The organism is Aeromonas sp. S11(2024) (assembly GCF_041402345.1).
GTDB lineage: Bacteria > Pseudomonadota > Gammaproteobacteria > Enterobacterales > Aeromonadaceae > Aeromonas > Aeromonas veronii.
On sequence record NZ_JBGLRC010000007.1, the window covers coordinates 113,215 to 169,115 of the forward strand.

Below are 55,901 nucleotides of genomic sequence, written 5' to 3' on the forward strand. Positions count from 1 at the left end.
GCTGGCCGGTCTGCTCATCTCCATCGAGCCGCTGATCGACATGGGCCGTACCGCGCTCAACGTTTCAGGCTCCATCACCGCAGGGACGGTCACCAGCCGCCTGATGGGCGAGACCGACATGCATGTGTTCAACAGCGATCACGAAGTGAGTCTGGACGGCGAAGAGTCTACCGTCTGATTTGCGTCGGTTGATCTGCCTGTGGAAAGGGGCGACCCTTTCCCGTCATAGACCGCAGGGAGGGCATGCCCTCCCTGCGCCATTGAGAGGAAAAACAATGAGAATTCTGATCATCGGTGGCGAAGCCGCCGGTATGAGTGCGGCGGCCAAGGCCCGCCGTCTGGCCAAAGAGGCCGACATCGTGGTGTATGAGGCCTCCGAGGTGATCTCTTTCGGTGCCTGCGGCCTGCCCTACTTCGTCGGCGACGAGTTTCAGGAGCCTGGCTACATGGCCGAGTTCACCCCCGAGCAGTTCGCCGCCAAGGGGATCGAGGTCAAGATTGGCCATCGGGTATTGAGCGTTGACGCAGCTGCCCAGACTCTGGTGGTGGAGCACAACGGCGACACCTTCACCGATCGCTACGATCGGCTGATGATCGCCACCGGTGCCCGCGAAGTGATGCCCCCCATCCCCGGTCTGCAGCAGCAAGGGGTATTCGGTCTGCGCCGGATGGCCGACGGACTGGCGCTGAAGGCGGCGGTGCAAGACAAGAACAATCGCCGCGCAGTGGTGATTGGCTCCGGCTTTATCGGGCTGGAAGTGGTCGAGGCGCTGGTCCATCAGGGCAAAGAGGTGCGTCTCATCGAGCTGGCGGATCGAGTCATCCCCGATGCGTTTGATGGCGAGATCACCCAGCACATCGAAACCGAACTGCGCGAGCAGGGGGTCTCTCTCCATCTGGGTGAGCGAGTTGAAGCACTGCTGGGGGATGGTCGGGTGACCGGCGTGCGCACCAGCCAGGGCGAGTATGAGGCCGATATCGTGGTGGTCTGCACCGGGGTCAAGCCCAACACCGAGTTTCTGGCCGATACCGGCATCGAGCGGCTCGGCAACGGCGCCATCAAGGTGGACCGTCAGGGGCGCAGCTCGCTCGCCAACGTCTGGTCAGCCGGTGACTGTGCCAGCGTCTGGCACAGCGTGAAGCAGCAGCAGGTCTATGTACCGCTCGCCACCATCGCCAACAAGCTGGGCCGCATGGTAGGCGAGAACTTGGCGGGTGCCGAGCAGGAGTTCCCGGGTACCCTCGGTTCTGCGGCGCTCAAGGTGCTTGGGCTGGAGGCGGGCCGTACCGGCCTCTCCGAGCAGGAAGCCAAGGCGATGGGCATCGACTATCGCACCGTGGTGATCAAGGACAAGTGCCACACCAACTACTGCCCGGGTCAGTCCGACATCCACGTCAAGCTGGTTTATGAGGCGGGCAGCAAGCGGCTACTGGGTGGCCAGATCCTCGGTCGCAAGGGGGCGGTCCACCGCATCGACGCGCTGGCGGTGGCCATCACCATGGGGGTGACCACCGAACAGCTCGGCATGCTGGACTTTGCCTATGCGCCGCCCTTCTCCCGCACCTGGGATGCCCTGAACGTGGCGGGTAATGTCGCGAAGTAAGCGTTGCGATGACGGCGTTGGGAAGGCGCCGTCACGCTGACCCTGGTCTGCAGAGCTTCTGCGGGTAATATCAGTGGCTAAATTGCAGCGATAAAAAAACCGATGCCTTGGCATCGGTTTTTTGTTACCGGTTTATCCGTATCACTCAGCCACGGCCGAGGCGGTTCTCCGGGTAGTTCTTGGCCAGCACTTCGCGAGCATGCTTGGCCAGCTGTGGCATTTTCAGGGCGTCGTAAGACTCGACCATGATCTCCAGTGCCTTCTCGGTTTCGGCTGTGTCGGGGTAGGTTTCGACAATCAGCTTGGCCCGGTTGGCGGCCGCGACCAGTGCATCACGCTTCACATAATACTCGGCCACGCTCAGGTCATATCGGGCCAGACGATTCTTCAGGCCAATCATGCGGGCGCGAGCATCGGCGGCATAGACGCTGTTGGGGTAGTTCTGCAGCAGGGTCTTGAAGTCCTGGAATGCCTGACGGGCATAAGCAGGGTCTTTGTCATCCCGATCGATACCGAACAGGCTCTGGAAGAAGTTGTAATCCGCCGCCATGTTGGTCAGGCCGCGCATATAGAAGACGTAATCGATGTTTTTATGCGCCGGATTGAGGCGGATAAAACGGTCGATATTGGCGATCGCCTGAGCGGTATCATCCTGCTTGTAGTAGGCATAGATGAGGTCAAGCTGCACCTGATTGGAGTAGGCGCCGAACGGGTAGCGAGAGTCCAAAGCCTCCAGCAATTCAGTGGCTTGCACGTAATTGCCAACATCCAGTTTGAGGCGTGCTTTCTGGTACAGGGTCTCCGGCGGTTCGTCGGGTACCTTGGGTTTGGTGCTGGAACAGCCTGTGATCAAGGTAGCGACCAAGGCGAGCGACATCAGCAGGTGAGACTTCTTTCCCATCAACAACATCCGGTCCATTTCCACGAAATTGGCAAAGTATCCGTTATGCTTGGCTAAAAGAAAAGCTAGAATACCCGGATTATTTCGAATTGATACCCCCCGCTCAAGAGACCATACATGAGCCAGCATATTGAACTGACAGGCGAATTCCAGGATCACCAATTCGGGCAGCGACTCGACCAGGCCCTGGCCGAATTGTTTCCAGACTACTCCCGCACCCGCATCAAGGAGTGGATTTTACAGGACAGAGTGACCCTGGACGGTCAGGTTGCCAACACCCCGCGCGAGAAGATTCTGGCCGGGCAGCAGGTGCATGTGAATGTCGAGCTGGAAGATGATACCCGCTGGGATGCCCAGGATATCGAGCTCAACATCGTTTATGAAGATGAACACATTCTGGTGATCGACAAACCGGCCGGACTGGTGGTTCACCCGGGCGCAGGCACGCCGGATGGCACCATCCTCAATGCCCTGCTGCACCGCTACCCCGGCATTGCCGAGGTACCCCGCGCCGGTATAGTGCACCGTCTGGATAAAGACACCACAGGTTTGATGGTGGTTGCCAAAACCGTACCCGCCCAGACCCATCTGGTGGAAGCGTTGCAGGCGCGCCAGATCACCCGTGAGTACGAAGCGATCGCCATCGGTCACATGACCGCAGGTGGCACCGTCGATGCGCCCATCGGCCGTCACCCGACCCAGCGTACCCACATGGCCGTGGTGCCCAATGGCCGCCCCTCTGTGACCCACTACCGGGTTCACGAGAAGTTCCGTGGCCACACCCGTCTGCGTCTGCGTCTGGAGACCGGCCGTACCCACCAGATCCGTGTCCACATGGCCCACATCAAACACCCGCTGGTGGGTGATCCCGCTTACGGTGGCCGTCTGCGCCCGCTGCGCAACGCGACCCCCGAGCTGACCCAGGCACTGCGTAACTTCAACCGTCAGGCGCTGCATGCCACCATGCTGCAACTGGCTCACCCCATCACGGGGGAAGTGATGCAGTGGCACTCAGCTACACCGCAAGACATGGTGGAGCTGATGGAAGTGCTGCGCGCGGATACTCTCGCCAATCCGGATGATTTAGTCTGGAATTGATGCGATAGGGCCTGCTGCGTCGGTTTCTGGCGTCATCCGGCCCGAACAGATGCCAAACGGGGTTCCCTTGCAGGAGCCCCGTTTTTATATCGGTGAATTGAAGGAGTCACAGATGAAATGGATCGAACCCGACTGGCCAGCCCCGGCGTGTGTCAGGGCGTTGTCGACCACCCGGGATGGCGGCGTCAGTGAAGGGGTCTTTGCAGGTCTCAATCTGGGCACCCATGTGGGGGATGAACCGGCGCGAGTCGAGTCTAACCGCGCCCGCTTGCAGCAGGCGGCCGCCATCCCGGGGCCCCTTAACTGGCTTAATCAGGTGCACGGCACCGTGGTTCATACCGTCAGCCGCGACTATGGCTGTGCGCCGGATTCGGATGCCGCCTGCGCCCATGAGGCGGAGCTGGCCTGCATCGTGATGACCGCCGACTGTCTGCCGGTGTTGTTTTGCGATCGGGCCGGTACCGTGGTCGCAGCGGCCCACGCAGGCTGGCGTGGACTGAAAGAGGGCGTGCTGGAGGCGAGCATCGCCGCCATGGGCTGCGAGCCGGTCGAGGTCCTGGCCTGGCTGGGCCCGGCCATTGGCCCCACTGCATTTGAAGTGGGGGGAGAGGTGCGCGAGGCCTTTATGGCTGAGCAGGCTGAAGCAGAAGCGGCGTTCGTCCCTTCGTCCAACGACGGCAAATGGTTGGCGGATATCTACCAGCTGGCGCGGTTGCGCCTCGCCCGTGCCGGCGTTACCGCCGTCTATGGCGGCGAATACTGCACCTTCAGCGATAGCGAGCAGTTCTACTCCTATCGTCGCGACGGCCAGACCGGCCGGATGGCCTCCCTCATCTGGTTGGCCCGCTAAGCAATCACCCGCCAAGTAATACCCCGTCTCTCTCAAGAGCAGAGCCGTATGAGAGAGGCGGGGCTCCTGCCCTCTCCCCGCTTTGCAGAAAAAATAACCAGCCCATGCCCTTGAAATAGCCCGTACGGGCCTCATCTTTCATCTCAGAAAGTTATGTTGTTTGCCGCGCAAGCGGCGTCTGCCTGTTTGAAGGGGGAGTGCAATGCGCCTCGATCGCCTTACCAGCAAATTCCAGATTGCTATTTCCGATGCCCAGTCTCTTGCGCTGGGTCGTGACCACCAATTCATCGAACCCGTTCACCTGATGACCGCGTTGGTCAATCAGGATGGCGGCTCTATCCGTCCGTTGCTCACCCTGACCGGGATGGATATCAACGCCCTGCGCTCCCGCCTTGGCGAGGAGCTGGATCGCCTGCCGCGCGTCAGCGGCGTAGAAGGGGACGTGCAGCTCTCCAACGGCCTCGGCCGCCTGCTCAACGTCTGCGACAAACTGGCCCAGCAGCGCAAGGATCAGTTCATCTCCTCCGAGCTGTTCGTGCTGGCTGCCCTCGACGACAAGGGAACGCTGGGTGAGCTGCTGCGCGCTCAGGGGCTGACCAAAGAGAAACTGGAAGCGGCCATCGACAAGGTGCGTGGCGGCAAGAAGGTGGAGGATGCCAACGCCGAGGAGAACCGTCAGGCGCTGGAGAAGTACACCATCGATCTGACCGAACGGGCCGAACTCGGCAAGCTCGACCCGGTGATCGGCCGGGATGACGAGATCCGCCGCACCATTCAGGTGCTGCAACGCCGTACCAAGAACAACCCTGTGCTGATCGGTGCCCCCGGTGTCGGTAAAACCGCCATCGTCGAGGGACTGGCTCAGCGCATCATCAACGGCGAAGTGCCGGAAGGGCTCAAAAACAAGCGGGTGCTGTCGCTGGACATGGGGGCGCTGGTGGCCGGTGCCAAGTATCGCGGTGAGTTTGAAGAGCGGCTCAAGGCTGTACTGACCGATCTCGCCAAGGAGGAGGGCAACGTCATCCTCTTTATCGACGAGCTGCACACCATGGTCGGCGCCGGCAAGGGCGAAGGGGCCATGGACGCGGGCAACATGCTGAAACCTGCGCTGGCCCGCGGCGACCTGCACTGCGTCGGCGCCACCACCCTGGATGAGTACCGTCAGTACATCGAAAAAGATGCCGCGCTGGAGCGTCGCTTCCAGAAGGTGCTTGTGGAAGAGCCGAGCGTGGAGGACACCATCGCCATCCTGCGTGGCCTGAAAGAGCGTTACGAGCTGCACCACCATGTGCAGATCACCGACCCCGCCATCGTGGCGGCGGCCCAGCTGTCGCACCGCTACATTGCGGATCGCCAGTTGCCGGACAAGGCTATCGACCTTATCGACGAGGCGGCAGCCAGCATCCGGTTGCAGATCGACTCCAAGCCGGAGGCGCTCGATCGCCTCGAGCGGCGCATCATCCAGCTCAAGCTGGAGCAGCAGGCGCTGATGAAAGAGGACGACGATGCCAGCCGCAAACGACTGGAGCTGATCAATCAGGAGATTGGCGAAAAAGATCGGGAATACAACGAGCTGGACGAAGTGTGGAAGGCCGAGAAAGCCGCTCTCGCCGGCACCCAGCATATCAAGGCTGCGCTGGAGCAGGCCCGTCAGGATCTCGATGTGGCGCGCCGCGCAGGCGACTTGGGCCGGATGTCCGAGCTGCAGTACGGCCGCATTCCGGAGCTGGAGAAGCAGCTGGATCTCGCCACTCAGGCCGAGATGCAGGAGACCAGTCTGCTGCGCAATCGCGTCACCGACGTGGAGATCGCAGACGTCCTAGCCCGCTGGACCGGTATTCCGGTCGCCCGCATGTTGGAAGGGGAGCGCGACAAGCTGCTGCGGATGGAAGATCAGCTGCACAGCCGGGTGATTGGTCAGGAGGAGGCGGTCGATGCGGTCTCCAACGCCATTCGTCGCTCCCGCGCCGGGCTCTCCGATCCGAATCGCCCCATCGGCTCTTTCCTGTTCCTGGGGCCCACCGGGGTGGGCAAGACCGAGCTGTGCAAGGCGCTGGCCGAGTTCCTGTTCGATACCCAGGATGCCATGGTGCGGATCGACATGTCCGAATTCATGGAGAAACACAGCGTGGCCCGTCTGGTGGGGGCGCCTCCCGGATACGTGGGTTACGAAGAGGGCGGTTATCTGACCGAGGCGGTACGCCGTCGTCCCTACTCGGTGATCCTGCTGGACGAGGTGGAGAAAGCGCATCCGGATGTGTTCAACATCCTGTTGCAGGTGCTTGATGATGGCCGCCTGACCGATGGTCAGGGTCGCACCGTCGATTTTCGCAACTCGGTGGTGATCATGACCTCCAACCTCGGGTCGGATCTGATTCAGGAGCACCACTCCGAGAAAGACTACGACGAGATGAAGGCCATGCTGATGGATGTGCTGACCCGCAGTTTCCGGCCGGAGTTTATCAACCGGATCGACGAGACGGTGGTGTTCCATCCCCTCGGCGAGGATCACATCAAGTCCATCGCCCGCATCCAGCTCAAGAGCCTGATGGGCCGTCTCGAGGCTCAGGGTTACGAGGTGGAGGTGAGCGAAGCGCTGCTCGAGAAGCTGGTGCATGCCGGGTTCGACCCCGTCTACGGGGCGCGGCCTCTCAAACGGGCGATCCAGCAGAAGGTGGAGAACCCGCTGGCGCAGGCCCTGCTCTCCGGCCGCATCGTGCCGGGCAAAAAACTGGTGCTGGGGGCCGACAGCAACGGCCTTACCATGACCCAGTAACCAGTCTCGCATCGATGTTTGCAACGCCAGCCCTCGGGCTGGCGTTGTCATATCTGGTGGCGGGGATTCGGCAGAAAAAAAACGGCAATCCGAAGATTGCCGGGAGGAATGTAGTGACGCGACCTGACGTGGGTTGAGCGGGTCGCAGGGGCAAGCCCCGGTTTCGCCGTGGGCCATCAGGGATGACCACGCGACTTACAGCATGTCCGGACTGCGCTCGTTCAGTCCGCACCGCCACACAACTTCAGGGCTGACCCGCGTGCCACTGCGCGCAGGCCAGACCGATGAAATCAACGCGTTTACAGCATGCCTTGCACGGCAGCTTTCATCTCGGCTGGCCAGACACCAACCTGCACCTGACCGATATGCTCTTTTTGCAGCAACAGCATGGCCAGACGAGATTGGCCGATGCCGCCGCCGATGGTCTGCGGCATCCGTGCGGCCAGCAGATCCTGGTGCCAGTCGTACTGCAGGCGATCCTCGTCGCCTGTGATGGCCAGCTGGCGGCGCAGCGCCTCTGCGTCGACCCGGATCCCCATGGAGGAGATCTCGAAGCTGTCTTGCAGCACCGGGTTCCACACCAGAATGTCACCGTTCAGGCCTGCCAGACCCAGCTCGCTGTGGCTGCTCCAGTCGTCATAGTCCGGGGCACGCACATCGTGACGCTCACCGTGGGAGAGGGCACCGCCGATGCCGATCAGGAACACGGCCCCCAGCTCTTTGGCGATGGCACGCTCGCGCCCCTTGGCATCGAGGTCCGGGTAACGGGCCAGCAGCTCTTCGCTGTGCAGGAACTGGATCTCGGCCGGCAGGAAGGGGGTCAGCTCATGCTCGGCACAGACCGCGCGCTCGGTGGCCTTGATGGCAGCCCAGATGCCGCGCACGGTTTCTTGCAGATAGGCAAGATCGCGGCGCTCGCTCGGCATAACCTTCTCCCAGTCCCATTGATCCACATAGACGGAGTGGATGGGGGTGAGCTTGTCTTCATCCGGACGCAGCGCCTTCATGTGGGTGTAGATCCCTTCACCCGGGCCGAACCCGAAGCGACCCAGGGTCTGGCGCTTCCACTTGGCGAGTGAATGGACCACTTCGTAGCTGTGCTCAGGCAGGGTTTTCACTTTGACCTGCACTGCATTCTCATGGCCAGAGAGGTTGTCCTGAGTGCCATCACCGACCCGGCTCAGAATGGGGGCTTGCACCTCCATCAGACCCAGTTGCTGGGCGAGTTGGCGGGAGAACATCTCTTTGACGAAGCTGATCTGCTGTTGGCTGCGAATGTAGTGCTGTTTCATGCTGAATTCCTGTTTCAAACCCCGTTGGATGTGGTGATTCTTCAACGGAATGCCAACTAAATTCAATATTCGACAATAGAAATAGGCTTTGTGTATTTTTTTCTTCAAAATAAGCAGTTATTTAATGAGGTATCGTCAACGGGAGTGCAAAAAAATGCCGGAAAATTACCGGATCGATAATCTCGATCAGGCCATCCTCACCGCTCTGATGGAGAATGCGCGGATCCCTTACGCCGAACTTGCGAAACAACTGGCGGTCAGCCCGGGCACCATCCATGTGCGGGTGGAGAAGATGAAACAGGCGGGGATCATCGAGGGGACACGGGTGCAGGTTAACCCCAAGAAGCTGGGTTACGACGTCTGCTGCTTTATCGGGATCAATCTGAAGAGTGCCAAGGATTACCCCTCGGCACTGGCCAAGCTGCAGGCGCTGGACGAAGTGGTGGAGGCCTACTACACCACGGGCCACTACAGCATCTTCATGAAGGTGATGACCCGCTCCATCGACGAGCTGCAGATAGTGCTGATCAACAAGATCCAGACCATCGACGAGATCCAGTCCACTGAAACCCTGATTTCGCTGCAGAATCCGATCCTGCGGGACGTGAAGCCTTGAGGTGGGTTGTATAAGGGGTAGGGTGTAGAGATCCATCTCCCATGCGAAACCCTGACCCCTTGATCAGGGTTCGATATAGGGGATGGCGTACTTGTCGTAGAGGGCCTTGAGGCTGCCGTTTCGCTTCATGCGCAGCAGTTCGGCATCGTAGGCCGCCATCAGGGCCGGGGTCTGTGCATCCGCTCGTGCGCGGGCCCAGGTGTTGAAGTAGGGGCTGCTCTTGAGCGGTTTGGGCAGGTAATCGACCTTGCCTGTCAGCCCCTCCTCCTTGATCTGGGTGAAGGCGGTGACCAGCGGCATGGGTACGGTATCGATCCGTCCGGCCAGCAGTTTGCGCAGTTGCAGCTGGTTCATGGTGATTTCCTGGAACTGATAGGTCGGGTCGGTCATGGCCGCTGCCAGTTCAGGGGTGTAGGAGAAATCCTTGGTCACGCCGATGCGCCAGGGTTTGAGGTCGGCCAGCGTTTCGTAGCGGATCTTCATCAGGTCCGCCTTGCGCACGAAGAAGTGCCAGCTGTGGCGAAGATGGGCCTGTTGGGGATAGATGAGATAACTCTCCCGCTCTGCCTTGTAGGAGTGGGTCATCACCAGATCGCAGGCGCCGGTTTCGGCATTGCGGGTGAGGCGGGCACCGGAGTCGGCCAGCTCGATCCGAAAGGGCGTCTCCAGCTTGTCGAAGATGGCGGTGACGATGTCTATATCGAGTCCGCGGGGTTTCTGATCGGCATCGAGAAACTTGAGCGGGGGCTCCATGGTGCCGCAGATCACCAGCTCTTTGGCGGGCAATCCGAGTGGAAACAGCAACCAAAACAGGGGGATCACACGCAAACTACGTCTCCTGAGCCCGTTTGAAGATATTCCAAGACCTGATTCCAGTATATTGGATGGCACCTGATCCGTTAGAAGCGACTGTTTATGGCAAATCCTGAAATCGAGAGCCCGCTGGACGGGATCGACAAGTTGACTGTCTCGCTCTACCGCCTTGGCTTGAGTGCGGCAGCCTTGTTGCTGCTTTACCGCGGTGCGGCGCTGCTGAGCGGGATGGCACTGCTCCCGTCGGCACAATGGTTGATGTCGCTGGCAGTGGCAAGCGCAATCTGCGGCTTCTCGCTGCATATCTACGACAAGCGGATTCGCCTGATTCTGCAGGGATTTGGGTGGGGCGCACTGGCCCTGGCAACGGTGGGGGCACCGGATGCGCTAGTGCTGGGGGCGGCGTTGGCGACCCTCTCCGGGCTGGCGTTCAAGGAGCAGTTTTGCTTCGCCATTCCCGGCATCAAGCTGGTGCCCGTATTGCTGCCGGCGTTATGGCTGCTGGAGTGGTTGCGGGTGGAGTGGGCCGCCGCACTGGTGGCGCTGGTCTGCGGCGCCCTGTTGACCTTGCTGGCGCTGGCCAAGTGGCGAATGCCCCTGCACTTCGATATCGGTGACAAGGGGCGTTACCAGATCTAGGTCTGCTGGCACACCTTCATCTGCTGGTTGAGGGCCTGCATCACCTGACGGCGGCTGATGATGCCGATCACCTTGCCCTGTTGCAGCACCGGGTAGATCTTGGGCTTGGCATCGGCCATCTGGCGAGCCAGATCCAGAATGCTCTCATCCGGCCCGACCGAGAGGGGCGAGCGGTTCATCAGATCCTCCACCCGGGTGCGGGTATCGCAGTGGTAGCTGCCGGTGAGCAGGCTGGGGATGCAATCTTGTTCGGAAAGAAAGCCGATCAGCCGTTTCTGCTCATCCAGTACCGGCAGGCCGCCAAGACCCGATTGATGCAGGCGATCCAGCGCCTCGGCCAGGCCGAGTCCGGCAGTGAGGGAGTGGGTCAGGCGACCCATGTGGTGGTGTACTTTCAGCATGGTGGTGACTCCGCAAGAGGGGGATGCCGCCACTATGACGCGGGCGGGTGGCCCGCGACCAATGGCTTGTGCCGCAGGGATTGATAGGCACAAGCCATCGGTGGTGATCCGCTGGCAGGCGGGCTTCGTTCATGCAAGACCATGAAAGGGAAAGGAGATCGTATGCGTGCATTGGTTACGGGCTGCGGCCGTCGACTCGGATTTTATCTCTGTGAACAGCTGGTGGCGGCGGGTTGGCAGGTGACGGGCAGTTATCGCAGCGAGCGGCCGGAGCTGGCCACGTTGGCTGCATTGGGGGTCGAACTGGTGCAGGCGGATTTTGGCCGGGAAGAGGACGTTGGCAAGCTGATCGACGTGCTGGCTGCCCATCAGGATCTGGCGCTGGTGATCCACAACGCCTCGGCCTTCGAGCCGCAGGCAACTGATCCGGCTGCGCAACTGGCCCAGTTCGAGCAGTTCTACCGGGTGCACATGGCGGCCCCCTTCCAGCTCAACCGGGCGCTGGCCCCCCGGCTGGCCAGCAATTCCAACGCCAGCATCATTCACATTACCGATATCTATATCCATGCCCCGGCCCCCCGTTTTGCCAGCTATGTGGCGACCAAGGCGGGAGCCCATTCGCTGGCCATGAGCTTTGCCCGGGAGCTGGCGCCTGCGGTGCGAGTCAACACCATAGAGCCGGGCCCCATTCTGTTTCTCGACGAGCATGACGAGGCATGGCGCCGGCAGGTGTTGGCGAAAACACCGCTGGCGCGGGAGGGGGGACTTGAGCCCATCTGGCAGGCGGTGCAGTTACTGATGGGGAACAGTTATATGACGGGGGCCAGCATCAAGGTAGATGGCGGACGTGCGCTGGCCACCCTCTGATAGGTTGCCGAGCACCAGCGGCCCCAGCCCGACCTGCCGAGTCAGCAAGCCCTTGCCGGGTTTGAGCTTGCCCGACGGGGCGGGGAGCGTCACTTGCAGCGCCACCTTGGGGTCATGCACCTCGCCATGGCCATAGAGCTCGGCCAGCAGCTCCGCAAGATAGGAATCGACCTCTGCCGAGGCAAAGTCACCGCTCCTGTTGCTGGCCAGAATATCGATGTCGAGCGGCCGGTCGTGCACCTTGCAGAGCGGATCGCTGCGATCCCGGCCGTGAGCTACCTCGAGGGCGACAAAGTGCTGCTTGAGGCGGGCGGCATCGAGCGGGCTCTCCACCACCAGCAGGCAGTTGAGAAAGTCGTGGCTGGAGTGCATTCCCACCGGCTTGGTGCGGATCACCGAACTCAGTTGCAGGGGGCCGACGTTCGCAAGCAGCTCGGCCAGCGCATGGCTGACATGGGTATGCGGGTCAAGATTGGAACCAATGCTACACAGATAGAACATGCTCACCTTCCCGGGGTTGGGCTCATCTGAAATGTATACGCAGCTCACGGTTATCGGATTAACTATGGCTTAACATTGTCTTATCTATTGTGATCCGGCACTGATTGGCAGAAAGGAGGTTTGCATGAGTGTGGAGCTGAAATGGGCGCTGTTGACCGCCTCGGGCGCGCTGGCGATGATCATGATTATCTGTCTGGCCTCTGTCGCGTTGGCGTGAATCACCACAATCCAGATAATACAAACCGGCCTGTTGGCCGGTTTTGTTTTTTGGGGCGGTGCGGCTATGCTGGCGCACCGGTGAGAATGCAAGAGAAGAGATGATGACCAAGGTTCGCCCACGCTCCCTGCTGCAGGTGGTATTGATGGGATTTGTGCTGGTGTTGATGCCGCTGGGCGGCATGATCTGGCACAACAGCACCTCCCTTGCCCACCTCAGTCAGCTCACCAGCGACGAGATGGAGCGGGCGGTCAAGGATACCCGCCGCGCTACCCTGCTGACGGCGCAAGCCATCGATATCGAGCGCACCTTGCGCCGCTTCGCGGTGCTGGGGGATCGCCGCAGTCTCACCAGCTACCAGCAGCAACTCGACGGGTATCGGGTGTTGCTGGCGGAACACCGCAACTCCATCACCGACGGCCAGCTTTACAGCGGGCTCGATCAGGGGCTGGCCTGGCTCGACAGCCTGCAGGATGCTGCGCTGGCCCGGGCGGCGGCAGCGGGGGACAAGCTTGAGCAGTTCAACGATGCCAACAAGCAGCTCGAAATAGTCACCCGCAGCCGGGTTGACGAACACATGGATCGGGTGCAGCTCACCATCGCCGGACTGACCAGCGAGCTCTGGTGGGTGAGCGGAGCTGTGGCGGCGCTCAGCCTGCTGATGGTCTTTATCTTCACCTACCTCATCATCCACCCGGTACGACAGATTGAGTCGCGCATCTTGAGTCTGGGTGCCGGGGTCGAACCCGATCCCAAGCCGGTTGACGGCCCTGCCGAGCTGGTATTGCTGGGGGAGCGGATCGTCTGGCTGCACGACAAACTCAAGGAGCTGGAGCTGCAGAAATACCAGTTCCTGCGTCATGTTTCCCACGAGCTCAAGACCCCGCTGGCGGTGCTGCGGGAAGGGACGGATCTGCTCTGCGAGCAGCTGGTCGGGCCTTTGACGCCGGATCAGCTGGAGATCTGCCAGATGCTCGACGAGAACAGTCGGCGTTTGCAGACCCTGATCGAGCGTCTGCTCGACTTCAACCGGCTCAGTCAGCAGGAGGCCTTCGAACTAGAGCCCGTCCCCCTGCTGCCGATGTTGTCGGAACTTTCTGCCGAGTACCGGCTGGCATTGGAGTCCAAGCAGATCCGTGTACACTTGCCGACCGTGCCGGTTACCCTGTGGGCGGAGCCCTACCGGCTACGGCTGATCCTCGATAACCTCTTCTCCAACGCCGTCAGTTACGGCGCCAGCGGGGGCAATATCTGGATCAGGGCAGGGCAGAATGAACAGATAAGCTGGCTGGAAGTGGCCAACGAGGGGCCCAAGATCCCCGTGGCCGATCAGCAACGCATTTTTGAACCCTTCGAGCAGGGCAGCACTGTGCGGCAAGGTCTCTTGAAAGGCTCGGGCATGGGCCTCTCCATCGCCCGCGAGTCTGCCAACAGCCTGGGGGGGGAACTGGTTCTGGTAGAGGATGAACAGGCTGATGTCTGTTTCAGGTTGACGTTGAAATGAGGACTATGAAGATACAACGCGTATTTCCAGCTCTGATGGCAGGGCTGCTCGCGGGTTGCTCCTTGCTGCCGCAACAGGCAGAGCGGGAGTCCTCCGATATCGCTTTTGCCAAGCGGATGGAGTTTGCCAACAAGGAGATGCAGGTGCGTCTGCAATACTCCGACTGGCTGCTGGCCAGTCACCCCCAGCAACGGGTGCAGGAGCGTCAGCGTCTAAAAGGGGCTGACGATCTGGAGAGCCGGGTCAGTCTGGCCATGGTGGACTCCCACCCCGCCGAATCGGTAGCCAATCGCACCGCCGGTCTGGCGCGCCTGAAGCAGATGCTGCCCGAACTGGGTCTCGATGCGCAGGCCTTTTTACGTAGCTGGATCGCCCTCGGCGAGCAGCTGCTGGCTCGCGACAGCCGTCGCGATGACCAGAGTCAGGAGATCCAGCGGCTGCGCCGCCAGATCGAGCAGCTGACCGCTATCGACGACCAGCTCAACCAGCGCAAGCTGAACGAGAATCGTGAGGTAATACCATGAGCCGGATCCTGTTGGTGGATGACGACGTCAGCCTGCTCAAACTGATGAGCATGCGGCTGCGCAGTCAGGGTTATGAAGTGGATACCGCCGACAGTGCGGAAGGGGCCCTCGACCGGTTGCGTCAGCAACGGGCCGATCTGGTACTGAGCGATCTGCGGATGGCCGGCATGGACGGTCTGGCGCTGTTCGAGCGGATCCAGGCCCAGTGGCTGGGTTTGCCGGTGATCATCATGACCGCCCACGGCACCATCCCGGACGCCATTCAGGCGACCCGTTCCGGGGTCTTCAGCTTCCTGACCAAACCCATCAACAAGGATGAGCTGTTCGCCACCATCGAACATGCGTTGAGTCTGACGCGGCCGAAACAGCAGCAGGAGTGGCAGTCGCTGATCCTGACCCGCAATCCCCAGCTGGAACAGCTGCTGATCCAGGCTCATAGCATTGCGACCATGGAGGTGCCGGTGCTGATCATGGGGCCGTCAGGTTCCGGCAAGGGGGCGATGGCGCAGGCGCTGCACCAGGCCAGCCAGCGGCGCGACAAGCCGCTCCATACCATCAACTGCGCCGCCATTCCGTGGGCGTCACTCGACCTGCAGCTGTTTGGTGAAGATGGCCAGTCAGGGCTGTTCGAGCAGGCCAAGGGGGCGACCCTGTTTCTCGACGAGATTGGCAGCCTCTCCGAATCCCTGCAGGCCAAGCTGCTGCAGGTGATGGAGGAGTATGGTCAGGGCACGCCGGAGGTGCGGGTGCTCAGCTCCAGCCATCAGGATCTGGTCAAGGCGATGGAGGAGGGGCGCTTTCGGGAAGATCTCTTCTACCGTCTCAACGTCGCCAACATCACCTTGCCGTCTCTCAGTGCCCGCAGCGAGGATATCCCCCTGCTGGCCCGACAGGCGCTCGACGATTACCGTAGCCGCCACAGTGACTGCGCCGCCATGGGTTTTTCGCCCGAATCGCTGGCGATGCTGGCGGCCGCTGCCTGGCCCGGCAACGTGCGCCAGCTCTGCAACGTGGTGGAACAGCTCGCCAGCCTCTGTTGCAGTCCAGTGATCGGGGTCTCCATGGTGGAGTCAGCCCTGAGCGGTGGCGGCGGCGGCATCCCCTCGTTCAACGAGGCTCGTGCCGAATTCGAGAAGGAGTATCTGATCCGTTTGCTGCGCACTACCGAAGGCAACGTGACCCTGGCGGCCAACCTGGCGGGCAGAAACCGTACCGATTTTTACAAGTTATTGAATCGGCATGGTATCGAAGCTGCAAATTTCAAATCGAAGGGATAAATCAGGCGGGATCAACCACCGCCGGAGCGGCATCGGCTTTTTGAGTTTTATGGGAGAGCCAGAGGCCGCTTGCCTTCATCAGGTAACCGAACAAGGCGCCAATGATGAGGGAGGGCAGGATCAGCCGCCACTCGCCAGCCGCCCCGAAGGTGGCACAGCAACCGGCAAAGGTGCCGGGAATGTAGCCGAGCCACTGCTGCTTGGCCTGTACGCACATCAGGGTGGCGACCACCCCCGTCATCACATAACTCGCCACGCCCGCCCCCCACAGGCTGTCGCCATGGATCAGCAGCAGCGCCCACAGCATGCCGCTGGTGTTGCAGAAGATGGTTTGCAGCAGCGCCTTGTAGCCGCCGCTTGACGCGAAATAGCTGGTGCAGCCGAGAAAGCCGACCCAGGAGATAAGGCCGAACGCGACGGCAATCCAGCCCCAGACGGCGGAGAGAATTCCAGTGGTGATGGCGATGGCGATCAGTGGGCTCATGGGGCGACTCTTCAGTTGGCTTCGCAAAATGGGCAGCCTACCCCCGGCAATCGGGGCGGCAAGCGGGGGCCGAATTGTGTGTGATCTTCATCACCCTTTTCAACTCAGGAATACGCTTGCGCTCGCGAAAAAAATTCATTGGTGACCGGCCTGACAGTCGGCCATAGTTAGAGGCCCTGTCCTGCTCATGGAGTGAGTCTGATGGCGCCAAATGTGATCGTTCCCCTGCTGGTGTTCGTAGTCCTGTTTCTGGTCGGCACCATGGCCAAGGCACTGCCCCTGCACCACATGATGTAAATTTGTGTGAAATAAAAATCTGCCGGGGCGGGTCTTATCCATACTGCCTCACTCAGCCCCGGGAGTTTTTCATGTTGATCAAGCGTCGTACCGCCCACCCCCTCACCGAACAGGATGTCACCCCGGAAGCCGTTTATCAGGACCGCCGCCTTATTCTCAAGGGGCTGGGTCTGGGCGCGGCTACTCTGGCGTTTCCCACTCAGGCCGGTGTACTCGATCTGCTGCGCGGTAAAGAGGATGCTCCCCAATTAGCCACCAAACCGCTCAACAGCAAGCCTGCCGATCGCCCGGCCAATCTGGTACTGACACCGGAAGAGAAGGCCACCAGTTACAACAACTTCTATGAGCTGGGCACCGACAAGTCCGACCCGGCTCGCAACGGCCATTACCTCAAGCCCGAACCCTGGACCCTCAAGGTGGAGGGGGAGGTGGCCAAGCCCTTTACCCTCGATGTGTGGGGTCTCATCAACAAGATCGAGCTGGAGGAGCGGATCTACCGGCTGCGCTGCGTCGAAGCCTGGTCCATGGTGTTGCCCTGGAATGGTATCTCGCTGGCAGAGATCATCCGCCGTGCCGAGCCCACCAGTCGCGCCAAGTTTGTTGCCTTCGAGACCCTGTTTGATCCGAAACAGCTGCCGGGTCAGGCTTCCAGTCTGGGGGGCGGCATCGAGTATCCCTATGTGGAGGGGTTGCGTATCGACGAGGCGATGCACCCTCTCTCTTTCCTTGCGATGGGGCTCTATGGCAAGACCCTGCCCGCCCAGAATGGCGCGCCGATCCGGCTGGTAGTGCCGTGGAAGTACGGCTTCAAGAGCATCAAGAGCATCGTCTCGATCCGGCTGGTGGAGGAGATGCCGCCGACCACCTGGAACCTGCTGGCTCCCAACGAATATGGCTTCTACGCCAACGTCAATCCGCAGGTGGATCACCCGCGCTGGAGTCAGGCCAGCGAGCGCTTTATTGGCGAGGGTGGAGTGTTTGGCGCCAAGCGTCAGCCGACCCTGATGTTCAACGGCTATGGTGACGAAGTCGCCTCGCTCTATCAGGGGATGGATCTGCGCCAATGGTACTGAGATTGAAACCGGCCCATATCAGCGGCTTGCGGGCGCTGGTGCATCTGGGCTCCTTGGGCTTCCTGCTCTGGCTGGTTTTTGCCATTCCAGCGGGTCTGCTGGGGGGGGATCCGGTGCCAGAGCTTATCCACTACCTCGGTAAGGGGGCGCTCAACCTGCTGCTGCTCACCCTGCTGGTGTCGCCGCTGGCCAAGCGCTGGCGGCAGGGGCAGCTCATCAAGCTGCGCCGCCCCCTCGGGCTCTGGTGTTTTGCTTGGGCGCTGCTCCACTTCATGGCGTGGCTGGGGCTGGATCTGCAGTTTGACTGGGGGCTGATTGGCGGCGAGCTGGTCAAGCGCAGCTATATCGTGGTGGGGATGGTGGCCCTGTTGCTGCTGGCCGCCCTCAGCATCACTTCGCTGCCCGCATTGCAGCGCCGCATGGGCGCCGCATGGCAGAAACTGCACAACTGGGTCTATGCCATCGCCCTGCTGGTGCCGGTGCACTACTGGTGGTCGCTCAAGAGCGGTTGGGGGGAGCCTCTCATTTACCTGCTGCTGGCCTGCGCCCTGCTCTGGCCGAGGCGGGAGAAGCTGCTGCGCCCCATGCGGGGACGCTGGAATGCAAAAGAGGCCTAATCGGCCTCTTGTTGTTTGATCTCGCCAGTGTAGGCATCGACGATGAGATGCACCTTCTGATCCTGGCGATTGAGGGTTTTGACCTCGAATTTGTCCCCTTCCAGCTCCACTTCCCGAATGTCGTGATACCCTTGCGCCAGCAGGAGTTTGACCAGCCCGGCCATGTCGAGACGGCTCTGGGCCGCCCAGCTTGTGGCACTCAACAGGCAAAGGATCAGCAGGAAACTGCGCGGGATCATATTCATTCCGGATTCATGGCTGGCAGACTATAAACGCCATTATGTTAGGTTTTTGGAGATGAATCATCCATGAATAGAGCGCTCCCTCTGCTTGGGTTATTGCTGCCGTTGCTGGCACAGGCGGTCACGCCTGATGAAGCCATGCTGCAGCAAGCTGTCCATGAGGGACGGGTTCGGCCCTTCCATGAAATGATGGAGGTGGCGGCCAGATTGCCGGTGCGGGTGTTGCGGGTGGATCTGGGGGAAGAGGATGGTATCTGGCTCTATGAACTGCGAGTCATCGATCGGGAAAACAGCGTGATCAAGGTAGCCTATCGGGCCGACAACCTTGAGCTGGTGTGGGCCAAGGGCCACCATCTGGAGCGGCTGTTCGAACCGCCAAAGCCCCCGGTCGAGGATGATGAATAACCCCTGTGTGGAAGCCTGTTCATGCGAATTCTGATTGTTGAAGACGAAAAAATTCTGGCTGGTCAGCTGGCCGAACAGCTGCACCTCTCCGGCTTTGTCACCGACCTCTGCCACGACGGCAACGAGGCCGGTTTCCTCGGTGAGACCGAACCCTATGACGCCATCATTCTCGACCTCGGCCTGCCGGGGCGCGATGGCCTGAGTGTGCTGAAAGAGTGGCGCAGCAAGGGGATCGATACCCCTGTGCTGGTGCTGACCGCCCGTGGCCAGCTGCACGAGAAGATCGAGGGGCTCAACGCCGGTGCCGATGACTACCTGACCAAGCCGTTCCAGGTGGCCGAGCTGGTGGCGCGGGTCCATGCGCTGGTGCGCCGGGCGGCAGGCAACGCCAGCTCCATTCTGGAAATTGGTGGGGTGCGGCTCGACATGGCGGCTTCCCAGGTGTGGTACGAAGGGACTCCCATCAAACTGACCGCCCACGAGTTCCGGGTGCTGGGTTACCTGATGCAGCATCGGGGCAAGGTGGTATCACGCAGCGAGCTGATCGACCACATCTACGCTCAGGATTTTGACCGCGACTCCAATACCGTGGAGGTGTTCATCGGCCGGATCCGCAAGAAAACCAACCCCGATCTGATTGAGACAGTGCGCGGCCTCGGGTACCGGATCAACGAATGAGGCTGGTCAGAACCCTGCGGGGACGACTGGTCGCCATCGCGCTGGTGTGGTGCGGGCTGTTTCTGTTCGCCACCGGTTTCAGTCTGCAGACCATGATGCGCAACTACTGGCAGGAGGCGGAGGCCGACGGTCTGCGCCTGCAGCTTTATGATCTGCTCTCCCGGCTGGAAGTGGCCAAAACCGGCCTGCCGGTGGTCACCGGCTCCCTCTCCGATCCCCGCTTCAATCAGCCCTACTCCGGCTACTACTGGCAGCTGGAACTGGGCCGCGATGTGGTGGGGCGCTCCCGTTCCCTGTGGGATACCAACCTGAAGAGCGACGGCCTCAAGTCGGCGTTTGGCGATCCCGACCTCTTCGTCGGCAAGGGGCCCAACAAGGAGCCGCTGCTGATCATGACCCGCACCGTGCTGCTGCCCGGTTCGGATCGGGTGTTCACTCTGGTGATGGCCAAGGACAGCAGCGCCCTGACCCAGACCCTCAACAAGACCCGCATCAGCCTGTTCCTCGGTCTCGGCTTTGCTGCCGCCGGTCTGGTGCTCGGCTTCATGTTCCAGATCGTCTACGGCTTGCGGCCGCTGCACCTGCTGCGCCGCGAATTGGGGCGGGTTCACGAGGGTCATCAGGAGGGGTTCCGGCTGCGCTATCCGCTGGAGATCCAGCCGCTGGTGGAGGATATCAACCGGCTGCTGCACCACTACGGCGAGCTGCTGCAGCGGGCCCGTTCTCACACCGGCAATCTGGCTCACGCCCTCAAGACGCCGCTCAGCATCATGCGCAATCAGGTGGCTCAATTGCCGCCGGAGGATCAGGCCGCCATCGGCGAGCAGCTCGACCAGATCCAGCGCCATATCGACTACCACCTCGGCAAGGCGCGGGTGACCGGCGCCGCCAAGATCCTCGGGGTCTCGACCCCGGTGCGGGCGCGGGTAGAGTATATCTGCCGCGCCTTCTCCCGCCTCTATCCGGGCAAGACGGTGGATCTGCAAGTGCCCGCCAATCTGGCGGTCGGGGTGGAGGAGCAGGACTTCGACGAGATGGTGGGCAATTTGCTGGAGAACGCCTTCAAGTGGTCAGCCAGCGAACTGCGCATCTCCAGCGCCGAGCTGGGGGGCTGGATCACCCTGCGTATCGAGGATGACGGCCCCGGCATGAGCGAAGATCAGATCGCCAAGGCGGTGCTGCGCGGGGTGCGGCTCGACGAGAAGGTGCCGGGCTCGGGCCTGGGTCTCAACATCGTCTCCGATCTGGCGGAAGCCTATCGGGGCAGTTTCATCATGGGCCGCGCCGAACTGGGCGGTCTGGCCGCCTCCCTCTCGTTGCCCAAGGTGGCAAGAGTCGAGAGCTAGGCATAACATATGGCATTTGTTTTAGCCTGAGGAAGAGAAGCATGACCGACGATCCGTGGGCACTGTGTCACCTTGACGATTCGTTTGATGCCTCTGTGCTGGGGGTCAAGGGCGCCCAGATCCAGTGGTTTGAAGACAGGGATGGCCTGATCGCGTTCCTTCTGGAAGATTTTGTCGACCTGCTGGCCGATGTGGGCGAGCTGGATGAAGAGCAGACCGAGCAGGCGCGTGAGCGCTTCACCCTGCTGGTGGAGCAGAGCTTCGACGATCGCACCCTGATGGATGCCATCAACGATCTCGCCTCCGGCCTGCGTCGCATCGCCTGGTTGGGGCCGCTCTCGGAGCTGGCCGAGATCAGCGATGAGTTTGCCTCCGGCCTGCGCCGCTATTTCTGGAGCCAGTACGACGGGGACGAAGATGACCCGGACGCCTGGGTGCCGGAAGAGCTGTGGCCACAACTGGTTGAGTGCGCGCAGGAGTATATGGAGGAGGGGGAGTTCTAAACCCGTCCCGACCATGCCTGAGCTTTGGCAGACAGATAAAGAAACGGCGCCATCATGGCGCCGTTTTGTCCGGTAGCAACCGCCTTAGCCGTTGGCCGGTACCGCGTGGGCGGTGTTGGCCAGCACCGGGCCAGTGTACTTCTCGATCTGCAGCTGGGCCATGTGGCCGCAGTTGCCCTGCGCCAGACTGGACGAGCCTTCGTCGAAGGTGAGGCAGTTGACGTTGCCGTTCTTGCAGATGCTGCCCGCTTCGCCCGGCTTGGCCGGGTCGTACCAGGCCCCTTCGCAGATCCGCACCACCCCTTGGCGCACATCCTCGGAGAGCAGGGCGCCCACCAGGATCTGGCCGCGTTCGTTGAAGGCACGCACCAGATCCCCCTGGGCGATGCTACGAGCCTTGGCGTCCAGCGGATGTATCATGATCGCCTCGCGGTCGGCGATGGCGAACTTGTCCCGCAGCGGGGTGTTGTCGAGCTGGGAGTGCAGCCGCTGGGTCGGGTGGGAGGTGTTGAGCGACAGCGGATAGCGCGCTGCCACCTCGCTCTTCACCCACTCCTTGGGCTCATACCACTTGGGATGGCCGGCGCAGTCGGCGTAACCCATCCCCGCCACCGTGTTGGAGAAGATCTCGATCTTGCCGGACGGGGTACCGAGCGGGTTGAGCAGCGGATTCTCACGAAAATCGGCGTGACGGATCCACTGGCGGTTGGCCTCGGGGATCGGGAAGCGGATGTAGTTGTTGGACTCCCAGAACATGTTGAACGGCGGCAGCGCGACGCGGGCGCCGCGGGCCTGCGCCGCCATGCCGTCGTACATCTGCTTGAGCCACAGCATCTCGTCCTTCCCTTCTGTGTACTGCTCCTGCACACCCAGTTTGGCGGCGATGGCGCTGAAGATGTCGAAGTCGTTGCGGGCTTCAAACTGGGGCGGTACGCACTGGTGCATCGGGAACACATAGCGCTGGGAGTAGTCGCCGCCCATCTCCAGATCGTTGCGCTCGTAGCTGGTGGTGACCGGCAGCACGATATCGGCGTGCTTGGCGGTGGCGGTCCAGTAGGGCTCGTGGACGATCACGGTCTGCGGCTTGCGCCACGCTTGCAGCAGGTTGTTGGTGTCCTGATGGTGGTGGAAGGGGTTGCCGCCCGCCACGTAGACCAGCTTGATGTCCGGATAGGTCACCTTGCGGCCGTTGAAGTCGATGGTCTTGCCCGGGTTGGCGAGACAGTCGGCGATGCGGGCCACCGGGATCGGAGCTGGGCTGTTCTTCGGTGCGTTGCCGGCGGAGATACCCGCCAGAATGCCACCCTTGGCGGTGGGGCTGCCACCGGAGGAGTAGTGGTAGCTGAAGCCGTAGCCGCCGCCCGGCAGGCCGATCTGGCCCAGCATGGAGGCCAGAGTGACCAGCATCCAGTTCGGCTGTTCGCCGTGCTGCTGACGCTGCATCCCCCAACCGGCCATGATCATGGTGCGCTTGGTGGCCATGTCGAGAGCCAGCTGGCGGATCACCTTGGCATCGACGCCGCAGACGGTGCTCGCCCATTCGGCGCTCTTCGGTTGGCCGTCATCCTTGCCGAGCAGGTAGTTCAGGAACTTGTCGAAGCCGACGGTATAGCGATCGAGGAAAGCCTGATCGTGCTTCTTCTCGCTGTAGAGGGTGTGGGCCACACCCAGCATCATGGCCACGTCGGTGTAGGCGTTCGGGGCAATCCACTCGGCGCCGACCAGCTTGGCGGTCTCGTTGTAGATGGGGTCGATGCTGATGACGCGGGTGCCTTTCTCTTTCAGCGCCATGAAGCCAGCCTGGCCTTCGTGATCCGGCATGTTCCAGCTGTTCTTCAGGGTGACCTGGGCGTTGACCCCCCACAGCACCACCAGTTCGGCGTTCTCCACCACGTTGGGCCAGGCGGTCTGCTGCTCGTACACCTCGATGGAGCCCATCACGTGGGACATGATCACCTGGGCCGCGCCGGTGGAGTAGTCACCGGCATAACCGGTGAAGCCGCCGGAGAGGTTCATCAGGCGGTGCAGCAGGGTGCGGCTGTTGTGGAACATGCCGACACTCTTCCAGCCGTAGGAACCGGCGTGGATCGCCTGCGGGCCGAAGTCACTCTGCACGCGCTGGATTTCACCGGCCACCAGTTCGATCGCCTTGTCCCAGCTCACTCGCACCCACTCGTCGGCACCGCGCAGCTCCGGCTTGGCTCCCGGGCCATGCTCCAGCCAGCTCTTGCGCACCATGGGGTATTTGATGCGGTTCTTGGCGTGCACCTGGAACGGCGCCATATCGATGAGATCGTTCGGCGCCGGATCATCGGCCACCGGCTGGACGCGCACCATGCGGCCATCCTCGACGATCGCCTCGAAAGCACCCCAGTGGGCGCCGGTCAGAATGCCCTTCTGGGCGGGCACCAGGGTCGGGAACTGACTCAATGCGGTGCTGATGGCTTGCGCCAGCGCACTCTTGGGAAAAATGCCGCCGAGCAGGGGCAGGGCTGCGCAGGCGCCGAGCCCCTTGAGCAGGTTGCGGCGGGACAGATTGGTCTTCTTGTCATTGAAAAAAGTCATAACGGTTTTCCTCTGTGCCAGCCTTAGTGGGCCGCGCTCATGTCACTGGCGTGTTTCTGGACATACTGGGTCAACATGCGAGCCTGTTCCGGGGTCAGGGAGGTGCGAGATTCCATCCCCTTGATGACGCCGATCCACTGGTTGGCATTGAAGTGATCCAGTGCGGTGAGGCCGTGGCAGCCGGTACAGTTGTTGGACATCAGGGTGGAGGCGTATTGCCACAGCTTGCCCTGATCGCCGATGAGCTGGCTCTGGTCGACCCAGGCGGTCAGCTTGACCTGATGCCAGGTGAGGTTGGTGGCGCTGTCGGTTTCGCTCTGGCCGGTGACCAGCGCTTTCTTGGCGGCATCGCCGACCAGCACGCTGAGGATCCGCTTGCCCGGTGCGGCGTAGAACACTTCGCTCACGCCATCCTGTTGCCAGCCTTCGATCTGTACCTTGGCGCGGCCGTTTTCGTTGGCCAGCACTTCCACCTTGGTGGAGGGCATCAGGGTGCCTTCGTCGGTCTTGGCGGCGGCATCGAGGAACAGCGGGGTGGTGGCGATGGCGTAACGGGTTGTGACATTGGCCGGAGTCTGGGCCGCAGCCTGCGCCAGCTCGCTGGCACCGGCGGCTGCCAGGCCGCTCATGTCAGGCATGATGTGGGCGACACCGCGGTGGCAGTCGATACAGGTCTGGCCCTCCTTGATGGCGACCGGGTGCTCGGCGCGGGCATTGGGGCGCTGGGCCAGAATGTCCATCGCCTCGTAGCTGTGGCAGCTGCGGCAGGTGGCGGAGTCGTTGGCTTTCAGCTCGTCCCAGACGGATTGGGCCATCCGCAGCTTGTGGGCTTCATACTTTTCCGGGGTGTCGAGCGTGCCGATCGCCTCGTGATAGATATCCTTCACGGCGCGGATCTTGGTCCACAGATAGGAGGTGGGGTCGCCCGGGATGTGGCAGTCGGCGCACTCGGCGCGGATCCCCTTGGTGTTCTGGAAGTGGACACTACCCTGATACTCGGCGAGCGGAGTCTGCATGGAGTGGCAGGAGACGCAGAATTCGGTGGAGCTGGTCTTGTGCAGCACGGTCACGGTGACACCCAGTGCCGCGACACCCAGCAGGGCCCCGAGCAGCAGGAGCCAGAACCAGGTTTTTCTTATCAGTTTTCCAATCATGGCGGCGTTTTCCTACGGTCAATAATTACCTACATAGTACTAGTCCAATAGTAGTAGTAATGATAGGGATAAGGCGTTGACCTCCATCATGGTTTATATTTTTGATTGCTGTCACATTTTGTCTTTTATTTTGTTATTGATATATTTGTCGAATTAAATTCAGTTGTTTTCTGTTTTATCTATTTGTGCACTTTCCGCGACAGCTGTTAGCCCCCTCGCAAAACCCCACAAGATTCGCTGATATAGTGAGCAGTGAGCCTCAACGGAGTGTCGCTGATGAGCCCTTTCTCACTGCTGTGTGTCGCCGCCAACGTGCAACTGCTGGCCGAATTCGAACAGGAGTTGGCTCCGCTGCTCGGCCATTTCGCGCTGGTGGTGGTGGTCGGTCAGGGGTCGGCTGAGCTGGCCCTGGACGAGCTGGATCGTAAGGGGCAGCCACCCGCCGTAGTGGTGTGTGACAGCGAGCTGGGGGATGGGAGAGGGGCCGATTTTCTGATCCGCCTCGGCAGCCGTCACGAGGCGTGCCGCAAGATCCTGCTGGGCAGCCAGCCGGAGATGAAATCGATCATCGAGGCGGTCAATCTCGGTCGCCTCGACTACTACCTGCAACGCCCCTGGCGCGATGGCAGTCTGCGCCGGGCGGTGATCGAGCAGGCGAGCCACTTTGTATTGCAGCGTCCCGAGGCGGACCTGCTGAGCTATGCCGCCGTGCTCGACAACCAGAAGCTGCTGCGAGCCCACGTCGATCGCCAGTTGGCTGCCTATCGGCAGGGCTTTATGGATTACACCCACTGCAGCGATGAAGAACTCTCCCGGGTGGTGATCGACGGCCTCTACCAGTTTTTCGAGGGCAATGACGAGGAGCGGGTCTGCCGCCACTACAGCCCGGGCCATGTGCTGACCCGCGAGGGGGAGCCCAACAGCTTCCTCTGGTTTATCGCCAAGGGAGAGGTGGTGCTGCGCAAGCGGGACGAGCAGGGGATCGACCAGGAGGTGGTGCACTACCGTACCGGCTCGCTGGTGGGGGGCATGTCCTTCGTGACTGGAGAACCCGCCTTCACCACCGGCGTGACTCTGACCGGTGCCGAGGTTATCAAGCTCGACAAGCTGCAATTCTCCCGGGTGATGCAGGCGCGCAGCGAACTGCTCCCCTCCTTTACCAACCTGCTGCTGCGCCACTTCAACCGCCGCCTGCAAAACAGCATCCGCACCGAGATGCGGCTGCAACAGACCCTCAACTCCCTCGATGCCGCTCACGCCCAGCTGGTGGAGAGCGAAAAAATGGCGATGCTGGGTCAGCTGGTGGCCGGTGTCGCCCACGAGCTGAACAACCCGGTGGCGGCCATTATCCGCGGTAGCGAGACCCTGCGGGCCGCCATCCCCGATCTGGTCAATCTCGAACTACCTGCCCCCATCAAGGGTCTGGGCAACCAGACCCTCTGTCAGGCGCTCTCCTCCCAGCCGGTCTCGACCAGCGAGATCCGTGACAAGACCCGGCTGGCGGAGGGGCGCTTTGGCGATCGTCAGCAGGCGCGACTGGCGGTGCAGATGAATCTGGATGACGAGCTGAACTGGCAGCGCTGGTTTGCCAGCCGCACTGCCGACGAGCGGGAGGCGCTGCTCTCCCGGCTGGAGCTGTTCCAGCAGACCGGCAGCTTCCTGCGCAATATCGAAGTGTGTGCCCGTCGCATCGGCGATCTGGTCAAGAGCCTCAAGCAGTATGCCCGGCAGGATCGGGCCGAGCCCACGCTGGTAGACCTGCACGAGGGGCTGGAAGATACCTTGATGATTTTCGAAAACCGCCTCAAGCATCATGAGCTCTGCAAGGAGTACCAGCCGTTGCCGCTGGTGCGCTGTCACCCCATCGCCCTGCAACAGGTGTGGACCAACCTGATCGCCAACAGTCTGGATGCCATGAGCGGCTCGGGGCGACTCACCATTCGCACCGGGTTGCTGGATCCCGAGTGGGTCATGGTAGAGATCGAGGATAGCGGTTGCGGCATCGAGCCCGAGCTGTGGCAGCGGATCTTCGAGCTCAACTTCACCACCAAGCGGGAGGGCCATTTCGGCCTCGGTATCGGTCTGAGCGTTTCGCTGCAGATAGTTCAGCAGCACCACGGCCGGATTGAGGTGGCCTCCGAACCGGGCCGTTACACCCGGATGCGGGTCTGTCTGCCGCTGGATGGCATGGGGCAGGCCGGTTACGGGGGCGAACCTCATCACAACAAGGAGCATGCGGCCTGAGCCGTCGCCAGCATCAATCGCGCGGCGTGCCAAACCATGTCGCCAAGGAGGAGCAATGAACAAACACTATCTGATCCTGTGTGTGGACGATGAGCGTGAGGTGCTGGATGCGGTGATCCACGATCTCGCCCCGTTCCGTTCCCACTTCGAACTGGAAGCCGCCGAGAGCGTCGATGAGGCGCGAGCGGTGGTGGAGGAGTGGGAGAGCGACGGCAACAAGCTGGCGCTGATCCTCTGTGACCACATCATGCCGGGAACCCTGGGGGTCGATTTTCTGGTGGAGCTGAACCGGCGTGCCACTACCCGCGCCAGTCGCAAATTGCTGCTGACCGGACAAGCGGGGCTGGAGGCCACCGTCGAAGCGGTCAATCGCGGCGGGTTGCACTACTACCTTGCCAAGCCGTGGAAGCTGGAGACCCTGCAAGAGGCGGTGCGCGAACAGCTGACCGACTATCTGCTGGCGGAAGATGGCGAAAATGCCTTCCACTATGCGCCGCTGCTCAATCAGGCGCGGCTGTTTGCCGCCATCCACGATCACCCGTTCGACGAATAGGGGCAGTTGGGCTTTCGCGGTGGCAGTTGTATACTGTCTGCATATACAGTATTGCAGGTAGCCACCGATGCGACTCTTTATCGCCGAGAAGCCCACGCTGGGCCGCGCCATTGCCGATGCCCTGCCCAAGCCCCACAAGAAGGGCGACGGTTTTATCGAAACAGCCCAGGGGGATGTGGTCACCTGGTGCATCGGCCATCTGCTGGAGCAGGCCGAGCCCGATGCCTATGACGCCGCCTTCAAGCAGTGGCGGATGGAGCATCTCCCCATCATCCCCGCCCAGTGGCAGCTGGTGGCCAAGCCCAAGACCAAAACCCAGCTCACCGTCATCAAGCGGCTGATCAAGCAGGCGGACTGCGTGGTCAACGCCGGTGACCCGGATCGGGAAGGGCAGTTGCTGGTGGATGAGGTGATCGACTTTTTCGGCTACCCGAAAACCAAGCCGGTGCAGCGCTGCCTCATTAGCGATCTCAACCCGCCCGCGGTGCGCCGCGCCCTCGACAAACTGAGGGATAACAAGGAGTTCGTGCCGCTGGCGGTTTCCGCACTGGCCCGCAGTCGGGCCGACTGGCTCTACGGCATCAACATGACCCGCGCCTATACCCTGCTCGGGCGCAAGGCCGGTTGCAGCGAGCTGCTCTCGGTCGGTCGGGTGCAGACCCCGCTGCTCGGGCTGGTGGTGCGGCGGGATCTCGAGATCGAGGCCTTCGTGCCCAAACCCTTCTACGAGGTGTTGGCCCATCTGCTGACCGATAGCAACGAGCGCTTCACCGCCAAGTGGCTGCCATCGGAAGCCTGTCTGCCGTGGCAGGACGAGGAGGGGCGGGTGCTCAATCGGGCGCTGGCCGACAAGGTGGTGAGCCGGATCAACGGCCAGCCCGCTCAGGTCGAATCGGTGGAGGAGCAGGCCCGCAAGCAGGCGGCGCCGTTGCCCTACAACCTCTCCAGCCTGCAGATCGATGCCGCCAAGCGCTTCGGCATGGATGCAAAGCGGGTACTCGACATCTGCCAGAGTCTCTACGAGCGTCACAAGCTCATCACCTATCCGCGCTCCGACAGCCGCTATCTGCCGACCGACCACTTCAAGCGGGCCGAGCAGGTGCGCGGCGCCATAGCCGCCACTGCGCCTGCGCTGGCCAAGGCAGTGGCCGAGGCGGACGGCAAGATCCGCAGCAAAGCGTGGAACGACAGCAAGGTGGATGCCCACCACGCCATCATCCCCACCGAGAAGCAGGGCAACCCCAGTACGCTGGGGGCCGACGAGGCGAAGCTTTACGGCCTGATTGCCCGCCAGTACCTGCTGCAGTTCTATCCCCCGTTCGAATACAACGACAGCAAGGTGCTGCTGCGCATCGCCGGTGGTCTGTTTCAGGCAAAGGCGCGGCGCATTCTCAAAGCGGGCTGGAAGGCACTGCTCGGGGTAGAAGAAGATGACGACGAAGAGAAAGCGGGCACGCTGCCTGCCCTGAAAGAGGGAGAGCAACTGCTGTGCGAGCGGGGCGAACTGCAGGAGAAGATGACCCAGCCGCCCAAGTCGTTCACCGATGCGACTCTGCTGGCGGCCATGACCGGCATCGCCCGCTATGTGCAGGATCCCGAGATCCGCAAGACCCTGCGCGACACAGACGGCCTCGGCACCGAAGCGACCCGGGCAGGCATTATCGACCTGCTGTTCAAGCGCCGCTTTCTGGTGCGTCAGGGCAAGAGCATCAAGGCGACCCCGACCGGGCGGGCGCTGGTTCAGGCGTTGCCAGCCACCGCTACCACGCCGGATATGACTGCGCTGTGGGAGCAGAGCCTTGGCCAGATCGCCGAGCGCCACGGCAGCTACCAGCAGTTTATGGGGCCGCTCACCGAGCAGCTCAACGGTCTGATTGAAGGGGCGCGACAGGATTCCGGCGCCAGCTTCAGCGCCCTGCCCAAGGAGGCGCCGGGTGCCGGCAAGCGGCGTTTTACCAGGCGCAAGAGTCCGGCGGCCAGCACGACTGGCGGGCCCCGACCGCGCAAGACGGCCAGCAAGCGCCAGACCAGGGCGGCATAACGAAAAAAGGCGCCCATCCCGGGCGCCAAAGGCATTGTTGTCAGGCTGCCTGAGTGGACAAGCTGGCACGGATCCTGTGCTGGTAGTGCAGAACCACACCGAGAAACACCAGATCCTTGAACAGGAAGAACTCGGTGACTGGCACGCCATCAACCACTTTCCAGACACCTGTCAGAGTCAGCAGGAAGCTCAGCGTCGCCAGGAAGGTGACGATAGCCCCCATGCTGCACCAGTAACCGATGCGAGGTTGCCACAGACCCACGACCAGTCCGATGGCGATCACTATCTCGACCACCCCGATCAGGTTCGATACGCTCTGTTCCGACAGGGGGCCATAGAGCCAGCTCATCAAGGGGTGGCTGGCTACCAGTGGTTTGATGGCGGCTGCCTCGGTCGGGGTAAACTTGAAGACGCCGATCCAGAGCAGGGTCATTACCACGCCCGCCAGGGCGACCAGAAAGCCTTTGTCATGTTGTTGCATGGGGGGCTCCTTGTTTAAGGGGTCAGAGTGACGGGCGGGAAGTCGATCTCGGTCGCTGCCAGGTGGTTGCCATAGTTGGTCAGGGTATTGACGACCACCTGGCCGAGCACCTCCAGCAGCAGCTCGTCATCTACGCCTGCGGCCCGGGCTCTAGCAAGCTGCTCGTCACTGATCACTCCGCGCTGACTGACCAGCGCCGTTGCCAGTTGCAGCAGGGCGTGATCAAGGGGAGCCGAGGCTTGGCCGAGCCGGGCAGCCCGGATCTCCTGGGCCGAGAATCCGGCCTTGCCCGCCAGTAGTGTGTGGGCAGACAAACAGTATTGGCAGGCGTTGGCTTGACCTATGGCCAGTGCCAGCAACTCCCGTTGTGGGGCAGTGAGACGCCCCTTGCCAAGCGCCTCGGCAAAGGCCAGGAAGCCATTGAGCAGGGCTGGCGAGTGGGCCAGGGTGGCGTAGAGGTTGGGCACCATACCCAGATTGCGTTGCAGGGTGGCCAGGGTCTGGGCGGCTGCGGGTTGCGGTTGGGATACGGGTTGGATACGGCTCATGATCTTCTCCTGTGGTAGTGAAGGTACGGGAGACAGTGTGCCGTCATTCGTGATACGTTTTATCACTCATCGTCTGCAAATAAATACTATTCGTCTCAAATATGGATCCGCTCTCTGCCCTGTTGGTTCATGCCTCCCCTGAAGCCAAGATCTTCTTCGCCGGCAACCTGTGCCAGAACTCCTCCAGTGATGATTATCCGAGTGGCGGACATCTTCATCTGCTGCGCAGTGGCGCCGTCATGTTGCGTGAAGAGGGGGGAGCAAGCTTGCTGCTCGAGGAGCCGACCCTGATCCTGTTCCCTCGGGGACGTCCTCACAAGCTTGAACCCAGAACGCTGGGGGGTTGTGATTTGGTGTGCGCCAATGTCGCATTCGGCAAGGGGGGCGCATCGCCGTTGCAACTGGCATTACCGGGCTCGCTGGTGCTGCCGCTAAGGGAGTTGCCTGCCCTGACGCCGGTGCTGAACCAGTTGTTTGACGAGGCGTTTCACCCCCGCTACGGGCAGGATCCGCTGATCTCCCGCTTGCTGTAGGTATTGTTGATCCTGCTGCTGCGTCATCTGGTCGAGCAAGGGGTGTGTCAGCAGGGGATGCTGGCAGGTATTTCCGATCCCCAGTTGGCCAAGGCGATCTCGGTGATGCATCAGCGTGGGGATGAACCCTGGACGGTGGCCACGCTGGCGCGGGAGGCCGGCATGTCGCGGGCCCGCTTTGCCGCGAGGTTTCAGGAGCGGGTTGGTCAAGCGCCGCTGGGTTATCTGACCCACTGGCGCATGGCGCTAGCCTGCCAGCAGTTGCTGGCGGGGGAACCCATGGCGCAGGTGGCGCTGGGGGTGGGGTATAGCAGCAGTGTTGCCTTTGGTCGGGCATTCGAGCGTGAGCTGGGGGTGAGCCCGGGGCGCTGGCTCAAGGCGCAACAACAAGCCGAATAAAAAATGGGGCAGCTAGTGGCTGCCCCGTGTTCATAACCGGTCAGCCGGTATAGACGTTCTCTTCCGGATAACGGATGCGGGTCTCGACCGGGCGGGCCAGCATAAAGGCCAGGGTGAGGGGGCCGAGACGGCCGCAGATCATCACAAGCACCAGGATCAGCTTGCCCGGCTCGCTCAGGGAGGCGGTGATGCCGGTGGAGAGGCCGACGGTGGCAAATGCCGAGATGGTCTCGAACATGATTTTGTCGAACGGCAGATCCTCGGTCACCATCAGCAGGAACATCGCCAGCATCAGCACCATGGTGCTGACGATGATGATGGCCAGCGAGCGTGTCACGATCTGGGGCGACAGGGTGCGGCCAAAAGCGGTGACATGGGGCCGTTTGGTCAGAAACGCCTTGGTCGCCAGCAGCACAACAGCGAAAGTGGTGACTTTGATACCACCACCGGTCGAAGTGGCACCGGCACCGATAAACATCAGCATCATCAGAAACAGCAGCGCCGCCGGGGTCATCAGCCCGATATCTATGGTATTGAAACCGGCGGTACGGGCACTGGCAGACTGGAAGAAGGCCGCCAGCAGCTGGCCACCGATACCGGCCTTGCCGAGGGTGCCGGGGTTGTTGTGTTCCAGCAGCCAGAACATCAGGGTACCGGCCAGCAGCAGCGCCGGGGTCATCAGCAGCATCAACTTGCTGTGCAGCTTCAGCTTGCGCCAGCGGCGGTTGCGCACCAGATCGACGATGACGGTAAAGCCGATCCCCCCCAGGATCAGCAGACCGGCGATGGTCAGGCTGATGATGGGGTCGTCCCTATAGTCCATCAGGTTGTTGGCAAACAGCGAAAACCCGGCGTTGTTGAAGGCCGAGACCGCGTGGAAGAAGCTGACATAGAGGCCGTGCACCCACCCCATCTCGGGCACCCAGCGGATCGCCATGATGCCGGTACCGATCAATTGGGCGATAAAGGCGAACAGTACGATCCGTTTGACCAGCTGAATGATGTTGACCGAGCCCTCCTGTCCCAGCGCCTCCTTGGCCAGTACCTGTTGGCGCAGACCGACCCGCTTGCTGAAGATGGCGATGAGCAGCAGGGTCATGGTCATCTGGCCCAGACCGCCGATCTCCATCAGCATCAACAGAAAAATCTGCCCCTGCAGGGTAAAGGCGGTGCCGGTATCCACCACGCCAAGACCTGTCACGCTGATGGCCGAGGTGGCGGTAAACAGGGCGTTGACGAAGGTGACCTCGCCATTGTGGCTGGAGGGTTGCACCAGAAAGATGGTGCCAATCAGCAGAATGATCAGAAAGCTGCCGAGGATCAGCCGGGCTTCGCTCCAGCGAGAGTCCTGCTCCCGATGGAGGGCGAAGGCGTAGCTGCTGCGCCAGTTGATCATAGGGTTTCGAGCCAGTGGTCGATGGCGTGCTTGTTGCCCGCCAGGATCAGGATGTCGCCCAGTTGCAGCTCCATCTTGCCGGTCAGCACGTTGTGCAGCACGTCACCACGCTTGATGGCAAGCAGCTGAAAATCGCTCTGTTGCAGCAGATGGAAGTCGCCCAGTTCCCGGCCGTTCTGTTGCAGGCCGATCACGAACTCGGTCAGCACCATGTCGTGGCCCAGCTCCAGATAGTCGAACAGCCGGTTGTCCAACATGCTCTGGGCGACCCGGCGGCCCATGTCCCACTCCGGGTTGATCACCTTGTCGGCGCCCACTTTCTGCAGGATCTTGGCGTGGAACTTGTCGCGAGCCTTGACCCACACCTTCTTCACGCCCGCCTCTTTCAAGACAAGGGTGGTGAGGATGCTGGTCTCCAGGTTGTCACCGATGGCAACGAAGACGATATCGAAATTGGCCAGTCCCAGCTCGGCCACGGTGGCCTCATCGGTGGCATCCGCCACGATAACGTGATTGCAGAGGGCGGCGATTTGCCGGGTCTTGCTCTCGTCGATATCGATGGCCAGTACTTCGGCATCTTGCCGTTGCAGCTCTTCGCACAGCGCGCTGCCAAACAGGCCCAGGCCGATGACGGCAAACTGGTTGTTCATGAGTTATTCCTCAGCAGTTGAAGTCGCCTACTCTAAACCACTGCTATTCCCCCGAAAAGGGCTCGGGTTTTTCGTCATGGGGTAACTTGAGGTAGACTGCGCCCTTGCACCAAGCCGGGATAGACCGATGAAACTGAATGCCAACGCCTCCTTGTTGAAGCTCAACACCCTTGCCCTCGATGCGTACTGCCTCTGGCTGGCCGAGGTAGAGCAGGTTGCCGATCTGGCAACCCTGCGTGTCGATCCGCAGCTCAACCAGTTGCCACGCCTCAATCTGGGCGGCGGCAGCAACATGCTCTTCACCACCGATTTTCTCGGTCTGGTGGTGCTCAACCGGCTCAAGGGGATTACCGCTGAAGATGGTGGCGATCACTGGTTGCTCCATGTGGCGGCCGGTGAAGATTGGCATCAGCTGGTGCGCCATACCTTGCAACAGGGCTGGTTCGGGCTGGAGAATCTGGCGCTCATTCCCGGTACGGTCGGTGCCGCGCCGGTGCAGAACATCGGTGCGTATGGCGTTGAGCTGGCCGACTTCTGCGCCTATGTCGAGGCGTTCAACTGGCAGAGTGGCGAGATTGAACGGATCGCGGCGGCAGAGTGCCGCTTCGGTTATCGCGACAGCATCTTCAAACACGAGTATCAGGATTCTCACCTGATCACCGCCGTCGGACTCAAACTGCCCAAGGCGTGGCAACCGGTGCTGGGCTATGGCCCGCTGGCGGCGCTCGGTGATGCGCCTTCGGCGCAGGCCATCTTCGATACCGTCTGTGCCACCCGCATGGCCAAACTGCCGGATCCTGCGGTGCTTGGTAATGCCGGCAGTTTCTTCAAAAATCCGGTGGTGCCTGCCGCGCTGGCGGAGAATCTCAAGGCGCGCTACCCACAGATGCCCTGCTATCCGGCCGGAGAAGGGCAGGCCAAGCTGGCGGCGGGCTGGCTCATCGATCAGTGTGGTCTGAAAGGTTTCGCCATTGGCCGTGCCGCCGTTCATCAGGAGCAGGCGCTGGTGCTGGTCAATCTGGGGGGGGCCAGTGCCATGGAGCTGATCGCGCTGGCGGCCCATGTCCGCGACAGCGTGGAGCAGACGTTTGGCGTGGTGCTGGAGCATGAGGTGCGCTTTATGGGTGCGAACGGTGAAACCTGGCTCGACGAGGTGCTCTCATGACGTTGACTCCCATCAGGCAGACTCTGATCACCCTGCTTAGCGACGGCCAGTTTCACTCCGGCGAACAGCTGGGTGAGCAGCTCGGCATCAGCCGGGCGGCGGTGAGCAAACACATGGCGGCGCTCAAGGAGCTGGGGCTGGATCTCTTTAGCCTGACCGGCAAGGGCTACCGGCTGGCGGTGCCGATGGCGCTCTATGATCAGGCCACCTTGCAGGCACTGGCCCCGATGGCACCGGTGCACTGTTTTCCGGTCATTGGCTCGACCAATCAACACCTGCTGGATCGGGTCAATGAGCTGCGCTCTGGCGAGAGCTGTCTGGCCGAGTGTCAGACCGCCGGGCGCGGTCGTCGTGGCAAACCCTGGATTTCGCCGTTTGGTTGCCAGCTGATCCTCAGCATGTACTGGCGACTCGAACAAGGCATGGCGGCGGCCATGGGGCTGAGTCTGGCGGTCGGCGTGGCAGTGGTTGAAGCGCTGGAGTCCCTTGGCTATCAAGGCGTCGAGCTCAAGTGGCCGAACGACCTCTACTATCAGGGCCGCAAGTTGGCGGGAATACTGGTGGAGATGAGCGGTAGCGCCGGTGCCAGTTGTCATCTGGTGATCGGCATCGGTCTCAATCTGGCGATGCCTGCCCGCGAAGGGGAGAAGATCGATCAGGCCTGGGCCGAGCTGCGCCACATCAATCCGGAACTGGTGGATCGCAATCAGCTGGCAGCCCGGATGATCGTCCATTTGCAGCGGGTGCTGCACACCTTTGAGCAGCAGGGGCTGGCAAGCTTTGTCGATGAGTGGAACCGGCTCGATCACTTTGCCGGTCGCCCGGTGCGCCTGCTGATGGGGGATCAGGAGATCCGTGGCATCGCTCGTGGTATCGACGATCGCGGCGCCCTGCGACTGGAGACAGGTGAAGGGATCAAATTCTATCTGGGCGGCGAACTCTCCCTGCGCCGGGGCGACTGAGGGTCAGCAAGGCCGCTCATGATGCCAAACAAGAAGAGGGGGCCCGTGGGCCCCCTCTTCGTTATCCGGCAATGGCTGTCATCATTTGCGCAGTTTTATCTGCTCAATGGCATGCTCATGGCCCTTGGTCATGATCAGGTTGGCTCGCTCACGCGTTGGCAGGATATTTTCTTGCAAATTCAGATAGTTGATATCTTGCCAGATGTTGCTGGCGATCTGGGTCGCCTCACTCTCCGCCAGCTTGGCGTAGTTATGGAAGTAGGAGTCGGGATCCGAGAAGGCGCCGCTGCGGAATTTCAGGAAGCGTTCGATATACCAGGTACGCAGCAGTTCGGCATCGGCATCCACATAGATGGAGAAGTCGACGAAGTCCGACACGAAGACCCGATGGGGCTCCTGAGGGTAGTCCATGCCGCTTTGCAGCACATTGAGCCCTTCCAGGATCAGAATGTCCGGCTGCTCCACCACCTTCTTCTCATCGGGAATGATGTCGTAGATAAGGTGGGAGTAAACCGGCGCTTCGACTTTCTCGTGACCAGCGCGGATATTGGCGACAAATTCCACCAGATGGCGGATATCGTAGGATTCCGGGAACCCCTTGCGACGCATCAGGCCGCGCTCTTCCAGTACCTTGTTGGGATAGAGGAAGCCGTCGGTGGTGACCAGCTCCACCCGCGGATGTTCCGGCCAGCGCTCCAGCAGGGCCTGCAGAATACGGGCCGTGGTACTTTTGCCCCCCGCCACGCTGCCGGCAATGCTGATGATATAAGTGCCCTTGCCGCGGGACTGGCCGAGGAACTGCTCCAGCACCCGGCTGCGACGCTGTTTGGCTTTGACATAGAGATTGAGCAGGCGGGAGAGAGGCAGATATATCTCTTCCACTTCCCGCAATGACACCTTCTCGTTGATCCCGCGCAGGGTCTGCAGATCGTGTTCGGTCAGGGTCAGGGGGACCGAATCGCGCAATAACGCCCATTGTTCGCGGGTGAATTGCAGATAGGGGTTATGCTCTGTCGTCATGGTGTCATCACTGTTTCTTGGGCACGGCGACCATACACCAAGGGTGGGGGAGCGACAAGGGACGCAGCAGGATTGGCTTGTTTGCCCCCGCTTTTTTGCAAACTTCCCAGCAATAAAGCATATTTTGCCGGGTTCAATGGTTGCATCCCCCAAAACCTTACAATAAAATGCGCGACGCTTGACTGTCTGTCGTCTATTTGCCGTGCAAAAGCGATAAACACAACGGGTGCAAGCAGAATTACCGTTGTGACAATCTGGCGTCTGGAGGGGTTCCCGAGCGGCCAAAGGGATCAGACTGTAAATCTGACGGCTCTGCCTTCGAAGGTTCGAATCCTTCTCCCTCCACCATATTTCTCTGCGGTTTGAGTTCTTTGGGTTAGAGAAATGCGGGCATCGTATAATGGCTATTACCTCAGCCTTCCAAGCTGATGATGCGGGTTCGATTCCCGCTGCCCGCTCCAAGATGCTGATATGGCTCAGGCGTTAGCAGAGCCGCACCCTAGGGTGAGTTCGGCAAGCGAACCAGCCATCAGTACCTCTCTCTTTCCCCCAGATTCAAATCCATCATATAAACTGTTCTGTGGTTAGCTTGCCACCGCGTACTCAGCGTTAGTTTAGAGGGACGATCATGTCTAAAGAAAAATTTGAGCGTAATAAACCGCACGTTAACGTGGGTACCATCGGCCACGTTGACCACGGTAAAACCACCCTGACTGCAGCTATCACCAACGTGCTGGCCAAGCACTTCGGTGGTAAAGCTTTCGCCTTCGACCAGATTGACAAGGCACCGGAAGAGCGTGAGCGTGGTATCACCATCAACACCTCCCACGTAGAATACGACACCGCTACCCGTCACTACGCCCACGTAGATTGCCCGGGTCACGCCGACTACGTTAAAAACATGATCACCGGTGCTGCCCAGATGGACGGCGCGATCCTGGTAGTAGCAGCGACTGACGGCCCGATGCCGCAGACTCGTGAGCACATCCTGCTGGGTCGTCAGGTAGGAGTTCCGTACATCATCGTGTTCATGAACAAGTGTGACATGGTTGATGACGAAGAGCTGCTGGAACTGGTCGAGATGGAAGTTCGTGAACTGCTGTCCGAGTACGACTTCCCGGGTGATGACCTGCCGGTAGTTCGTGGTTCCGCACTGAAAGCGCTGGAAGGCGACGCTCAGTGGGAAGAGAAGATCCTGGAACTGGCTGGCCACCTGGACAGCTACATTCCGGAGCCGGAGCGTGCGATTGACCAGCCGTTCCTGATGCCGATCGAAGACGTATTCTCTATCGCTGGCCGTGGTACTGTAGTTACCGGTCGTGTAGAGCGCGGTATCGTTAAAGTAGGTGAGACCGTAGAAATCGTTGGTATCAAAGATACCGTTTCTACCACCTGTACTGGTGTTGAAATGTTCCGCAAGCTGCTGGACGAAGGTCGTGCAGGCGAGAACATCGGCGCCCTGCTGCGTGGCGTGAAGCGTGAAGAAGTTGAGCGTGGTCAGGTACTGGCCAAGCCGGGCACCATCAAGCCGCACACCAAGTTTGAATCTGAAGTGTACGTACTGTCCAAAGAAGAAGGTGGTCGTCATACCCCGTTCTTCAAAGGCTACCGTCCGCAGTTCTACTTCCGTACTACCGACGTGACCGGTACCATCGAACTGCCGGAAGGCGTAGAGATGGTAATGCCGGGCGACAACATCAAGATGGTTGTTACCCTGATTGCGCCGATCGCGATGGACGACGGCCTGCGTTTCGCTATCCGTGAAGGTGGCCGTACCGTAGGTGCCGGTGTTGTAGCTAAAGTTATCGCTTAATCTTTGGCTTACATAAATAAAGCAAAGCCCCTATAATAGGGGCTTTCTTATGCAGGGGCGTAGTTCGAATTGGTAGAACAGCGGTCTCCAAAACCGATGGTTGCGGGTTCGAGTCCTGCCGTCCCTGCCATATACCTCGTCTCGTACGGGGCTTTTGTGTCTTTGGTTACGTCAGATACAGGTGGGTTGTATGAGTGTTAGTTCTGAGAACCAGGGCGGAAGCAAGGATACCCTGCTTTGGGGCCTGGTTTTCATTATCCTGGTGGCCGCTGTAGTAGGTAATTATCTGCTGAGCGATGTTATTGCTGCCGTCCGCGCCTTGGGTGTGGTCATTGTCATCGCTGCTGCTGCCGCAGTAGCCCTGCAAACCACCAAAGGGAAGGCAACACTGGCATTCGCCCGTGAGTCTCGCCTGGAAGTCCGCAAGGTCGTATGGCCAACCCGTCAGGAAGCCATTCAGACAACCCTGATTGTGCTGGCGGTGACCGCCGTGATGGGGCTGCTGCTGTTCGTTCTGGACGGTGCCTTGGTCTGGTTGGTCAACCTGATTACCGGTGTGTAAGGATAAGCCATGACTGAACAACGTGAACAACGTATGAGATGGTATGTCGTGCAGGCTTTTTCCGGCTATGAAGGCCGTGTAGCCAAGTCCCTGCGTGAACATATCAAGATGCATGGCATGGAAGACATGTTCGGTGAAGTGCTGGTCCCGACCGAAGAAGTGGTCGAGATGCGTGCTGGCCAGAAGCGCAAGAGTGAGCGCAAGTTTTTCCCGGGTTATGTCCTGGTCCAGATGATCATGGATGAAACCACATGGCACCTGGTGCGTAACGTACCGCGTGTCATGGGCTTCATCGGCGGTACTTCCGACCGTCCGGCACCGATCTCCGACAAAGAGGCCGATGCCATCCTGAACCGTCTGCAGGATGCCCACGACAAGCCGCGTCCGAAAACCCTGTTTGAACCGGGTGAAATGGTGCGGGTTGCCGATGGTCCGTTTGCCGACTTCAACGGTACCGTTGAAGAGGTCGATTATGAGAAGAGCCGCGTGAAGGTCTCTGTACTGATCTTCGGTCGTTCTACTCCTGTTGAACTGGATTTTGGTCAGGTCGAAAAGGGCTGATTGAATTCTGTACGTTTAACGGTTGTCAGGGGCAGCGAATATCTCTATAATTCGCTGCCCCTTTATTAGTTGGGGAGCCGTTTGCAGGAGCAAGTCTCCGAGGCGCTAGAACCCATTTTTGAGGTATTTTCCTAATGGCTAAGAAAGTCACAGCTTATATCAAGCTGCAGGTTGCTGCTGGTGCAGCCAACCCGTCTCCTCCCGTTGGTCCTGCACTGGGTCAACACGGTGTTAACATCATGGAATTCTGTAAGGCGTTCAACGCACGTACAGAGAAGCTGGAAAAAGGTTCACCGACTCCGGTCGTGATCACCGTTTACAGCGACCGTTCCTTCACCTTCGAAACCAAGACTCCGCCTGCTTCCTTCCTGCTGAAGAAAGCTGCTGGCATCAAGTCTGGTTCTTCCAAGCCGAACAAAGACAAGGTTGGTAAGGTGACCGTTGCTCAGCTGCAAGAAATCGCCAAGACCAAAGAGCCGGATATGACTGGTGCCGATCTGGATGCAAAAGTACGTTGCATCGCAGGCTCCGCTCGTTCCATGGGTCTGGTAGTGGAGGATTAAGACAATGGCTAAACTTTCCAAGCGTATGCGCGTTATTCGCGAAAAAGTTGACGGTACCAAAGAGTACTCCATCAACGAAGCCATTGCCCTGCTGAAAGAACTGGCTACCGCCAAGTTCGTTGAAAGCGTTGACGTTGCTGTCAACCTGGGTATCGACGCTCGTAAATCTGACCAGAACGTACGTGGTGCTACTGTACTGCCGCACGGTACCGGTCGTGATGTACGCGTTGCCGTATTTACCCAAGGTGCCAACGCCGAAGCAGCTAAAGCTGCCGGTGCTGACCTGGTAGGTATGGATGACCTGGCCGATCTGGTTAAGAAAGGCGAGATGAACTTCGACGTAGTTATCGCATCCCCGGATGCCATGCGCGTTGTTGGTCAACTGGGTCAAATCTTGGGCCCGCGCGGCCTGATGCCGAACCCGAAAGTTGGTACTGTAACTCCTAACGTTGCCGAAGCTGTCAAGAACGCCAAGGCTGGTCAGGTTCGTTACCGTAACGACAAGAATGGTATCATCCATACCACTCTGGGTAAGGTTTCTTTCAACGAAGTTCAGCTGAAAGAAAACTTGGAAGCTCTGCTGGTTGCCCTGAAAAAAGGCAAGCCCTCTTCCGCCAAAGGTCAATTCATCAAGAAAGTCAGCATCTCCACCACCATGGGTGCCGGTGTTGCCGTAGACCAAGCTTCTCTGGAAGCTCAGGCCTAATTGATGGGTTTTACAAGGCGCAAAATTTAATCTATAATTTTGCGCCTTGATTGGTTGGGGGTTTCGACCTCCGTCCAAGACCGCAGGAGGCTGAAAAGCCTTAATGTTTCCTGCGTAGACGGTGCCGGAAACCCAGCGAGAAAGATTCTTTCTCTTCTGGAATCCTGCTACCGCATCGTTCCCCTCTGTTGTAAAGGTAGGGGGGATGTGTCAGTACTGGGTCAATAGACCCGGATTCAATCCAGGAGTTAAGCCAATGGCATTGGGACTCGAAGACAAAAAGGCAATTGTTGCTGAAGTCAACGAAGCTGCCAAAGGCGCTCTTTCTGCAGTTGTTGCCGATTCTCGCGGTGTAACTGTAGACAAGATGACCGTCCTGCGTAAAACCGCTCGTGAAGCCGGTGTGTACATGCGCGTTGTGCGTAACACCCTGCTGCGTCGCGCGGTAGAAGGTACCGAATACGAGTGCCTGAACGACGCATTTACCGGTCCTACCTTGATTGCTTTCTCTAACGAACACCCGGGCGCTGCTGCTCGTCTGTTCAAAGAGTTTGCCAAAGCGAACCAAAAGTTCGAAATCAAGGCTGGCGCTTTTAACGGTGAGTTTATCGCCGCAGCACAAATTGATCGTCTGGCCACGCTGCCGACTTACGAAGAAGCAATTGCGAAGTTGATGGCGACTATGAAAGAAGCCTCTGCTGGCAAGCTGGTTCGTACTATCGCTGCTGTTCGCGACCAGAAACAAGCTGCTGCTTGATTCTCGCCTATTTAGGCTGTTTGAGTTTATTCAACATCAGGAATTTTTGTCATGTCTATCACTAAAGACCAAATCATCGAAGCCGTTGCTTCCATGTCCGTAATGGAAGTTGTTGAGCTGATCGAAGCTATGGAAGAGAAGTTCGGTGTTTCTGCCGCTGCTGCCGTAATGGCTGGCCCGGCTGCTGCTGAAGCAGTAGAAGAGAAGACCGAGTTCGACGTAGTTCTGACTGCTGCTGGCGCCAACAAAGTTGCCGTTATCAAAGCCGTTCGTGGCGCTACCGGTCTGGGCCTGAAAGAAGCCAAAGATCTGGTAGAAGCTGCTCCGGCTAACCTGAAGGAAGGCGTGTCCAAGGACGAAGCTGAAGCTCTGAAGAAAGAGCTGGAAGCTGCCGGTGCTTCTGTTGAGATCAAATAATCTGCATTTATGTAGATTAGCCTGATAAAACAGGCTAGGGCTGGTGAATTTTTGTTCACCAGCCTTTTTGCGCTGTAGACTGAGAGCATTTCACACCGTTTACGACTCTCGGTGCACCAGCAATCCGGACTGTCTTCTTTCGTCCGGGCCAACACAAAACGGTGTTGAGACAGAGCTGTCCCGCGGGACAGAGTGGGTCACTTATCAGCGAGCTGAGGAACCCTATGGTTTACTCTTATACCGAAAAAAAACGCATTCGTAAGGACTTCGGTAAGCGAGACCAGGTACTGGACACGCCTTATCTGTTGTCCATTCAGCTGGACTCCTTCAAGCAGTTCATCGAGGCTGACCCGGAAGGTGAATATGGCCTAGAGGCCGCTTTCCGTAGCGTTTTCCCGATCACCAGTTACTCCGGTAGTGCTGAGCTTCAGTATGTCAGCTATCGCCTGGGTGAGCCGGTATTTGACGTAAAAGAATGCCAGATCCGTGGAGTGACCTACTCCGCGCCGCTGCGTGTCAAGCTTCGTATGGTTCTGTACGACCGTGAAGCAGCTGCCGGCACCGTCAAAGACATCAAGGAACAAGAAGTATACATGGGCGAAATTCCGCTCATGACCGAGAACGGCACCTTTGTTATCAATGGTACCGAGCGGGTTATCGTCTCCCAGCTGCACCGCAGCCCGGGCGTCTTCTTCGACCACGATAAAGGCAAAACTCATTCATCCGGTAAGGTACTGTATAACGCTCGCGTTATCCCCTACCGTGGCTCCTGGCTGGACTTCGAGTTCGATGCGAAAGACAACCTGTTTGTCCGTATCGACCGTCGTCGCAAACTGCCAGCATCCATTATTCTGCGCGCCCTGGACTTCACTTCCGAACAAATCCTGGCCACCTTCTTCGAGACCATCGGTTTTGAAGTAAAAGATGGCAAGTTGATGATGGATCTGGTGCCGGAGCGTCTGCGTGGTGAAACTGCGACCTTTGACATCGTGGCCAATGGCTCCGTGGTGGTTGAGACCGGTCGTCGTGTGACTGCGCGTCACATCCGTCAGTTGGAAAAAGACGCCGTTACCCAGATTGAGGTACCGGTTGAGTATGTTGTTGGCAAAGTTGCTGCCAAGGACTACGCACATCCGCAAACTGGCGAGATGGTCGTGACCGCCAACCAGGCGCTGAGCCTGGAAGCGATCGCCAACCTGTCCCAAGCCGGCTTCAAGCATTTCGAGGTTCTGTTCACCAACGAACTGGATCACGGTGCCTACATGTCCGAGACCCTGCGTGTCGACTCCAGCTCCAACCGTTTGGAAGCGCTGGTCGAGATCTATCGCATGATGCGTCCGGGCGAGCCGCCTACTCGCGAAGCTGCAGAACAGCTGTTCGAAAACCTGTTCTTCTCCGCCGAGCGTTACGACCTGTCTACCGTAGGTCGGATGAAGTTCAACCGCCGTCTGGGTCGTGAAGACGAGACTGGCGCAGGTGTACTGACCAAAGACGACATCGTCGATGTGATGAAGCGCCTGATCGACATCCGTAACGGTAACGACGAAGTGGACGATATCGACCACTTGGGTAACCGTCGTATCCGTTCTGTCGGTGAAATGGCTGAAAACCAGTTCCGCGTAGGTCTGGTGCGTGTCGAGCGTGCGGTCAAGGAGCGTCTCTCCCTGGGCGACCTGGACACCCTGATGCCGCAGGATCTGATCAACGCCAAGCCGATCTCCGCCGCAGTCAAAGAGTTCTTTGGTTCCAGCCAGCTGTCCCAGTTTATGGACCAGAACAACCCGCTGTCCGAAGTGACCCACAAGCGTCGTATCTCCGCGCTGGGCCCGGGCGGTTTGACTCGTGAGCGTGCCGGCTTTGAAGTCCGAGATGTACACCCGACCCACTACGGTCGTCTGTGCCCTATCGAGACTCCTGAAGGTCCGAACATCGGTCTGATCAACTCTCTGTCCGTGTACTCTCGTACCAACGAGTACGGTTTCCTCGAGACCCCGTACCGCAAGGTCATTGACGGTGTGATCACCGACGAAGTGGACTACCTGTCTGCTATTGAAGAAGGCAAGTACGTGATCGCACAGGCTAACGCCGCGACCACCGAAGATGGCCGTCTGAAAGATGAATTGATCCCGTGCCGTCACAAAGGTGAATCCACCTTTATGAACGCCGACCAGATCCAGTATATGGACGTGAGCCCGCAGCAGATCGTATCTGTGGCAGCGGCTCTGATCCCGTTCCTGGAACACGATGACGCGAACCGCGCATTGATGGGTTCAAACATGCAACGTCAGGCTGTACCGACTCTGCGTGCTGACAAGCCGCTGGTAGGTACCGGTATGGAACGCGCTGTGGCCGTTGACTCCGGTGTAACCGTAGTGGCCAAGCGTGGCGGCGTAATCGACTATGTCGATGCCTCCCGTATCGTCCTGAAGGTCAATGAAGATGAGCTGATGCCAGGCGAAGCCGGTATCGACATCTACAACCTGACCAAATACACCCGTTCCAACCAGAACACCTGTATCAACCAGCGTCCTTGCGTGATGTTGGGTGAGCCGGTCATGGCTGGCGACGTACTGGCTGACGGCCCGTCCACCGATCTGGGGGAACTGGCGCTGGGTCAGAACATGCGCGTCGCGTTCATGCCGTGGAACGGTTACAACTTCGAAGACTCGATCCTGGTGAACGAGCGTGTTGTTCAGGAAGATCGCCTGACCACCATCCATATCCAGGAACTGGCCTGTATCTCCCGTGACACCAAGCTGGGTCCGGAAGAGATCACTGCTGACATCCCGAACGTGGGTGAAGCCGCTCTGTCCAAGCTGGACGAGTCCGGTATCGTCTACGTGGGTGCCGAAGTGAAGGGCGGCGACATTCTGGTCGGTAAGGTAACCCCGAAAGGTGAAACCCAGCTGACGCCGGAAGAGAAGCTGCTGCGCGCCATCTTCGGTGAGAAGGCGTCCGATGTGAAGGACTCCTCCCTGCGTGTACCGAACGGTGTGTACGGTACCGTGGTTGACGTGCAAGTCTTTACCCGCGATGGCGTGGAAAAAGACAAGCGCGCCAAAGAAATCGAAGAGATGCAGCTGAAGGAAGCGAAGAAGGACTTGACCGAAGAGTTCAAGATCTTGGAAGACGGCATTTTCGGCCGCTCCCGCAACCTGCTGCTGGCCGCCGGTTACAGCGAAGATCGTCTGAACAAGCTCGATCGCTCCAAGTGGTTTGAACTGGCCATCGAAGACGAAGGCAAGCAGACCGAACTGGAACAGATCGCTGAACAGCACGTTGAGCTGAAAGCCGAGTTCGACAAGAAATTCGAGAACAAGCGTCGCAAGATTATCCAGGGTGATGATCTGGCGCCGGGCGTACTGAAAATCGTCAAGGTTTATCTGGCAGTCAAGCGTCGCATCCAGCCGGGTGACAAGATGGCGGGCCGTCACGGTAACAAGGGTGTTATCTCCAAGATCTGTCCGGTCGAGGATATGCCTCATGACGAGTTCGGCCGTCCGGTCGACATCGTACTGAACCCGTTGGGCGTACCATCCCGTATGAACATCGGTCAGATCCTCGAAGTGCACCTGGGCCTTGCGGCCAAGGGTATCGGCGAGAAGATCGATCGCATGGTCAAAGAGCAGCGCGAGCTGCACGAGATGCGCAACTTCCTGCAACAGGTCTATGACCTGGGCGAGAAGGACACCCAGCAAGTGAACATCGCCGAACTGTCTGATGACGACGTACGTACCCTGGTGGGTAACCTGCGTAAGGGTCTGCCGGTTGCTACTCCGGTCTTTGATGGTGCCAAAGAGCGCGAAATCAAAGCCCTGCTGAAGCTGGCCGATCTGCCGGAATCCGGTCAGATTGATCTGTTCGATGGCCGTACCGGTAACCGCTTCGAGCGTAAAGTAACCGTTGGTTACATGTACATGCTCAAGCTGAACCACTTGGTCGACGACAAGATGCACGCGCGTTCTACCGGTTCTTACAGCCTGGTTACCCAGCAGCCGCTGGGTGGTAAGGCTCAGTTCGGTGGTCAGCGTTTCGGTGAGATGGAAGTGTGGGCCCTGGAGGCTTACGGTGCGGCATATACCCTGCAGGAAATGCTGACCGTCAAGTCTGACGATGTGAATGGCCGTACCAAGATGTATAAGAACATCGTGGATGGCGACCACCGTATGGAGCCGGGCATGCCCGAATCCTTCAACGTATTGCTGAAGGAAATCCGCTCTCTGGGTATCAACATCGAGCTGGACGAAGAGTAAGAGCTCGCTCTTATTGTTCGAGAATTGACGTGGGCGCCCCACTGTTTTGGCAGCCGGGGCGCCGAGGTTAGACTCCTGACAGGGGAAACACGTGAAAGACTTACTCAAGTTTTTGAAGGCTCAGACCAAGACCGAAGAGTTTGACAGTATCAAGATCGGTCTGGCCTCTCCTGACATGATCCGCTCCTGGTCATTCGGTGAGGTCAAAAAGCCTGAGACCATCAACTACCGGACTTTCAAGCCGGAGCGTGATGGTCTGTTCTGCGCCCGTATCTTCGGACCGGTGAAGGACTACGAGTGTCTGTGCGGCAAGTACAAGCGCCTGAAACACCGTGGTGTGATCTGTGAGAAGTGCGGCGTTGAAGTGACCCAGACCAAGGTCCGTCGTGAGCGTATGGGCCACATCGAGCTGGCCAGCCCGACTGCCCACATCTGGTTCCTGAAGTCCCTGCCGTCCCGTATCGGTCTGCTGCTGGACATGACCCTGCGCGACATCGAGCGCGTGCTCTACTTCGAATCTTTCGTCGTAATCGAGCCGGGCATGACCAACCTCGAACGCAGCCAGATGCTCTCTGAAGAGCAGTACCTGGATGCGCTGGAAGAGTGGGGCGACGAATTTGACGCCAAGATGGGTGCCGAAGCAATCCTGGCATTGCTGCGCGCTATCGATCTGGAAGGTGAAGTCAAAACCATGCGTGAGGAGCTGGATCAAACCAACTCCGAGACCAAGCGCAAGAAGACCACCAAGCGTCTGAAGCTGATGGAAGCTTTCCTGCAGTCCGGCAACAAGCCGGAGTGGATGATCATGACAGTGCTGCCTGTGCTGCCGCCGGACCTGCGTCCGCTGGTACCGCTGGACGGCGGCCGTTTCGCGACTTCCGATCTGAACGATCTGTACCGTCGCGTGATCAACCGTAACAACCGCTTGAAGCGTCTGCTGGACCTGGCTGCTCCGGACATCATCGTGCGCAACGAAAAGCGTATGCTGCAAGAGTCCGTCGATGCCCTGCTGGATAACGGCCGTCGCGGTCGTGCCATCACCGGTTCCAACAAGCGCCCGCTGAAATCCCTGGCCGACATGATCAAGGGTAAGCAGGGTCGTTTCCGTCAGAACCTGCTCGGTAAGCGTGTCGACTACTCCGGTCGTTCCGTTATCACCGTAGGCCCGACTCTGCGTCTGCATCAGTGCGGTCTGCCGAAGAAGATGGCGCTGGAACTGTTCAAGCCGTTCATCTATGGCAAGCTGGAAACCCGCGGTCTGGCGACCACTATCAAGGCCGCCAAGAAGATGGTGGAGCGCGAGGAAGCTGTCGTTTGGGACATCCTGGACGAAGTGATCCGCGAACACCCGGTTCTGCTGAACCGTGCACCGACTCTGCACCGTCTGGGTATCCAGGCATTCGAACCGACTCTGGTCGAAGGCAAGGCAATCCAGCTGCACCCGCTGGTTTGTGCTGCGTATAACGCGGACTTCGATGGTGACCAGATGGCGGTCCACGTACCGCTGACCCTGGAAGCCCAGCTGGAAGCGCGTGCGCTGATGATGTCTACCAACAACATCCTGTCGCCTGCCTCCGGTGAGCCGATCATCGTTCCTTCTCAGGACGTGGTCTTGGGTCTGTACTACATGACCCGTGCCCGTATCAACGCCAAAGGCGAAGGTATGGTGCTGGCCGGCCCGAAAGAAGCCGAGAAAGTATATCGCGCCGGTCTGGCCGATCTGCATGCTCGTGTGAAAGTACGCATTACCGAATACCTGCGTCAGGAAGACGGTTCTCTGCGTGAACACACCGAGATGAAGAACACCACCGTTGGTCGTGCGATCCTGAGTCTGATCCTGCCGAAAGGCATGGAATACGCCCTGATCGACGAGCCGAAGGTGCTGACTGCTGCAGAACAGGCTGATCTGGATGCCAATCCGCAGAACTGGATCAAGTGCGTATCCAACAAGGCGCTGGGCAAAAAGCTCATCTCCCGTCTGCTGAACACCTGCTATCGCAAGCAGGGCCTGAAGGACACTGTTATCTTCGCTGACCAGCTGATGTATACCGGTTTCCACTACGCGGCCCTGTCCGGTGCTTCCGTTGGTATCGATGACATGGTCATCCCGGATGCCAAGAAAGACATCATCGCGGCAGCCGAAGCCGAAGTTGCCGAGATCCAGGACCAGTTCCTGTCAGGTCTGGTAACTGCGGGCGAGCGTTACAACAAGGTTATCGATATCTGGGCCAGCGCCAACGAGCGCGTCTCCAAGGCCATGATGGAGAACTTGTCCAAAGAGCGTAACGTCAACTCGCTGGGTGAAGAAGAAGAGCAGGCCTCGTTCAACAGCATCTTTATGATGGCCGACTCTGGTGCGCGTGGTTCCGCCGCCCAGATCCGTCAGCTGGCCGGTATGCGTGGCCTGATGGCCAAGCCGGATGGCTCCATCATCGAGACCCCGATCATCGCGAACTTCCGCGAAGGTCTGAACGTACTGCAGTACTTTATCTCTACCCACGGTGCTCGTAAGGGTCTGGCGGATACTGCACTGAAGACTGCGAACTCCGGTTACCTGACTCGTCGTCTGGTAGACGTGGCGCAGGACATGGTGATCACCGAGGACGATTGCGGCACTACCGACGGTCTGTGGATGACTCCGCTGATCGAGGGTGGCGACGTGGTCGAGCCGCTGCGTGAGCGCGTGCTGGGTCGTGTGGTGGCAGAAGATGTCATCAAGCCGGGTACCGAGGACGAGATCCTGGTTGCTCGCAACACCCTGCTCGACGAGCAGCTGTGTGACCTGCTGGAGCGTAACTCCGTTGACCGTGTGAAGGTACGTTCTGCCATCACCTGTGAAACCGACTTCGGTAACTGTGCTCACTGCTACGGCCGTGATCTGGCCCGTGGTCACCTGGTTAACAAGGGTGAGGCTGTCGGTGTTATCGCCGCCCAGTCCATCGGTGAACCGGGTACCCAGCTGACGATGCGTACTTTCCACATCGGTGGTGCTGCATCTCGTGCCGCTGCTGAAAGCAGCATCCAGGTCAAGAACACCGGTACCATCAAGCTGCAGAACGCCAAGTTCGTTCACAACAGCGATGACAAACTGGTTATCACCTCACGTTCTACCGAACTGACCATCATGGACGACATGGGCCGTACCAAGGAAAGCCACAAGCTGCCTTACGGTTCCGTGCTGGAAGTGAAGGACGGCCAGGCCGTGAGTGCTGGCGAGACCGTTGCCAATTGGGATCCGCACACCCACCCGATCATCACCGAAGTGGCAGGTCGCCTGCAGTTCGAACACATGATCGATGGCGTGACCATCACTCGTCAGACCGACGAGCTGACCGGTCTCTCTTCTATCGTTGTTCTGGACGTCAACGAGCGTCCGAGCGCCGGTAAAGAGATGCGTCCGACCGTTAAACTGGTCGACCTGAACGGCAAAGACGTGATGATCCCGGGTACCGATGTAGCCGCCCAGTACTTCCTGCCGGGCAAGGCGATCGTGAACCTGGAAGATGGTGCCAACGTGGGCGTGGGTGACGCGGTAGCGCGTATCCCGCAAGAGTCCGGCGGTACCAAGGACATCACCGGTGGTCTGCCGCGCGTTGCGGATCTGTTCGAAGCACGTCAACCGAAGGAACCGGCAATTCTGGCCGAGATCTCCGGTACCATCTCCTTCGGGAAAGAGACCAAGGGCAAACGCCGTCTGGTCATCACCCCGACTGATGGTGGCAACGTCTACGAAGAGATGATTCCGAAGTGGCGTAACCTGAACGTGTTCGAAGGTGAAAAAGTTGAGAAGGGTGAAGTGCTGGCGGACGGTCCTGAGTCTGCTCACGACATCCTGCGTCTGCGCGGTATCAGCCCGGTCGCCAACTACATCGCCAACGAAGTGCAGGACGTTTACCGTCTGCAAGGCGTTAAGATCAACGACAAGCACATCGAAGTCATCGTTCGTCAGATGCTGCGCAAGTGCGAGATCCTGAGCGCTGGCGATACCGATCTGATCGAAGGCGAACAGGTTGAAGTGGCTCGTGTGAAGATTGCCAACCGTAAGCTGGTTGCCGAGGGCAAGACCCCTGCGACCTACCGTCATGTACTGATGGGTATTACCAAGGCATCTCTGAGCACCGAGTCCTTCATCTCCGCGGCTTCCTTCCAGGAAACCACTCGCGTTCTGACCGAAGCCGCCGTAGGTGGCAAGCGTGATGAACTGCGTGGTCTGAAAGAGAACGTCATCGTGGGTCGTCTGATCCCGGCTGGTACCGGCTTTGCCTACCACCACAGCCGGATCAACCAGCGTGCTGCCGCAGCTCGTGCTGTTGGTACCCCGCAGGTGACCGCTGATGAAGCGGAGCAGAACCTGGCGGATCTGCTGAACGCAGCCGGTAGCTTCGACGAAGAGTAACTCGTCATCCGTGATTGAAAAGGGCTCCTTCAAGGAGCCCTTTTTGTTGGCCAATTCCTCGGCAAAGGTAGACGCAGCGCGGGTTTCAGGATGATCCAGAGCAAAGTTGTAGAGTAAAAAATCAAAAAAAGTTGACTTTACTCCCCTGCAATTTAAAACTCGGGAAAGTTGAATGGTTATTACAGGGGTAGAACATGACTGTCGGTATCGAGGAAGCCATGCTTCCCGAAGAACAGCTGATCAGCCGCACTTTTACAGATGAAGACAGGGAATTGTTGCGCTCATACGATGGGCTCATCGATGGCTTGGCCGAGCTGTTCGGCAAGCATTGTGAAGTGGTTCTCCACTCCCTGGAAAATCTGCACGAGTCGGTGATCAAGATCGCTAACGGCTTCAATACCGGACGCACCCTCGGGGCGCCCATCACCGATCTCGCCCTGCGCATGCTCAAGGACATCGAGAGCACCGGCCAGGATTACACCCAGAGCTATTTCGCTCGCAGCCGTACCGGCGCGCTGATGAAGTCGAGCACCATCGCCATTCGCAACAGCGAGCGGCAAGTGGTGGGGCTTATCTGCATCAACCTGCACATCAATGCGCCTTTCCACGAGTTCGTGGCCGAATTTTTCCCGACGCCCCAGCAGGCGGCGCGTCAGTCACCAGAGACCTTCGCCAACAGCGTGGAAGAGCTGGTTGCCCAGACGGTGGATAACACCATCGACGAGATCAATCGTGATCCCACCGTGGCCAACAATGCCAAGAACCGCTTCATCGTGACCCAGCTGTTCGAGAAGGGCATTTTCGACATCAAGGATTCGATCAATCTGGTGGCGGACAAACTCAATATTTCAAAACATACCGTTTATCTTTACATCCGACAGCGCAAGCAGGGTGAAGACGAGAACGAGTAACTCATTCCAGAAGGGGATAGATGAATGGCTAAAGAAGTGATTGCAACCGACAAGGCGCCTGCCGCGATTGGTCCGTATGTTCAGGCTACCAAGGTTGGCGAGATGATCTTCACCTCCGGGCAGATCCCGCTCGATCCTGCCACCATGGAAATCGTGGCTGGCGGCATTGAAGAGCAGGCCGAGCGGGTGATGAAGAATCTGGTTGCCGTGTTGCACGCTGCGGGTGCCGATGCCAGTAAAGTGGTCAAAACTACCTGCTTCCTGAGTGACATGAACAACTTCGTTGCCTTCAATCAGGTCTATGCACGCTACTTTGGCGATGCTGCGCCAGCCCGCTCCTGCGTGGAAGTGGCTCGTCTGCCGAAAGATGTGCTGGTCGAGGTCGAGGCGATTGCCCATCTCTGATCAACAGATCGAATCAAGCCCCTCCTGGCAGGGGCTTTTTTCTTTTTGGCGTAAAATGGACCGGGTCAGCACAGGAGTCCTGCTATGAGTCTGAGTTTTGCCATCCTGGTCACGGGGCCCGCCTATGGCACCCAATCGGCCAGTACTGCCTATCGTTTTGCCCGCACACTGTTGGCACAGGGGCATACCTTGTCCCACCTGTTCTTCTATCAGGATGGGGTCTGCAACGGCAACGGTCTGCATCTGCCTGCATCCGATGAGACTGACCTGGTGCGTCTGTGGCGAGAGCTGGCAGAAGAGCAGGGGATCCGTATCGATGTCTGCGTCGCCGCCGCCATGCGGCGCGGTGTGCTCGATGAGCAGGAGGCCAAGGGGGCAGGGCAGGCGCACTTCAATCTGCAAGCGCCATTTTGCCTGAGCGGTCTGGGCCAGTTGGCCGAGGCGGCGCTCACCGCCGATCGACTGGTTCAGTTCTAGGGGGAGTCATGAGCAAGAAAATTGCCTTTATCTGCAGTCGTGGCCCCCATGGCCATGCCGCCGGCCGGGAAGGACTGGATGCCCTGCTGGCCACCTCGGCCATGACCGATGAGCTGGCCCTCTTCCTGATTGGGGACGGTGTGCTGCAACTGCTCAAGGAACAGCAGCCTGCCGCCATTTTGCAGCGCCACTACGCGCCCACCTTCAAGATGCTGGAACTCTACGACATCGAAGAGGTCTATGTTTGTGCTGACTCGCTGGCAGAGCGTGGCGTGACAGTGGATGATCTGCTGATCCCCGTCGAGAGTCTGCCGCGCCAGGAACTGGCTCGGCGCTGGGTACAATGTTCGACTCACATCAGCTTTTGAGGTCTCCATGTTGCATCTGATATTGAACTCCCCCTTTCAGAGTCAGGCTCTGGCAGAGGCGCTCTCATACCTTCAGCCCGAGGATGAGCTGGTACTGATGCAGGATGCCGTGATTGCGGCATCGGCTCCCCAGTGGAGCGCGCGGCTGGCGGGTATCCCGCTTTATGTGATGCAGGAAGATCTGCAAGCTCGCGGTTTGCAGCATCGGGTGGGCAATGTGCTCGATATGGCGGGTCTGGTGGCACTGATTGCGCAAAAAGGTTCCCCGCGCACCTGGGGTGGCTGATAAGCACATTTCCAAGAAAATTCAAGGATATGTCGTGAAAGCAAACGGATCCGAATTGCCCTTTTGTGACGCAAATTGTATAAATCTTGACTCCCCAGACAACAGGGCATAAAATTTCGCGTCCCCGTATCTGCGGGGAGGATTTTCCACACGTTTATGAAGTCATTATCAGGAGCCTTTTGATGGCAACTATTAACCAGTTGGTTCGCAAGCCACGCATCAAGCTCGTTGTGAAAAGCAACGTGCCGGCGCTGGAAGCGTGCCCTCAGAAGCGTGGCGTATGCACTCGTGTATATACCACCACCCCGAAGAAGCCTAACTCTGCACTGCGTAAAGTGTGCCGTGTACGTCTGACCAACGGCTTCGAAGTCACCTCCTACATCGGTGGTGAAGGTCACAACCTGCAAGAGCACTCTGTTGTTCTGATCCGTGGCGGTCGTGTAAAAGACTTGCCAGGTGTTCGTTATCACACCGTTCGTGGTGCGTTGGACTGTGCCGGTGTTAAAGACCGTAAGCAGGCTCGCTCCAAGTATGGCGTGAAACGTCCTAAAGCTTAATGGTTCTCCGTTAAGTAAGGCCAAACGTTAATTCGTTTCTAGTTAGATAGCTTTCTAGTTTTGGGTAATCCCTGAAGTTACGGAGAATTTGAAATGCCAAGACGTCGTGTTGTTGGTCAGCGTAAAATCCTGCCAGATCCCAAGTTCGGATCAGAGCTGCTGGCTAAATTTGTCAACGTAGTAATGGTTGACGGTAAGAAATCTGTTGCAGAAGCCATTGTTTATGGCGCCCTGGACATCATTGCCACCAAATCTGGCAAAGAGCACCTGGCCGTATTCGAAGAAGCTCTGGATAACATTCGTCCGGCGGTCGAGGTTAAATCTCGTCGCGTCGGTGGTGCAACCTATCAGGTGCCGGTAGAAGTTCGTCCGGTACGTCGCAATGCCCTGGCAATGCGCTGGTTGGTTGATGCCGCTCGTAAACGTGGTGAAAAATCAATGGCTCAGCGTCTGGCTGGCGAGCTGCTGGATGCCGCTGACAATAAGGGTTCGTCTGTCAAGAAACGTGAAGACGTTCACCGTATGGCTGAAGCGAACAAAGCCTTCGCTCACTTCCGCTGGTAATCCGCTTGCGCAGGGTCTTTTGACTCTGCGCACCTTTAATTATCTAGGGACAAGCGCCTTAGTAAGAGGATGACAATGGCTCGTACAACCCCCATTGAGCGTTATCGTAACATCGGTATCTCCGCTCACATTGACGCCGGTAAGACTACTACTACCGAGCGCGTACTGTTTTACACCGGTGTAAGTCACAAGATCGGTGAAGTTCACGATGGCGCTGCCACCATGGACTGGATGGAACAGGAACAAGAGCGTGGTATCACCATCACCTCCGCCGCGACCACCGCTTTCTGGTCCGGTATGGGTAAACAGTTCCAACCGCACCGTATCAACATCATCGATACCCCGGGCCACGTTGACTTTACTATCGAAGTAGAGCGTTCAATGCGTGTTCTGGACGGTGCCGTGATGGTGTACTGTGCCGTAGGTGGCGTACAGCCACAGTCTGAAACCGTATGGCGTCAGGCTAACAAGTACAAGGTTCCCCGTATCGCGTTCGTCAACAAGATGGACCGTACCGGCGCCAACTTCCTGCGTTGCGTTGAGCACATCAAGACCCGTCTGAAAGGTACTCCGGTTCCCCTTCAGCTGAACATCGGCTCTGAAGAGAACTTCAAGGGCGTTGTTGACCTGGTCAAGATGAAAGCCATCAACTGGAATGAAGCTGATCAGGGCGTATCCTTCGATTACGAAGACGTCCCGGCCGAGTTGCTGGAACAGGCGCAAGAAATGCGCATGAATCTGGTTGAAGCCGCCGCTGAAGCGTCTGAAGACCTGATGGAAAAATACCTGGGCGGCGAAGAGCTGACCGAGGAAGAGATCAAAGGTGCTCTGCGTCAGCGCGTGCTGAACAACGAAATCATCTTGGTAACCTGTGGCTCCGCGTTCAAGAACAAGGGCGTACAGGCAATGCTGGATGCCGTGATCGAGTACCTGCCGGCTCCGACCGACGTTGCTGCTATCGACGGCCTGAAAATGGACGGCGAGACCAAAGACGAGCGTCACGCTTCTGATGACGAGCCGTTCTCTGCTCTGGCGTTCAAGATCGCTACCGACCCGTTCGTTGGTAACC

Annotated in this window: 54 protein-coding genes, 3 tRNA genes and 1 pseudogene (2 of these 58 only partly in view); 44 read left to right on the forward strand and 14 right to left on the reverse strand. The window is 59.3% G+C overall.

Going from position 1 to position 55,901, the window contains the following annotated elements; translation table 11 throughout:
• On the forward strand, positions 1–178 hold the 3' end of the coding sequence (locus tag ACB040_RS08595; protein ID WP_005341918.1) for an L-cystine transporter. It extends 1,223 nt beyond the left edge of the window; only the last 178 of its 1,401 coding nucleotides appear in the window; the start codon falls outside the window, past its left edge; it ends in the stop codon at positions 176–178.
• A gap of 97 nt (positions 179–275) precedes the next feature.
• A complete protein-coding gene (locus tag ACB040_RS08600; RefSeq protein WP_371154375.1) occupies positions 276–1,604 on the forward strand; it encodes a CoA-disulfide reductase in 1,329 nt (442 codons plus the stop codon).
• A 145-nt stretch (positions 1,605–1,749) separates the two neighbouring features.
• Here the strand turns inward: ACB040_RS08600 and ACB040_RS08605 are convergent, their stop codons facing one another.
• Positions 1,750–2,505, reverse strand: a complete 756-nt coding sequence (locus tag ACB040_RS08605) for an outer membrane protein assembly factor BamD (RefSeq protein WP_019446583.1) — start codon at positions 2,503–2,505, stop codon at positions 1,750–1,752.
• A 117-nt stretch (positions 2,506–2,622) separates the two neighbouring features.
• Between ACB040_RS08605 and rluD the strand changes: the two genes are divergently transcribed.
• The 3 genes from rluD to clpB all read left to right on the forward strand — a co-directional run bounded on the left by rluD (position 2,623) and on the right by clpB (position 7,229).
• Positions 2,623–3,603 (forward strand): 23S rRNA pseudouridine(1911/1915/1917) synthase RluD, encoded by a 981-nt coding sequence (rluD, locus tag ACB040_RS08610; protein WP_005339771.1) that lies wholly within the window; start codon positions 2,623–2,625, stop codon positions 3,601–3,603.
• 112 nt (positions 3,604–3,715) lie between these two features.
• The gene (pgeF, locus tag ACB040_RS08615) at positions 3,716–4,453 is read left to right on the forward strand and encodes a peptidoglycan editing factor PgeF (RefSeq protein ID WP_371154378.1); all 738 of its coding nucleotides are present in this window, start codon (positions 3,716–3,718) and stop codon (positions 4,451–4,453) included.
• Between the two features lie 202 nt (positions 4,454–4,655).
• Positions 4,656–7,229: an ATP-dependent chaperone ClpB gene (clpB, locus tag ACB040_RS08620; RefSeq protein ID WP_371154380.1), complete on the forward strand. Its 2,574-nt coding sequence runs from the start codon at positions 4,656–4,658 to the stop codon at positions 7,227–7,229.
• A 299-nt stretch (positions 7,230–7,528) separates the two neighbouring features.
• Here the strand turns inward: clpB and asnA are convergent, their stop codons facing one another.
• Positions 7,529–8,521, reverse strand: a complete 993-nt coding sequence (gene asnA / locus ACB040_RS08625) for an aspartate--ammonia ligase (protein WP_021231465.1) — start codon at positions 8,519–8,521, stop codon at positions 7,529–7,531.
• 154 nt (positions 8,522–8,675) lie between these two features.
• On the opposite strand from asnA, the gene asnC reads away from it, so the two are divergent.
• Positions 8,676–9,137, forward strand: a complete 462-nt coding sequence (gene asnC / locus ACB040_RS08630; RefSeq protein ID WP_005339783.1) for a transcriptional regulator AsnC — start codon at positions 8,676–8,678, stop codon at positions 9,135–9,137.
• 63 nt (positions 9,138–9,200) lie between these two features.
• Here the strand turns inward: asnC and ACB040_RS08635 are convergent, their stop codons facing one another.
• On the reverse strand, positions 9,201–9,965 hold the full coding sequence (locus ACB040_RS08635; RefSeq protein WP_338772946.1) for a transporter substrate-binding domain-containing protein: 765 nt from the start codon (positions 9,963–9,965) through the stop codon (positions 9,201–9,203).
• 87 nt (positions 9,966–10,052) lie between these two features.
• Between ACB040_RS08635 and ACB040_RS08640 the strand changes: the two genes are divergently transcribed.
• A complete protein-coding gene (locus ACB040_RS08640; protein ID WP_338772945.1) occupies positions 10,053–10,589 on the forward strand; it encodes a DUF2301 domain-containing membrane protein in 537 nt (178 codons plus the stop codon).
• Here the strand turns inward: ACB040_RS08640 and ACB040_RS08645 are convergent.
• Complete coding sequence (locus tag ACB040_RS08645) at positions 10,586–10,990, reverse strand: CBS domain-containing protein (protein ID WP_005356342.1); 405 nt, start codon at positions 10,988–10,990, stop codon at positions 10,586–10,588. The genes ACB040_RS08640 and ACB040_RS08645 overlap by 4 nt on opposite strands.
• Positions 10,991–11,152: 162 nt before the next feature.
• Here ACB040_RS08645 and ACB040_RS08650 point away from each other — a divergent pair, with 162 nt between their 5' ends.
• Positions 11,153–11,857 (forward strand): SDR family oxidoreductase, encoded by a 705-nt coding sequence (locus tag ACB040_RS08650; protein ID WP_338772942.1) that lies wholly within the window; start codon positions 11,153–11,155, stop codon positions 11,855–11,857.
• Here the strand turns inward: ACB040_RS08650 and ACB040_RS08655 are convergent.
• Complete coding sequence (locus ACB040_RS08655) at positions 11,783–12,358, reverse strand: 2-amino-4-hydroxy-6-hydroxymethyldihydropteridine diphosphokinase (protein ID WP_371154384.1); 576 nt, start codon at positions 12,356–12,358, stop codon at positions 11,783–11,785. The genes ACB040_RS08650 and ACB040_RS08655 overlap by 75 nt on opposite strands.
• Before the next feature lie 124 nt (positions 12,359–12,482).
• On the opposite strand from ACB040_RS08655, the gene ACB040_RS08660 reads away from it, so the two are divergent.
• From ACB040_RS08660 to ACB040_RS08675, 4 genes are all read left to right on the forward strand, one after another.
• Complete coding sequence (locus ACB040_RS08660; protein ID WP_005339800.1) at positions 12,483–12,575, forward strand: YnhF family membrane protein; 93 nt, start codon at positions 12,483–12,485, stop codon at positions 12,573–12,575.
• 103 nt (positions 12,576–12,678) lie between these two features.
• Entirely contained in the window at positions 12,679–14,079 is a 1,401-nt protein-coding gene (locus ACB040_RS08665) for a HAMP domain-containing sensor histidine kinase (protein WP_031227888.1), read from the forward strand.
• Positions 14,076–14,603 carry a hypothetical protein gene (locus ACB040_RS08670; RefSeq protein ID WP_005356347.1) on the forward strand — a complete coding sequence of 176 codons (528 nt, stop codon included), beginning with the start codon at positions 14,076–14,078 and terminating at the stop codon, positions 14,601–14,603. The genes ACB040_RS08665 and ACB040_RS08670 overlap by 4 nt, the downstream gene beginning before the upstream one ends.
• The gene (locus tag ACB040_RS08675) at positions 14,600–15,880 is read left to right on the forward strand and encodes a sigma 54-interacting transcriptional regulator (protein WP_139412128.1); all 1,281 of its coding nucleotides are present in this window, start codon (positions 14,600–14,602) and stop codon (positions 15,878–15,880) included. Before ACB040_RS08670 ends, ACB040_RS08675 begins: the two co-directional genes overlap by 4 nt.
• A gap of 1 nt (position 15,881) precedes the next feature.
• Here ACB040_RS08675 and ACB040_RS08680 read toward each other — a convergent pair whose 3' ends face one another.
• On the reverse strand, positions 15,882–16,364 hold the full coding sequence (locus ACB040_RS08680; RefSeq protein WP_338772935.1) for a DUF1097 domain-containing protein: 483 nt from the start codon (positions 16,362–16,364) through the stop codon (positions 15,882–15,884).
• A gap of 368 nt (positions 16,365–16,732) precedes the next feature.
• Between ACB040_RS08680 and msrP the strand changes: the two genes are divergently transcribed.
• Complete coding sequence (msrP, locus tag ACB040_RS08685) at positions 16,733–17,734, forward strand: protein-methionine-sulfoxide reductase catalytic subunit MsrP (protein ID WP_371154388.1); 1,002 nt, start codon at positions 16,733–16,735, stop codon at positions 17,732–17,734.
• Positions 17,725–18,351 carry a protein-methionine-sulfoxide reductase heme-binding subunit MsrQ gene (gene msrQ / locus ACB040_RS08690; protein WP_005339821.1) on the forward strand — a complete coding sequence of 209 codons (627 nt, stop codon included), beginning with the start codon at positions 17,725–17,727 and terminating at the stop codon, positions 18,349–18,351. Before msrP ends, msrQ begins: the two co-directional genes overlap by 10 nt.
• Here the strand turns inward: msrQ and ACB040_RS08695 are convergent.
• Entirely contained in the window at positions 18,348–18,596 is a 249-nt protein-coding gene (locus tag ACB040_RS08695) for a PepSY domain-containing protein (protein ID WP_013724184.1), read from the reverse strand. The genes msrQ and ACB040_RS08695 overlap by 4 nt on opposite strands.
• A gap of 63 nt (positions 18,597–18,659) precedes the next feature.
• On the opposite strand from ACB040_RS08695, the gene ACB040_RS08700 reads away from it, so the two are divergent.
• Genes ACB040_RS08700 through ACB040_RS08715 form a run of 4 tightly spaced genes read left to right on the forward strand, consistent with a single transcriptional unit; the run spans position 18,660 to position 21,525 of the window.
• On the forward strand, positions 18,660–18,998 hold the full coding sequence (locus ACB040_RS08700; RefSeq protein WP_005339825.1) for a PepSY domain-containing protein: 339 nt from the start codon (positions 18,660–18,662) through the stop codon (positions 18,996–18,998).
• A gap of 21 nt (positions 18,999–19,019) precedes the next feature.
• A complete protein-coding gene (locus tag ACB040_RS08705) occupies positions 19,020–19,676 on the forward strand; it encodes a response regulator transcription factor (protein ID WP_371154391.1) in 657 nt (218 codons plus the stop codon).
• Entirely contained in the window at positions 19,673–21,022 is a 1,350-nt protein-coding gene (locus ACB040_RS08710; RefSeq protein ID WP_005339828.1) for a sensor histidine kinase, read from the forward strand. The genes ACB040_RS08705 and ACB040_RS08710 overlap by 4 nt, the downstream gene beginning before the upstream one ends.
• A gap of 41 nt (positions 21,023–21,063) precedes the next feature.
• Entirely contained in the window at positions 21,064–21,525 is a 462-nt protein-coding gene (locus ACB040_RS08715) for a hypothetical protein (RefSeq protein ID WP_005339830.1), read from the forward strand.
• Positions 21,526–21,609: 84 nt separating this feature from the next.
• On the opposite strand, the gene torA is transcribed toward ACB040_RS08715, so the two are convergent.
• Positions 21,610–24,090 carry a trimethylamine-N-oxide reductase TorA gene (torA, locus tag ACB040_RS08720; protein ID WP_371154394.1) on the reverse strand — a complete coding sequence of 827 codons (2,481 nt, stop codon included), beginning with the start codon at positions 24,088–24,090 and terminating at the stop codon, positions 21,610–21,612.
• A gap of 23 nt (positions 24,091–24,113) precedes the next feature.
• Positions 24,114–25,244 (reverse strand): NapC/NirT family cytochrome c, encoded by a 1,131-nt coding sequence (locus tag ACB040_RS08725; RefSeq protein WP_005339847.1) that lies wholly within the window; start codon positions 25,242–25,244, stop codon positions 24,114–24,116.
• 276 nt (positions 25,245–25,520) lie between these two features.
• Between ACB040_RS08725 and ACB040_RS08730 the strand changes: the two genes are divergently transcribed.
• The 3 genes from ACB040_RS08730 to ACB040_RS08740 all read left to right on the forward strand — a co-directional run bounded on the left by ACB040_RS08730 (position 25,521) and on the right by ACB040_RS08740 (position 30,082).
• Positions 25,521–27,488 carry an ATP-binding protein gene (locus ACB040_RS08730; RefSeq protein WP_371154396.1) on the forward strand — a complete coding sequence of 656 codons (1,968 nt, stop codon included), beginning with the start codon at positions 25,521–25,523 and terminating at the stop codon, positions 27,486–27,488.
• 55 nt (positions 27,489–27,543) lie between these two features.
• Positions 27,544–28,041: a response regulator gene (locus ACB040_RS08735; protein ID WP_013724182.1), complete on the forward strand. Its 498-nt coding sequence runs from the start codon at positions 27,544–27,546 to the stop codon at positions 28,039–28,041.
• 67 nt (positions 28,042–28,108) lie between these two features.
• Complete coding sequence (locus tag ACB040_RS08740) at positions 28,109–30,082, forward strand: DNA topoisomerase III (protein ID WP_371154399.1); 1,974 nt, start codon at positions 28,109–28,111, stop codon at positions 30,080–30,082.
• Positions 30,083–30,122: 40 nt separating this feature from the next.
• Here the strand turns inward: ACB040_RS08740 and ACB040_RS08745 are convergent, their stop codons facing one another.
• Together ACB040_RS08745 and ACB040_RS08750 are read right to left on the reverse strand one after the other, a co-directional pair.
• Positions 30,123–30,563 carry a DUF417 family protein gene (locus ACB040_RS08745; protein ID WP_139461831.1) on the reverse strand — a complete coding sequence of 147 codons (441 nt, stop codon included), beginning with the start codon at positions 30,561–30,563 and terminating at the stop codon, positions 30,123–30,125.
• 14 nt (positions 30,564–30,577) lie between these two features.
• Positions 30,578–31,111: a carboxymuconolactone decarboxylase family protein gene (locus tag ACB040_RS08750; RefSeq protein ID WP_150390139.1), complete on the reverse strand. Its 534-nt coding sequence runs from the start codon at positions 31,109–31,111 to the stop codon at positions 30,578–30,580.
• Between the two features lie 101 nt (positions 31,112–31,212).
• Here ACB040_RS08750 and ACB040_RS08755 point away from each other — a divergent pair.
• A pseudogene (locus ACB040_RS08755) lies at positions 31,213–32,043 on the forward strand (cupin domain-containing protein).
• A 40-nt stretch (positions 32,044–32,083) separates the two neighbouring features.
• On the opposite strand, the gene ACB040_RS08760 reads toward ACB040_RS08755, so the two are convergent.
• Positions 32,084–33,439, reverse strand: coding sequence for a TrkH family potassium uptake protein (locus tag ACB040_RS08760; protein ID WP_005356363.1), 1,356 nt, complete (start codon positions 33,437–33,439; stop codon positions 32,084–32,086).
• On the reverse strand, positions 33,436–34,089 hold the full coding sequence (locus ACB040_RS08765; RefSeq protein ID WP_005339863.1) for a TrkA family potassium uptake protein: 654 nt from the start codon (positions 34,087–34,089) through the stop codon (positions 33,436–33,438). The genes ACB040_RS08760 and ACB040_RS08765 overlap by 4 nt, the downstream gene beginning before the upstream one ends.
• Positions 34,090–34,216: 127 nt before the next feature.
• Between ACB040_RS08765 and murB the strand changes: the two genes are divergently transcribed.
• Together murB and birA are read left to right on the forward strand one after the other, a co-directional pair.
• Positions 34,217–35,254: a UDP-N-acetylmuramate dehydrogenase gene (gene murB / locus ACB040_RS08770; RefSeq protein ID WP_371154403.1), complete on the forward strand. Its 1,038-nt coding sequence runs from the start codon at positions 34,217–34,219 to the stop codon at positions 35,252–35,254.
• Positions 35,251–36,216 carry a bifunctional biotin--[acetyl-CoA-carboxylase] ligase/biotin operon repressor BirA gene (gene birA / locus ACB040_RS08775; protein WP_371154405.1) on the forward strand — a complete coding sequence of 322 codons (966 nt, stop codon included), beginning with the start codon at positions 35,251–35,253 and terminating at the stop codon, positions 36,214–36,216. Before murB ends, birA begins: the two co-directional genes overlap by 4 nt.
• 81 nt (positions 36,217–36,297) lie before the next feature.
• On the opposite strand, the gene coaA is transcribed toward birA, so the two are convergent.
• The gene (gene coaA, locus ACB040_RS08780) at positions 36,298–37,236 is read right to left on the reverse strand and encodes a type I pantothenate kinase (protein ID WP_005339877.1); all 939 of its coding nucleotides are present in this window, start codon (positions 37,234–37,236) and stop codon (positions 36,298–36,300) included.
• Positions 37,237–37,499: 263 nt separating this feature from the next.
• On the opposite strand from coaA, the gene ACB040_RS08785 reads away from it, so the two are divergent.
• The 20 genes from ACB040_RS08785 to fusA all read left to right on the forward strand — a co-directional run.
• A tRNA-Tyr gene (locus tag ACB040_RS08785) sits at positions 37,500–37,584 on the forward strand.
• Between the two features lie 38 nt (positions 37,585–37,622).
• Positions 37,623–37,697 (forward strand) — tRNA-Gly (locus ACB040_RS08790).
• Between the two features lie 167 nt (positions 37,698–37,864).
• On the forward strand, positions 37,865–39,049 hold the full coding sequence (gene tuf, locus ACB040_RS08795; protein WP_236353834.1) for an elongation factor Tu: 1,185 nt from the start codon (positions 37,865–37,867) through the stop codon (positions 39,047–39,049).
• Positions 39,050–39,102: 53 nt separating this feature from the next.
• Positions 39,103–39,179, forward strand: a tRNA-Trp gene (locus ACB040_RS08800).
• Between the two features lie 60 nt (positions 39,180–39,239).
• The gene (gene secE / locus ACB040_RS08805) at positions 39,240–39,611 is read left to right on the forward strand and encodes a preprotein translocase subunit SecE (RefSeq protein WP_338772907.1); all 372 of its coding nucleotides are present in this window, start codon (positions 39,240–39,242) and stop codon (positions 39,609–39,611) included.
• Between the two features lie 9 nt (positions 39,612–39,620).
• Positions 39,621–40,172 (forward strand): transcription termination/antitermination protein NusG, encoded by a 552-nt coding sequence (gene nusG, locus ACB040_RS08810; RefSeq protein WP_005306318.1) that lies wholly within the window; start codon positions 39,621–39,623, stop codon positions 40,170–40,172.
• Positions 40,173–40,306: 134 nt separating this feature from the next.
• Entirely contained in the window at positions 40,307–40,735 is a 429-nt protein-coding gene (gene rplK, locus ACB040_RS08815; RefSeq protein WP_005339887.1) for a 50S ribosomal protein L11, read from the forward strand.
• A gap of 4 nt (positions 40,736–40,739) precedes the next feature.
• On the forward strand, positions 40,740–41,441 hold the full coding sequence (gene rplA, locus ACB040_RS08820) for a 50S ribosomal protein L1 (RefSeq protein WP_005339888.1): 702 nt from the start codon (positions 40,740–40,742) through the stop codon (positions 41,439–41,441).
• A 256-nt stretch (positions 41,442–41,697) separates the two neighbouring features.
• On the forward strand, positions 41,698–42,198 hold the full coding sequence (rplJ, locus tag ACB040_RS08825) for a 50S ribosomal protein L10 (protein ID WP_005339895.1): 501 nt from the start codon (positions 41,698–41,700) through the stop codon (positions 42,196–42,198).
• Between the two features lie 51 nt (positions 42,199–42,249).
• Positions 42,250–42,615: a 50S ribosomal protein L7/L12 gene (rplL, locus tag ACB040_RS08830; RefSeq protein WP_005306304.1), complete on the forward strand. Its 366-nt coding sequence runs from the start codon at positions 42,250–42,252 to the stop codon at positions 42,613–42,615.
• A gap of 224 nt (positions 42,616–42,839) precedes the next feature.
• Entirely contained in the window at positions 42,840–46,868 is a 4,029-nt protein-coding gene (gene rpoB, locus ACB040_RS08835; RefSeq protein WP_338772905.1) for a DNA-directed RNA polymerase subunit beta, read from the forward strand.
• Between the two features lie 91 nt (positions 46,869–46,959).
• Positions 46,960–51,264 (forward strand): DNA-directed RNA polymerase subunit beta', encoded by a 4,305-nt coding sequence (rpoC, locus tag ACB040_RS08840; protein WP_005339899.1) that lies wholly within the window; start codon positions 46,960–46,962, stop codon positions 51,262–51,264.
• Between the two features lie 194 nt (positions 51,265–51,458).
• Complete coding sequence (locus ACB040_RS08845) at positions 51,459–52,175, forward strand: transcriptional regulator (protein ID WP_005339902.1); 717 nt, start codon at positions 51,459–51,461, stop codon at positions 52,173–52,175.
• A 24-nt stretch (positions 52,176–52,199) separates the two neighbouring features.
• Positions 52,200–52,580, forward strand: coding sequence for a RidA family protein (locus ACB040_RS08850; RefSeq protein WP_005339904.1), 381 nt, complete (start codon positions 52,200–52,202; stop codon positions 52,578–52,580).
• A gap of 84 nt (positions 52,581–52,664) precedes the next feature.
• The gene (tusD, locus tag ACB040_RS08855) at positions 52,665–53,057 is read left to right on the forward strand and encodes a sulfurtransferase complex subunit TusD (RefSeq protein WP_075112885.1); all 393 of its coding nucleotides are present in this window, start codon (positions 52,665–52,667) and stop codon (positions 53,055–53,057) included.
• A gap of 8 nt (positions 53,058–53,065) precedes the next feature.
• Positions 53,066–53,425 (forward strand): sulfurtransferase complex subunit TusC, encoded by a 360-nt coding sequence (tusC, locus tag ACB040_RS08860; RefSeq protein WP_164537870.1) that lies wholly within the window; start codon positions 53,066–53,068, stop codon positions 53,423–53,425.
• 7 nt (positions 53,426–53,432) lie between these two features.
• Entirely contained in the window at positions 53,433–53,711 is a 279-nt protein-coding gene (gene tusB, locus ACB040_RS08865) for a sulfurtransferase complex subunit TusB (protein WP_005339909.1), read from the forward strand.
• 182 nt (positions 53,712–53,893) lie between these two features.
• A complete protein-coding gene (rpsL, locus tag ACB040_RS08870; RefSeq protein WP_005306278.1) occupies positions 53,894–54,268 on the forward strand; it encodes a 30S ribosomal protein S12 in 375 nt (124 codons plus the stop codon).
• Between the two features lie 93 nt (positions 54,269–54,361).
• Positions 54,362–54,832 carry a 30S ribosomal protein S7 gene (rpsG, locus tag ACB040_RS08875; protein WP_005339911.1) on the forward strand — a complete coding sequence of 157 codons (471 nt, stop codon included), beginning with the start codon at positions 54,362–54,364 and terminating at the stop codon, positions 54,830–54,832.
• Between the two features lie 75 nt (positions 54,833–54,907).
• Positions 54,908–55,901, forward strand: partial view of an elongation factor G gene (fusA, locus tag ACB040_RS08880; protein WP_021229318.1) — the 5' end (the start) only. The gene runs 1,112 nt beyond the window's last position; the window shows 994 of its 2,106 coding nt (coding positions 1–994); its start codon is at positions 54,908–54,910; its stop codon lies off the right edge, out of view.

Bases quoted from the DNA above. Each gene is read 5' to 3' on its own strand.
- ACB040_RS08600 (WP_371154375.1), top strand. From the start codon at position 276: ATGAGAATTCTGATCATCGGTGGCGAAGCCGCCGGTATGAGTGCGGCG.
- ACB040_RS08605 (WP_019446583.1), bottom strand. From the start codon at position 2,505: ATGGGAAAGAAGTCTCACCTGCTGATGTCGCTCGCCTTGGTCGCTACC.
- rluD (WP_005339771.1), top strand. From the start codon at position 2,623: ATGAGCCAGCATATTGAACTGACAGGCGAATTCCAGGATCACCAATTC.
- pgeF (WP_371154378.1), top strand. From the start codon at position 3,716: ATGAAATGGATCGAACCCGACTGGCCAGCCCCGGCGTGTGTCAGGGCG.
- clpB (WP_371154380.1), top strand. From the start codon at position 4,656: ATGCGCCTCGATCGCCTTACCAGCAAATTCCAGATTGCTATTTCCGAT.
- asnA (WP_021231465.1), bottom strand. From the start codon at position 8,521: ATGAAACAGCACTACATTCGCAGCCAACAGCAGATCAGCTTCGTCAAA.
- asnC (WP_005339783.1), top strand. From the start codon at position 8,676: ATGCCGGAAAATTACCGGATCGATAATCTCGATCAGGCCATCCTCACC.
- ACB040_RS08640 (WP_338772945.1), top strand. From the start codon at position 10,053: ATGGCAAATCCTGAAATCGAGAGCCCGCTGGACGGGATCGACAAGTTG.
- ACB040_RS08645 (WP_005356342.1), bottom strand. From the start codon at position 10,990: ATGCTGAAAGTACACCACCACATGGGTCGCCTGACCCACTCCCTCACT.
- ACB040_RS08650 (WP_338772942.1), top strand. From the start codon at position 11,153: ATGCGTGCATTGGTTACGGGCTGCGGCCGTCGACTCGGATTTTATCTC.
- ACB040_RS08655 (WP_371154384.1), bottom strand. From the start codon at position 12,358: ATGTTCTATCTGTGTAGCATTGGTTCCAATCTTGACCCGCATACCCAT.
- ACB040_RS08660 (WP_005339800.1), top strand. From the start codon at position 12,483: ATGAGTGTGGAGCTGAAATGGGCGCTGTTGACCGCCTCGGGCGCGCTG.
- ACB040_RS08665 (WP_031227888.1), top strand. From the start codon at position 12,679: ATGACCAAGGTTCGCCCACGCTCCCTGCTGCAGGTGGTATTGATGGGA.
- ACB040_RS08670 (WP_005356347.1), top strand. From the start codon at position 14,076: ATGAGGACTATGAAGATACAACGCGTATTTCCAGCTCTGATGGCAGGG.
- ACB040_RS08675 (WP_139412128.1), top strand. From the start codon at position 14,600: ATGAGCCGGATCCTGTTGGTGGATGACGACGTCAGCCTGCTCAAACTG.
- ACB040_RS08680 (WP_338772935.1), bottom strand. From the start codon at position 16,364: ATGAGCCCACTGATCGCCATCGCCATCACCACTGGAATTCTCTCCGCC.
- msrP (WP_371154388.1), top strand. From the start codon at position 16,733: ATGTTGATCAAGCGTCGTACCGCCCACCCCCTCACCGAACAGGATGTC.
- msrQ (WP_005339821.1), top strand. From the start codon at position 17,725: ATGGTACTGAGATTGAAACCGGCCCATATCAGCGGCTTGCGGGCGCTG.
- ACB040_RS08695 (WP_013724184.1), bottom strand. From the start codon at position 18,596: ATGAATATGATCCCGCGCAGTTTCCTGCTGATCCTTTGCCTGTTGAGT.
- ACB040_RS08700 (WP_005339825.1), top strand. From the start codon at position 18,660: ATGAATAGAGCGCTCCCTCTGCTTGGGTTATTGCTGCCGTTGCTGGCA.
- ACB040_RS08705 (WP_371154391.1), top strand. From the start codon at position 19,020: ATGCGAATTCTGATTGTTGAAGACGAAAAAATTCTGGCTGGTCAGCTG.
- ACB040_RS08710 (WP_005339828.1), top strand. From the start codon at position 19,673: ATGAGGCTGGTCAGAACCCTGCGGGGACGACTGGTCGCCATCGCGCTG.
- ACB040_RS08715 (WP_005339830.1), top strand. From the start codon at position 21,064: ATGACCGACGATCCGTGGGCACTGTGTCACCTTGACGATTCGTTTGAT.
- torA (WP_371154394.1), bottom strand. From the start codon at position 24,090: ATGACTTTTTTCAATGACAAGAAGACCAATCTGTCCCGCCGCAACCTG.
- ACB040_RS08725 (WP_005339847.1), bottom strand. From the start codon at position 25,244: ATGATTGGAAAACTGATAAGAAAAACCTGGTTCTGGCTCCTGCTGCTC.
- ACB040_RS08730 (WP_371154396.1), top strand. From the start codon at position 25,521: ATGAGCCCTTTCTCACTGCTGTGTGTCGCCGCCAACGTGCAACTGCTG.
- ACB040_RS08735 (WP_013724182.1), top strand. From the start codon at position 27,544: ATGAACAAACACTATCTGATCCTGTGTGTGGACGATGAGCGTGAGGTG.
- ACB040_RS08740 (WP_371154399.1), top strand. From the start codon at position 28,109: ATGCGACTCTTTATCGCCGAGAAGCCCACGCTGGGCCGCGCCATTGCC.
- ACB040_RS08745 (WP_139461831.1), bottom strand. From the start codon at position 30,563: ATGCAACAACATGACAAAGGCTTTCTGGTCGCCCTGGCGGGCGTGGTA.
- ACB040_RS08750 (WP_150390139.1), bottom strand. From the start codon at position 31,111: ATGAGCCGTATCCAACCCGTATCCCAACCGCAACCCGCAGCCGCCCAG.
- ACB040_RS08760 (WP_005356363.1), bottom strand. From the start codon at position 33,439: ATGATCAACTGGCGCAGCAGCTACGCCTTCGCCCTCCATCGGGAGCAG.
- ACB040_RS08765 (WP_005339863.1), bottom strand. From the start codon at position 34,089: ATGAACAACCAGTTTGCCGTCATCGGCCTGGGCCTGTTTGGCAGCGCG.
- murB (WP_371154403.1), top strand. From the start codon at position 34,217: ATGAAACTGAATGCCAACGCCTCCTTGTTGAAGCTCAACACCCTTGCC.
- birA (WP_371154405.1), top strand. From the start codon at position 35,251: ATGACGTTGACTCCCATCAGGCAGACTCTGATCACCCTGCTTAGCGAC.
- coaA (WP_005339877.1), bottom strand. From the start codon at position 37,236: ATGACGACAGAGCATAACCCCTATCTGCAATTCACCCGCGAACAATGG.
- tuf (WP_236353834.1), top strand. From the start codon at position 37,865: ATGTCTAAAGAAAAATTTGAGCGTAATAAACCGCACGTTAACGTGGGT.
- secE (WP_338772907.1), top strand. From the start codon at position 39,240: ATGAGTGTTAGTTCTGAGAACCAGGGCGGAAGCAAGGATACCCTGCTT.
- nusG (WP_005306318.1), top strand. From the start codon at position 39,621: ATGACTGAACAACGTGAACAACGTATGAGATGGTATGTCGTGCAGGCT.
- rplK (WP_005339887.1), top strand. From the start codon at position 40,307: ATGGCTAAGAAAGTCACAGCTTATATCAAGCTGCAGGTTGCTGCTGGT.
- rplA (WP_005339888.1), top strand. From the start codon at position 40,740: ATGGCTAAACTTTCCAAGCGTATGCGCGTTATTCGCGAAAAAGTTGAC.
- rplJ (WP_005339895.1), top strand. From the start codon at position 41,698: ATGGCATTGGGACTCGAAGACAAAAAGGCAATTGTTGCTGAAGTCAAC.
- rplL (WP_005306304.1), top strand. From the start codon at position 42,250: ATGTCTATCACTAAAGACCAAATCATCGAAGCCGTTGCTTCCATGTCC.
- rpoB (WP_338772905.1), top strand. From the start codon at position 42,840: ATGGTTTACTCTTATACCGAAAAAAAACGCATTCGTAAGGACTTCGGT.
- ACB040_RS08845 (WP_005339902.1), top strand. From the start codon at position 51,459: ATGACTGTCGGTATCGAGGAAGCCATGCTTCCCGAAGAACAGCTGATC.
- ACB040_RS08850 (WP_005339904.1), top strand. From the start codon at position 52,200: ATGGCTAAAGAAGTGATTGCAACCGACAAGGCGCCTGCCGCGATTGGT.
- tusD (WP_075112885.1), top strand. From the start codon at position 52,665: ATGAGTCTGAGTTTTGCCATCCTGGTCACGGGGCCCGCCTATGGCACC.
- tusC (WP_164537870.1), top strand. From the start codon at position 53,066: ATGAGCAAGAAAATTGCCTTTATCTGCAGTCGTGGCCCCCATGGCCAT.
- tusB (WP_005339909.1), top strand. From the start codon at position 53,433: ATGTTGCATCTGATATTGAACTCCCCCTTTCAGAGTCAGGCTCTGGCA.
- rpsL (WP_005306278.1), top strand. From the start codon at position 53,894: ATGGCAACTATTAACCAGTTGGTTCGCAAGCCACGCATCAAGCTCGTT.
- rpsG (WP_005339911.1), top strand. From the start codon at position 54,362: ATGCCAAGACGTCGTGTTGTTGGTCAGCGTAAAATCCTGCCAGATCCC.